The sequence below is a fragment of the Massilia sp. FBCC-B171 genome (genome assembly GCF_059134155.1).
Genome location: NZ_CP101443.1, coordinates 2,218,217 through 2,275,002 on the forward strand (window position 1 = coordinate 2,218,217; position 56,786 = coordinate 2,275,002).

Consider the following 56,786-nt stretch of genomic DNA (forward strand, 5'->3'; position numbering starts at 1 on the left):
CCGACAGGTCGCTCGGCTCGGCTTCGAAGACCAGGCGCGCGTCGCCAAGGGGCGTGCCGCGCTGCCACTCTTTGACGATGCGCGGGTAGCCAGACGCCGTCATCGAGCCGGGCCCGAAATCGGTGGCGACGAACAGGGTGTCCTCATCGATCCAGGACACGCTGCCTTTCGATTCCGGCAGGCTGAAGCCGCCCGCCACGAAATCGCGCTGCGCCAGGTCGAATTCGCGCACCACGTCGGCGTCGCCCCCGCCGCGCGAAAGCGAGACCAGGCAGCGCCTGCCCTGCGGCTCGAGGAAGGTGGCGCCGGCCCAGACCCAGTTCTCGCCGTCGGCGAGCGCCAGCGCATCGAGGTCGAGCACGGTTTCCCAGTGCGGCGCCTCCTTGCGGTATTCAAGCATGGTAGTGCGGCGCCAGAGGCCGCGCTCGTGCTGCGCGTCGCGCCAGAAGTTGTACAGGTAGCCGCCGTGCTGGCGGACATACGGGATGCGCTCCTTCGCATCCAGGATGCCCTGCAGGCGAGCGCGCAAGGCCTCGTGGGCGGGACCGCCGAGGGCCTGTTCCGCGACCGCATTGTGAGCGCGCACCCAGGCCAGCGGCGCGTCGCCGCCGACGTCTTCCAGCCATGCATGCGGGTCGTCCAGCGCCGCCGATTCCATAACTGCCTTGTGCATTCGTCTTCCTTACAGCTGGGCGCCCCGTTGGCGACCCGATAGCGTATATTATCAACAATCTTTCATCACCCAAGGCTCGCAAACATCGATGGCCCTGTCGATCACCCGCAGCATAGGCGCAGCCGCCGGAGCGCGCGGCACCACGCGCGTGGTGCTGTGGGGTGCCGGCCTCTGGCTGGCGCTGCTGGTGGGAGCGATGCTGCACATGGCCGCCTCGCGCGCGGTCGAAGAAGAAGCGCGGCGCCGTTTCGAGAACCGGGCCCGCGCCACCCAGGAGCGCCTGGCCGGCGCCATCAAGTCCTATCTCGACGCCACGCGCGCGCTGGTGTCGCTGTTCGCGGCCGGCGACAGGCCGGTCACGCGGCTGCAATTTCACCGTTACGTCGGCGCCCTCGATTTGCGCCGCAACTACCCGGCGATCGACGCCGTGTCGTACGCCCAGGTCGTGAGCGACGCCGAGCGCGATGCCTTCGAGGCGCAGGTACGGCTCGATACCAGCGTCGATCCGAAGGGCTATCCGCATTTCAGGATCTTCCCGGCGGGCCGGCGCCCCAGCTACACGGTGCTGAACTACATCGAGCCGCCTGCCATGGCGGCCGGCAAGCTCGGCATGGACATCAGCGTGAATGCAGTGCCGGCCGCCGCCATGGCGCTGGCGCGCGACCGCGGCGGCATCAGCGCCTCGGGCCAGCCGGTGCTGGTGCAGGTGCCGACGCCGCATCTCGCACTGAATGTGCGCGCGCCGGTCTACCGCGGCGCACAGGCGCCGTCCACGGTGGCAGCGCGGCGCGCGGCCTATATCGGCGGCGTCGGCGTCTCGTTCTCGGTGCCGGCCCTGGTCGAGGGCGCGCTCGGCACGCAGGCGAACGATCCTGTTTCGCTGGCGCTGTTTGCCGCCGGTCCCGGCAAGGGCGGCGCGCCGCTGGCCATTGGCTCGAACGACCGCCTGCTGTATGGCGACGGCGCCGTGCGCACGCGCATGCTTGACGGCGTCGCCAGCTTCACGGCGGTGCTGCCCGTCGACTTCAGCGGCAGCCTGTGGAAGGCGCACTTTTCCGCACCCAGGAGCGCCATGTTCCTGCCCAGCGAAAGCCGCTTGCCGCTGCTGGCAATGGCGGTCGGTTTTGGCGCCACGCTGCTGGTCTACAGCCTGTTCCTGTCGCTCTACTGGTCGCGCCGCGGCGCCATCGAGCAGCGCACCCTGCTCGATACGGTGCTCGACAACCTCGACGCCTTCGTTTTCATGAAGGACCGCGACCGGCGCTTTCGCTACGTGAACGCGAAGATGGCGCTGGCGCTGGGCCAGGGGGCCGAGCGCATCGTGGGCCGCGTCGACCGCGAGGTCATGCCGCCGAACCTGGCCGACGCCGCCTGGGAGCGCGAGCGCGCCGTGTTCGACGGCACGCGCCGCGCCAGCCAGGTCGAGCTGCGCCTGCCCGGCGCCGCGCCGCGCCAGATGTGGGAAGTGACGGTGCCGCTGCGCCTGGATGGCGACGCCGGCAGCGTGCTGTGCGTGGCCACCGACGTCACCGAACTGCACCAGCTCAAAGCAGCGGCCGACGCCGCCAACCAGGCCAAGAGCGATTTTTTGTCCAACATGAGCCACGAGATCCGCACGCCGATGAACAGCATCATCGGCATGACCCACCTGGCGCTGAAATCGGCGCATGACCCGAAACTGCGCGATTACCTGGAAAAGATCTTCCACTCGGGCCAGCACCTGCTCGGCATCATCAACCACATCCTCGATTTTTCGAAGATCGAAGCAGGGCGCCTGGAACTGGAGCTGCTCGACTTCCGGTTCGACACCCTGATGCAGAACCTCGAGACCCAGCTCGGGGAAGCCGCCGAGGCGCGCGGCCTGCGCCTGGTCTTCGACATCGCGCCCGAACTTGCGCGGCCGCTGCGCGGCGACCCGCTGCGCCTGGAACAGGTGCTGCTCAATTTCGTGGGCAATGCGATCAAGTTTTCCGAGCATGGCGAGGTGACCGTGCGGGCGCGCGCGCTGCATGCGGCCGGCACCGACGTCCTGGTGCGCTTCGAGGTCGAGGACCGCGGCATCGGCATCGAAGCAGAGGCGCTGGCGCAGCTGTTCACGCCCTTCCACCAGGCCGATCCGTCGACAACGCGGCGCTACGGCGGCACGGGTCTCGGTCTCGTGATCAGCAAGCAGCTGGCCGAGCTGATGGGCGGCGAGGCTGGCGTCGAGAGCGAGCGCGGACGCGGCAGCATGTTCTGGTTCACGGCGCGCCTGGGGCAGGGCGGTGCGCCGGATGCGGGCCTGGCGCGCAAGGCGGCGCCCGCGCCGTCGAGCGGCGGGCAGCGCCTCGAGGGCGCCCTCATCCTGCTGGTCGAAGACAATGCCTTCAGCCAGCAGGTCGGACGCGAGCTGCTGGAAAGCGCCGGTGCGCAGGTGCTGGTCGCCGCCAATGGCAGCGAGGCCCTGGACCTGATGCGCGGCCGGCGTTTCGATTGCGTGCTGATGGACGTGCAGATGCCGGTCATGGACGGCTTCGAAGCCACGCGCCGCATCCGCGCCGATCCGGCGCTGCGCGACGCGGTGGTGATCGCGATGACGGCCAACGCAGGCCTGGAAGACCAGGCGCGCTGCATGGCGGCCGGCATGAACGGCTTCCTGACCAAGCCGGTGGCGCCCGAGCAGCTGGCGGCGGCCATCGCGCGCGCGATCGGGCGCGCCGCAGCCGGGCAATCGGGCTGGCAGGCCGACGCGCAGGACGCTGCCGTGGCGGCCGATTCCCCGGCAGCAGAGCGCTGTGCACCCCTGTTCGATACCGCCGTGCTGGCCGCCACCTTCGGCGACGACCCGGCCAAGATGCGCAAATTCGCCTTCATGTTCCTCGACAGCGCGCGCGACGGCCTGGGCGAAATCGACATTGCACTGGCGTCGAACGACCTGGCGCGCGCCGGCGCCGTCGCGCACCGCCTGAAATCGTCGGCGCGGGCCGTGGGCGCGCTGGCATTCGCCGATTTTTGCGACGCGCTCGAGCGCCAGGACGAGGGCGCGGACCCGGCCAAAGCAAAAGCTCTGGGGGCAAGTCTGCGCAGCATCTTTGCGCAGCTCGAACGCCAGGTGGCAGCGGAGCTTGGCGCGCGCGCCACGGATGGGCTCTGAGACGCCCTGCGCCTTTCGCCGCGCCCGCAAAAAGAGTATCCTGTTGCGCCTGAGCTCCCGAATCCACCATCCCTGATGTCCGCCTCCACGATCACCCCCGGCCTGCTGATTTTGCACGGCAACCAGATGGAAATGCTGCGCGCTGCCGTCTTCGACTGGCTGCGCCGGCATCCGCTCGGGCCCCTGGAGCAGGAAACCGTCCTGGTGCAGTCGAACGGCTTTGCCGAATGGCTGAAAATCGCGCTGGCCGAGGAGCTCGGCGTATGCGCTGCCACGCGCGTGGCGCTGCCGGCGCGTTTTCTGTGGGAAGCCTATCGCGCCATGCTGGGGCGCGAACGGGTGCCGAGCCGCTCGCCCTTCGACCGCGACCCGCTGACCTGGCGCCTGATGCGGCTGCTGCCGACGCTGCTGAACGAGCCCGTATTCGCGCCGCTGCGCCATTTTCTTGGCGACGGCTGCCCGGAGCGGCGCCTGCAGCTGGCCGAACGCCTGGCCGATTTGTTCGACCAGTACCAGGTTTACCGCGCCGACTGGCTGACCGACTGGGAAATCGGGCGCGACCAGCTCCGCCGCGCCGGCGGCGAGCCGCTTCCCCTGGGCCCCGACCAGTGCTGGCAGGCGCGCCTGTGGCGCGCCGTGCACGAGAGCGTGCCGCCGATGCAGCGCGGCAGCGGGCGCGCGGCCATCCACGAAGTGTTCGTCGCAAAAGTGCTGTCGGGCGAGCCGCCCGTGGGCAAGCTGCCGCGCCGCGTGGTGCTGTTCGGGATGTCGGCCCTGCCTTACCAGACCCTGCAGGCCATTGCCGCGCTCTCGCGCCACACGCAGGTGCTGCTGGCGGTGCCGAACCCTTGCCAGTTCTATTGGGGCGACATCATCGAGGGCCGCGAACTGTTGAAAGCGGCCTACAAGCGCCAGCCGGCGCGCGGCGGCGTCGACCTGGCCACGCTGCCGATCGAGGAACTGCATGCGCACAGCCATCCGCTGCTGGCGAGCTGGGGCCGCCAGGGCCGCGATTTCGTGCGCATGCTCGACGAGTTCGACAACGAAGAAGGCCGCCCCGAACTTGAGGCCATCACCAAGCTGCGCATCGACCTGTTCTCCGACGGCGACGGCGAGACCCTGCTGCAGCAGGTGCAAGCCGCCGTGCGCGACCTGCGGCCCCTGAGCGAGCACCCGCAGGAGCCGCCACCGGCTTCGGACCGTTCGATCGAATTCCACATCACCCACAGCACCCAGCGCGAGGTCGAGGCCCTGCACGACCAGCTGCTGTCCTGGTTCGCCCGGGACCCGAGCCTGCGCCCGCGCGACATCGTCGTCATGGTGCCGGACATCGACACCTTCTCGGCCGCGATCCACGCCGTGTTCGACCAGCACAAGCGCAGCGACCCGCGCTATATCCCCTTCGAGATCGGCGACACGCGCGACCGCAGCGTCAATCCCTTGCTGGTCGCCCTCGAATGGCTGCTGCGCCTGCCGCAGCAGCGCTGCCGCCAGAGCGAAATCCGCGACCTGCTCGACGTGCTGGCCGTGGCCACGCGTTTCGGCCTGCGTGAAGACGACCTGCCTACGCTGGGCGCCTGGATCGACGGCGCCGGCGTGCGCTGGGGCCTCGACGGCGCGCACCGCGCGGGGCTTGGCCTGGGCGCAGCCGGCGAGCAGAATGCCTGGATCTTCGGGGTGCGGCGCATGCTGCTCGGTTACGCCAGCGGCGCCGGCGCGCGCTTCGGCGACATCGAACCCTATGGCGAAGTGGGCGGGCTCGATGCGGCCCTGGCCGGTTCGCTGGCCCAGTTCGTCGACTGCCTGCTGGCGTGGCGCGCACGCCTGGCCGAGTCGCGCACCCCAAGCGAATGGGGCGTGCAGGCGCGCGCCTTGCTCGCGGCATTCTTCGACGGACGCGAAGAAGACGACCGCATCACGCTCGCGCAGCTCAACGAAGCGCTCAATTGCTGGATCGAGATGACCGAAGGCGGCGAGTTCGACGAAGCGGTGCCGCTGGCCGTGCTGCGCGAAGCCTGGCTCGGCCAGATCGACCAGCCGACGCTGAACCACCAGTTCGTCTCGGGCGGCGTGACCTTCTGCACCCTGATGCCGATGCGCGCCGTGCCCTTCCGCGCCGTCTGCCTGCTCGGCATGAACGATGGCGACTTCCCGCGCCGCACGCCGCAAAACGATTTCGACCTGCTCTCGCTGCCCGGCATGAGCCGTCCGGGCGACCGCTCGCGGCGCGACGACGACCGCTACCTGATGCTCGAAGCCTTGCTGGCCGCGCGCGACAAGCTCTATGTCAGCTGGGTCGGACGCAACGTGCGCGACAACAGCGAGCAGCCGGCTTCGGTGCTGGTGGCCCAGCTGCGCGACTACCTGCAGGCCGGCTGGAAGCTCGACCTCGATACGCTCACCACCGAACACGCGCTGCAGCCTTTCAGCCGGCGTTATTTCGAAGAGGGCGGTTTGCTGACCTATGCGCGCGAATGGCGTACAGCCCACGGCAAGGCCGACGGCGCCGAGGACGAGGCGGCCGCCGACACCCTGCCGCGCTACGAACTCGAAGCCGATTTTCGCCTCAAGCTTTCGGAACTTGCCAGCTTCCTTCGCCAGCCTTCGCGCTACTTCTTCCGCCGCCGCCTGGGCGTGGTCTTCAATGCGGCCGAAGTGATCGGCGAGGACGAGGAACCGTTCTCGCTCGACGCGCTGGAGCGCTACTTCCTGGAAGACAGCCTGCTCGACGACCTGGGCAAGGTCGAGGCCCCGGATGAAGTGCGCCAGAAGCTCGATGCGCGCGCGGAACGGCTGGCGCGCGAAGGCGTGCTGCCGATCGGCCTGGTCGGGCGCCAGTGGCAGCAGCAGCTGGTCGACGGCCTGGTGCCGGTGCGTAGCAGCTGGCTGGCGCTGGGCGCACGTTTCCCCGAGGCCGCGCCCAAGCTGGCGATCAGGCTCGAGTTCGACGGCGTGCTGCTGGAAGACTGGATCGACCGCCTGCGCAGCGACGGCGTACGCACGGCCTGGCTGATGCAGACTTCGTCCAAGGTGCTCGACAAGAAGGGCGCACCGCGCGGCGACAAGCTCATTGCGCCCTGGCTGCGCCAACTGGCCGCGAGCGCAGCGGGGGCGAGCCTCACCGGCTGCCTGGTGGCGCGCGACGCCGTGCTGACGCTGGCGCCCATCGAGCGCGAGGAGGCGCTGGCCGTGCTGGGCAATATCGTCTGGCTGTGGCAGCGCAACCTCGACGCGCCGCTGCCGGTCGCCTGCAAGACCGCGCTGGCCGAGCTGGCGGGCGTCGATGCGCGCGTCGTCTACGACGGCAAGCACGAGATCCGCGGCGAGGTGAAGGACGAACCCTCCCTGGCGCGCCTGTGGCCCGAATTTGCGCTGCTGGTCGCCGCCGGCGGCTGGCCCGACCTGGCGCACGACCTCTACGGGCCGCTGGCGCGCTGGATGGGCACCATCACCATCGAACAGCATGCGGGAGCAACATCATGAGCCGCCTGCTCGACGCCTTGAGCTTCCCGCTGCACGGCTCGCGCCTGATCGAGGCCAGCGCCGGCACCGGTAAAACCTGGACCATCGCCGCGCTCTACCTGCGCCTGGTGCTTGGGCATGGCGGCGAGGACGCTTTCGCGCGTCCGCTGCTGCCGTCGCAGATCCTGGTGATGACCTTTACCCGCGCCGCCACGCGCGAGCTGGCCAACCGCGTGCGCGAACGCCTGGTCGGCGCCGCGGCCTATTTCCGCGGCGAGGCGAAAGAGTCCGACCCCTACCTGGAAACGCTGGCCGGCAGCTACGACAGCGACAGCGAACGCCAGGTCGCCGCCCACCGCCTGGTGCTGGCGGCCGAGACGATGGACGAAGCGGCCATCTTCACGATCGACGCCTGGTGCCAGCGCATGCTGCGCGAGCACGCCTTCGATTCCGGCAGCCTGTTCGACGAAGAACTGGTCAGCGACGAGCGCGCGCTGTTCGAGGACGCCGCCCACGATTACTGGCGCCAGCACGTCTACCCCATGAACAGCGCCAGCCTGGGCGCGGTGCTGGGATGCTGGCGCGACGTCGGCGCCATGAAGACGGCCGTACGCGACCTGGTCCAGCGCACGGCCACGCTCGGCATGCCTGACCACGAGCCGCTCGGCAGCCTGGTGGCACGCGTGCAGCGCAGCCAGCAGGCCGAACTCGCGCGCCTGAAAGAAGGCTGGTTCGAACGCGCCAACGAGATGGAGCGCTGGATCGCAGCCCAGCGTGAGCGCAATCCGAAAGCCTTCAACGGCAACAAGATGCGCGCCGACTCGGTGCCGAAATGGTTCGAAGCCCTGCGCGCCTGGGCGCAGGATCCGGCGCTGGTCGAACCCGACATGAACGAGACCGCCTGGAAGCGCCTGGCGCCGGCGGGCCTGGAAGACGCCTTTGGTTCCTGCTTTCATGCGGTGGTGCCGGACTGCTTCGGCTGCACCGATGGGCTGCGCGAAGCCCTGGCGGAGATCGAGCCGCTGGGCCACGCGCTGCTGCGGCACGCGGCCGGCCATATCGCGCGAGGCATGGCGGAACTCAAAACGCGCAACCGCCAGTTCGGTTTCGCCGACATGCTGGCGCGCCTGAAGGAGGCGCTGGAAGGCGCGAACGGCGAGGCCCTGCGCGAACGCATCGTGAACCAGTTCCCGGTTGCGCTGATCGATGAATTCCAGGATACCTCGCCCGACCAGTACCGCATCTTCAACCTGCTGTACCGGGTCGAGGACAACGACCCGGCCCAGGGCCTGTTCCTGATCGGGGACCCGAAGCAGTCGATCTACGGTTTCCGCGGCGCCGACATCCACAGCTACCTGGCCGCGCGCAGCGCCACCGAAGGGCGCCACTACCAGCTCGGCACCAACTACCGCTCCACGGCGGCGCTGGTGGCGGCGGTGAACCAGCTGTTCCGCCACGCCGAAGGCCATGGCGAGCATCCGGGCCACACTGCCGGCGCCTTCCGCTTCCGCCGTGGCCACCTCAATCCGCTGCCCTTCGAATCGGTGCGCGCCGCCGGCCGCGGCGCCCACCTGGTCGGCGTCGACGGGCCCTACCAGGCGCTGGCGCTGTGCACGACGGACCAGCAGGACATGAAGGCCGAGGAGTACCGCGCCTTCTTCGCCGGCCACTGCGCCGAGCACATCGTCAGCCTGCTCAACGATCCCCAGGTCGGTTTCGCCGAACCCGATCCCGAGAACCTGGGTGGACGCTTCCTGCGCCTGCAGCCGGCCGATATCGCCGTGCTGGTGCGCGACCGCAAGGAGGCGGCCGCCGTGCGCCATGCCCTGGCGCGGCGTAAGGTGGCCAGCGTCTACCTGTCAGACAAGGATTCGGTGGTCGAGAGCGAGGAGGCCGCCGACGTGCTGCGCTGGCTGTATGCGGTCGCCAGCCCGCTTGACGGCACGCTGGCGCGCGCCGCGCTGGCCACGCGCACGGCCTTCTTGCCGCTGGCCGAACTGGCCCGGCTCTCGGGCGACGAAACCGTGTGGGAAGAGCGCGTCGAGCAATTGAAAGGCTTGCACGCGACCTGGCAGCGCCAGGGCGTGCTGGCCATGCTGCGCCGCTTCATCCACGAACTCGGCCTGCCGGCGCGGCTGTTGAAGGAAGCGGGCGGCGAGCGCAGGCTCACCAACCTGCTGCACCTGGCCGAACTGCTGCAGGAAGCGAGCACCCAGCTCGACGGCGAGCAGGCTCTCATCAGGTGGTTCGCCGAACAGATCGAGGGACTCGGCGAAGGCGGCGACGAGCGCGTGCTGCGCCTGGAAAGCGATGCGCGCCTGGTGAAGGTGGTCACCGTGCACAAGTCGAAGGGCCTGGAATACCCGCTGGTCTACCTGCCGTTTGCCGCCAGTGCGAGGAAGACCGACCGGCGCCGGCGCAGCTTCTTCGAGTACGTCGACGAGGAGGGCGGCCGGCGCATCGACCTGGCGCTCTCGGACGAGGCGCTGGAAGCCGTCGACCGGGCGCGCCTGGAAGAGGACCTGCGCCTGCTGTATGTCGCCCTCACGCGCGCGCGCCACTTCCTGTGGCTGGGCGTGGCGGCGGCCGCCAGCAGGAAGAAGGACGAGAACAAGCTGCACGAGTCGGCGCTCGGCTACCTGATGAGCGGCGGTGCGCCCGTGCCCACCAGCCTGGTCGGCGAACACCTGGGACGCCTGCGCGGGGACTGCAGCGGCATCGAGCTGCACGCCCTCGACCCGCTGGACGGCTGCACCATGCTCAACCGGGTCGAGGAAAGGCCCGCGCTGATCGAGGCGCCGCCCTTCGAGGCCGAGTTCGAGCGCAACTGGTCGGTCGGCTCGTTTACCTCGATCACGCGCCACACGATGGCGCCGCCCATGCGCGCTGCCGAAGAAACCCTGCTCGAGGACGAGGAGCCGGCGCCGGCGCTGCGCCTGGAAGACGCGCCCTGGCACCGCTTCCCGCGCGGCTCGGTGCCCGGCAACTTCCTGCACGAGCAGCTCGAATGGATCGGGCAGGAGGGTTTCGACGCCATCGACGACCCGAATTTCGACGCGCGCCTGGCGCAGCGCATCGAGCGCGCCGGCTGGGGTCACCGCCTGGAAGACGCCGGCGCCTGGCTGCGCACCATCGTCGCGACCAGCCTGCCGCCGATCGGCGCCAGCCTGTCGCAGATCACCGAAACGGTGCCGGAGATGGAATTCTGGTTCCCGAGCGAAGGCCTGGACCTGGGTGAACTCGACCGCCTGTGCCGGCGCCGCCTGCTGGGAAAAACCGCGCGTCCGGGCCTGCCCGAACGCGCCCTGCACGGCATGCTCAAGGGCTTCGCCGACCTGGTGTTCGAACACGCGGGCAAGTACTGGGTGCTCGACTACAAGTCGAACGCGCTGGGTCCGAACGACGCCGGGTACACCAAACGGGCGATGGAAGAGGGGATGGCCGGGCACCGCTACGACATCCAGGGCGCGATCTACATGCTGGCCCTGCACCGCCTGTTGAAAAGCCGGCTCGGCGACGCGTACGAGCCGGCGCGCCAGCTGGGCGGCGCCGTGTTCCTGTTCCTGCGCGGGATCGCCAACACGGCGACCCATGGCTGCTGCCTGTTAGAACCGGACGTCGAACTGCTCGACGGGCTGGACCACCTCCTCGGGAACGACGCATGAAACACGACACCCTCGCCGCCGTTTCCAGCGCCGCACTCTGGGAGGAAGCGCTGCGCCTGACCGAAGAGGGCGAGCTGCGGCGCCTGTCCACGGCCTTTGCCCGCTTCGTCGATTCGCTCGGCGCCGTCGCGCCGCCCGTGCTGCTGGCTGCGCTGGTGCTGTCCGAACTCGAGGGCCGCGGCCACAGCTGCCTGCAGCTGGCCGACCTGGCCCACGATCCGGCCGCGCTGCTCGGCTGGACGAAGGAGCAATGGCAGGGCCTGGCCGGCACGGTCGCGCCGCTGCCGAAGAACGCCAGGGCCTGGGCTGCGCAGCTGGCCGCCTGCGAGCAGGTATGGCAGGTGGAGGAATTCGATTACGGCGCGCCGCTGGTATTCGATGGCGAACGCCTGTACCTGCGCCGCTACTGGCGCGACGAGACCCTGGTCGCGCGCAGCATCCGCGCGCGCGCCGCGGCCCTGCATCCGGTCGAAACCACCCAGGTGCGCACCTGGCTCGACCTGCTGTTTACGACCCAGCGCGCCCAGGCCAAACCCGACTGGCAAAAGCTGGCCTGCGCCGTCGCCTTGCGCGGGTCGGTTGCGATCATTACCGGCGGCCCCGGCACCGGCAAGACCTATACGGTGGCGCGCTTGCTGGCGCTGCTGTTCGCCGTCGCCCCGGATGCCGCCCAGCAGCGCATCGCGCTGGCCGCTCCGACCGGCAAAGCCGCCGCGCGCCTGAAGCAGTCGATCGACAAGGCGCTCACGGATCTTGCCGAGCGGGTCGGCGAAGCCCTGCCGCTGCGCGAACTCACCAGCCGCATGGGTGCTGCCCGCACCCTGCACAGCCTGCTGGGCGCGCGGCCGGACACGCGTTCGTTCGCCCACCACGCCGGCAATCCGCTGGACGTCGACGTGCTGATCGTCGACGAAGCCTCGATGGTGCACCTGGAAATGATGGCCTGCCTGCTCGACGCGCTGCCCGCCGGCGCCACCCTGATCCTGCTGGGAGATAAGGATCAGCTGGCCTCGGTGGAAGCGGGCGCCGTGCTCGGCGATTTGTGCCACGACGCCCAGGCCGGCGGCTACAGTCTCGAGACTGCGGCCTATGTGCGCGAGGCCAGCGGCGAGGAAATGCCACCTGAATTCCTCGGCAGCGCCGGGCCGCTGGCCCAGCAAACCGTGATGCTGCGCCACAGCCGCCGCTTCGGCGGCCCGATCGGGCAACTGGCGCTGGCCGTGAACGCGGGCGACGCGCCTGCAGCCGAAGCGGTGCTGCGCGGGGGCGGCGAAGCTGGGCTGCGCTGGATCGAGGGCGCGCACCAGCACCAGGTGGTGCGCCTGGCGCTGGCCGGCTACCAGCCTTACCTGGAACTGCTGAGTGCGGGGCCGGCGGGCATTCATGAAGACTGGGTGCGCGCGGTGCTGCAGCGCTTCGAGGCTTTCCGCATCCTGTGCGCGGTGCGCGAGGGGGAGTGGGGCGTATCGGGGCTGAACACGGCGATCGAAGCGAGCCTGAAGACGGCGGGCCTGCTGGGCCGCGCCGGCGAATGGTATGTCGGGCGTCCCGTGATGGTGACACGCAACGATTACGGCACGCGCGTCTTCAACGGCGACATCGGCCTGACGCTAAGCGACCCGGCGCGTCCCGGTTCGCTGCGTGTGTATTTCCTGGAAGGCGACGAAGTGCGCAGCGTGCTGGCCACGCGCCTGCGCAGCGTCGAGACGGCGTATGCGATGACGGTGCATAAATCGCAGGGTTCGGAGTTCCGCCACACCGTGCTGGTGCTGCCCGAAGACCGCCACGGCATCCTGACGCGCGAGCTGGTCTATACCGGCATCACGCGCGCCAGTGCGGAATTCACGCTGGTGACGCCGAACGGGGCGGTGCTGGCCGAAGCGGTGGCGAGAAGGACGCACCGCGCCAGTGGCTTGCGCAACTTGATCGAGCGGTGATCTGGCCTGCGGCTGAACAGTAACGTAGGGTGGGCACTCGTGCCCACGCGGTACACCGCTTGCATTTCGACTGCGTCACCGCCGTACCGCGTGGGCTCAAGAGCGGTTCGCCGCCCGTGTTTGGCCGTGACACATGGGTAACACTTGTCGGGAGACATAGGTGACACTATTTTGGCCATGTTACCCGAACTTGGTCGTGTCAATTTCATGCAATTCGGTGCCGCAGAAATAGACCTTGTAGACGCCATCGATATCGGTCGCCCGCAGCGCAATTTCATGTCCTATGAGCCCTTCGCCGATGAAGCACTCGTGCTTCTTGAGCATGACGTGGCCGTTTCCTCTCACTTTCAAAACTCGGTCTCCAGATAGGTATTCCACTGGCGGAAGTACGGCAGGGAACTCCCTGCCACTGCGACGGTAGCGGTCCATGGGCGTAGCGTGACCCAGGGCCTGATGTGGACGAAGGTGGTTGTAAATCGCGCGCCAATCGTCGAACGCCGCCTGGCAGTCGGCAATCGATGGGAAACCGTGGCGGGTAATGACTTCGAGTTTCAATGTCCGATGAAACCGTTCATCTTTGCCTTGCGTTTGCGGGTGATAGGGACGGCTATGGCCGACGCGGATACCCAACCGAATTAACCAAGCTTCAAGCGTTGATATTCCCATGCCACGCGGCAGCCCCCAGGGTGGACCGTTGTCGGCTGTAATCCGGTCTGGTAACCCATAGCGCTCAAACGTGGCGGTCAGCGCAGCCTTGACGGTGCTGGTCTGCTCGTTGCTGCAGGCTGCCAAACACAGGTTGAATCTGGAGTGATCGTCCAGCACAGTCAAAGGATGACACCGTCCTGCCCGACTGTCACTCAAGGCGAAGTGACCTTTGAAGTCCATCTGCCAAAGCATGTTTGGCTCGGCGTGCTCGAAGCGCTTTGTAGCGGCATCTGGGCCTTTTATGCTGCCATGTATTTGTCGGCCGTGACGCCGCAAAATGGCATCGATCGTGCTGGGATGGGGCAAGCTGGCTTCCTTTGGAAGCAGTGCATGCAGTTTTCGGCTACCCCAACAGTCATACTGATCATGCAATCGCAGGACGCTCGCCTCAAGCTCGTCACTGGAGCGAGCAGGCGAAGAATGCGGGCGGCGCGATCGATCTGCCAGTCCCGCTTCCCCTTCCGCAACAAAGCGCTTGAGCCACTTGTAGCCCGTCTTCCGGCTGACCTTGTAAGCCGCGCAGATGGCTTGAACGTTTGCGCCCGGAGCGCTCGCAAGCCGGACAAACTCCAGTCGCATTGACATGGTAGAGGACTCCTTCCAAGGCATCGCACGCTCCCAGTTCTTGAGGTGCAATAATCATAAAAGAAGTGTTACCCATGTCTCCCGACAAGTGTTACCTATGTCCCCCGGCCAAACAGCCCGGCCCACCCTACAAAGGCAAGTTAGCCAGCGAGACCCTTGCGCAGCACTTCATCGGCCAGCTGGTTCATGTCAACCCCACGTTCCTTGGCCAGCGCCTGCAGCTGCGCCACCAGCTCGCCATTGAGCTTGACGGCAAACGGCACCAGGCCCAGCGCGCGTTCGCGCTCGCGCTGTTCGCGGCGGTCGACGGGTGCGGCTTCGGCGGCGCCGAAGGAGGCGCTGCGCGAGCCCATCTGGCCCATGATCTTCTTGGCATCGCTTTTTGCAAGGGCGGTCTTTTTCATTGGAAGCTTTCTTAGTGAACGACCCGCATTCTACTCGCGATGGGACTGCCGCGCCGCCGGCGAGCCGCAAGAAAAAAGGGATTGCCGCCTGCGCGGGAATCCCTTTTCGTCTGGAACCGGGCCAAACCGGCCCGTTCGATCAGTTACGGCGCTTGCGCACCACGACCACTTTCTTCTTGGTCGCGACGACCTTGGCCTTGCTGCGCGTCCCGGCCTTGGTCTTGACCAGCACGACGCGCCCGCTGGCGGACTTGATGCGCGGGCTGGCGCTGCTGGCGGCGAAGCGCGGTGCGCGGCTGCCGGCCTTCATGATCCGGGACGAGCGCGCCGCCTTGGCGATGCGCGCGACCGGCGCTTCTTCGCCGGCCAGGTAGCGGCGCACGTTCAGTGCGTCGAGAATGCGGGCCGACGAGGCGCTGGCGTTGAGCAGCACCATGGTCGCCTTCTTGCCCGCGGTCGTGATGCTCATGATCAGGCAGCGGCCGGCTTCCTGGGTATAGCCGGTTTTCGACAGGCCGATGTCCCAGCCATTCGCGCCGACCAGGCGGTTGGTGTTGCGGTATTCGACGCCGCGGCCGTTGATGTTGATGATGTTCTTGGCGTCCGTGGTCAGCTCGCTGATCTCCGGATAGGCGGCGGCGGCGCGCGCCATCTTGACCAGGTCCGAACCGTTCGAGCGGTTGTTCGGCGACAGGCCGGTCGGCTCTTCGATCTGTGTGTTGTGCATGCCGAGCGAGGCGATCTTGCGGCGCACGGCTGCCTTGAAGGCAAGGAAGCCGCCCGGGTAGGTACGGCCCAGGGCAGCGGCGGCGCGGTTGTCCGAGGACATCAGCGCCAGCTGCAGCACGTCGCGGCGCGGGATGCTGGCGCCGACCGGCACGCGCGAAGTGCTGTGCTTGAGGGTGTCGACGTCGCTGCGGTCGATTTCGATCAGCTCGTCCATGTCCTGCTTCGCGTCCAGGATGACCATGGCGGTCATCAGCTTGGTCAGCGAAGCGATTGGCAGCACGGCGCTGGCATTCTTTTCCAGCAAAATCTTGCCGGTGTCATCTTCAACCACCAGCACAGATTGCGAACCGAAAGGCACCGCGATTGCGGCAGCAGACGAGATCGACAACAGGACGGCAGCGAACAGTTTTTTCATCATGGGTCGTGGAATAGGTATCGGGTTGAGGCCAGGCGCCGGGGGAGCGCCGCATTATCTTGCTTTAGAGCACACCCAAGTGGGGAAAGATAGCACCCACATTTCCTGGTGTCTATGGCGCACAAGCAAATACCGAACACAAGGGTACTATTTAGTGACAAAAAAAGGCCCTGCGTTGTAACAGGGCCTTTATAGAGCGGCAATTACATTGCCTGTTCGAAAAGAGAATGCTTATTTCGACTGATAGATCTTGTCGAACTCGCCACCATCGTCGAAGTGGACTTTTTGCGCGTTGCGCCAGCCGCCGAAGAGCTCGTCGACCGAGAACAGGCTGATCGGCTTGTAATTACCCGCGAACTTCTTCATGACGGCTTCGTTACGCACGCGCAGGAAGTGCTTGGCGCCGATTTCCTGGCCCAGTGGCGTGTACAGGAAGTTCAGGTAAGCCGTTGCCTGCTTGCGCACGCCGCGGCGGTCGACCACTTTGTCGACCACGGCGACCGGCGACTCGGCCAGGATCGACACGGTCGGGTAGACCACCTCGAAGTTGTCGCCGAACTCGGCGCGCACCATGCTCACTTCGTTTTCGAACGTCACCAGGGCGTCGCCGATCTGGCGCTGGGTGAAGGTGGTCGTGGCCGCACGTCCGCCGGCGTCGAGGATCGGCACGTTCTTGAAGATGCGGGTGACCAGGTCGCGCGCCTGCGCTTCGGTGCCGCCCTTTTTCTTCAGTACCGAGCCCCAGGCCGCCAGATAGGTGTAGCGGCCATTGCCGGCCGTCTTCGGGTTCGGGATGATGACTTGCACGCCGGGTTTCGCCAGGTCGTCCCAGTTCTTGATGGCTTTTGGATTGCCTTTACGGACCAGGAACACCATGGTCGAGTAGTAGGGCGCCGCATTGTTCGGAAATTTCTTGGCCCAATCCTTGGTCACCAGGCCGCGGTCGGACAGCATGTCGATGTCGTTGGCCTGGTTCATCGTCACCACCGACGCCTCCAGGCCGTCGGCCACGGCACGCGCCTGCTTGCTCGAGCCGCCGTGCGACTGCTTGATCGTCACGGTTTCGCCCGTGCTCTTCTTCCAGCTCTCGACGAAGGCCGGGTTGATGTCCTTGTACAATTCTCGCGCCACGTCATAGGACACGTTCAGCAGCTCGGGGTCGGCGGCGTTTGCCGTTACAGGCAGGGCGGCGGCGACGGCGAGCGCGAGGATCCAGCGGCGCAGGGGATTGAGGCGGGTGCTTGGCATATTTTTCTCGCTTTTTAAATACAATGGAAACATCGTGCATGTTCCGTTTATTGAAGGGAAAACGGAAGAATACTTTCGTCATATGCTTAGAAGCGGCGCAAGGTATGCATGGGCTCCGGCAAGCTCTGCGGCTTTCGGTGTATAGTCCGCACATCGCCGGCGCCGTCAAAAGCGTACTGCCGGGCAACAGAAACAGTCATTACGAATCACTGGGTAAGATGGTCATGGGTATCGACATTCGCAAAGCAGCACCGGCCGACGCCGTCTCCGCCTGCGCTCTGCTGCGCCGCTCGATCGAGCAAGTCTGCGAGCCGGATCACCGCGGCCGTCCCGACGTCCTCGATTCGTGGCTTGCCAACAAGACGCCGGACACCGTCGCGGCCTGGTTCGCATCCACGACCAACCACGCCCTCGTCGCCGAACGCGACGGCCAGTTGCTGGGCCTGGCCCTGCTGACCCAGGCCGGCAAGCTGGCCCTGTGCTATGTCGAGCCGGGCGCCTTGCGCATCGGCGTCGGCCGCGCCCTGCTGGCGGCGGTCGAAGGACAAGCCCGTGCCTGGAACATCCGCAAGCTGCAACTCCACAGCCCCGCCAGCTGCGCCACCTTCTACGAGCGCCATGGCTACGCCAATGCCGGCCTCGAAAAATCCTGCTTCGGGCTCGAGTGCAGCCTGATGTGGAAGCAGCTCGATGCCGAATCGCAAGGTCTTGATGCCAAGTCCAAGCGCTTCTGTAAGTGCAGCGATTAAGCAACAGAACACACCTGTTTCAGCCGAACTCATTAGGCTATAGTACGGCCTTCGCAAAGATGAGTACTTTATGGCTTCCCGCAGAGATTTTCTTCATCATGGCATGCGCCTGTCGGCGCTCGGCGCACTGGCCCCGACCCTGATCGGCAGCGCCCAGGCGGCGCCGCAGGCGGCCCCCGCCGACCTGACACCCCCTCCCGATTTGTTCGACGCCCAGCTGCTCGACCTCGATTTCTGGGTCAAGCCGCGCACGCTGACGGTGACGCGCCCGGCCAGTGGCGAACGCGCCAAGCTGCTCTACTGGAAAGACGGCGAAGTCATCGACTCCGCCTACCAGGAGCTGTGCCACCTGCTGCGCGACGTGAATGGCCGCGAAACCGCGCCGATCGACCCGAAACTGTTCGAAATGCTGTGGGGCACCCAGGCCTTCATCGCCCGCTATGGCCTCGAACAGCCCCTCGAGATCCTGTCGGGCTACCGCACGCCGGCCTCGAACGCGCGCCTGCTGGAGGCCGGCATCCCGGCTGCACGCAAGTCGCTGCACATGGTGGGCAAGGCGGCCGATATCCGCATTTCCAGCCTTAGCGAAGAAGTGCTTGGCGGCCTGATTCGTAGCTTCCGCCAGGGCGGCGTCGGTTATTACTACCGCTCCGGCCCGAGAGGCGGCTGGATCCATGCCGACACCGGGCTGAACCGGACCTGGAAAGGCTGACAAGGCTGCTAGGCTGCTGCGCGCCCCAAAGGCGACAGATTTTGCTATCTTGAGATATGCGGCGGCAATGTCTGCATTGCCGTTTCTGTCGACCGAGAATGCGAAGGAGCACATCATGGCAACAATGAACGCACCGACCATGGATCGCCGCACCGGCCCCGAACGCCGCACCAATGTGCGCGAAGGCGGGCGCCCGGCCATGTCGGCACTCGATTACGTGGCGATGGTCCTCTTGATTGTCGGCGGCCTGAACTGGGCACTGGTGGGACTATTCGAAGTCGACATGGTCGCCACCATCTTCGGCCCCGGCAGCCCGGCGGCGCGCCTGATTTATGTGCTGGTAGGCCTGGCCGCGCTGTTCTCGATCTATACGACGGCGAAGATGGCCGGGGCGAAGCGCCATCACTAAAAGCCCTCCCGGCAAAGCCGTGCGGGTCGGGCTGATTTCCGACACGCATGGGCTGTTGCGTCCCGAAGCCCTCGATTTTTTGACCGGCTGCGATGTTCTCGTCCATGGCGGCGACATCGGCAACGCCGCCATCCTCGCGCGCCTGGCGCAGATCGCTCCCTTGACGACCGTGCGCGGCAACAACGACCGCGACCCCTGGGCGCGCGGCCTTCCCGTCAGCGCGGCCCTGGAGGCGGGCGGGGTCACCCTGTATGCCATCCACGACCTGAAGGAACTCGACATCGATCCGGCCGCGCTCGGCGTGCGGGTGGTCGTCTCGGGCCACTCGCACAAGCCGTCCTGCACCGAGCGCGGCGGCGTCTTGTACATCAATCCGGGCAGTGCAGGGCGGCGCCGATTCAGTTTGCCGATTTCGGCGGCCGAACTGATCATCGAGGACGGCAGCATACGTCCGCGCATCGTCACCCTGGTCTAGTTTCGCTGCTCTGGCATGTGCGAAATGCCGTAAGATACGTCCCTTCGCCTTGATTTTTTCGCCTCCGATGACCGCTCCGCTCGATACGCCCCCTCGCTTCCGTCCCCGTCCCTGGATCCACCTCGAAACACCGCAGGACGTCGAGCTGTGGATCGCGGAACACGACCAGGCGATGCAGGAACTGATCAAGCCGCAGGAGACTGGCTACGGCATCTGCTTCACGCTGGCCGAGGGCGGCAACATCTACATGCAGACCCATGAAGACGCGATCGTGCTCGACGTCGACGACGACGCGGCCTGGATCGCGCCCCTGATCGTGGCCGCCACCGGCGCCGAAATGCCGCGCGGTTCCTATTGGCTGCTGCCGGCGGACAAGCTGATCCAGCTCGTCATCGGCCTGTCGAGCCTGGTCGCCAGCACGACCATGGTGGTGGGCCACCGCTTCGGCTCGCGCGGCCGCATGCATACCGGCTGACGCATTTCCCTCGCCTGGGAGCGCTCTTTTAGGTTATAAAAGCAACATCGGCTTTTTTAACGGAGAGCAACTCAGATGCCCAGGCTTCCATCGTTTTCGCGCCGCCGCGCCGCCAGGCTAGGCGCCATGCTGCTGGCCCTTGGCTACGCCTTGCCCGCCCTCGGCGCCGATCTGCTCGACACCGCCAAAGCGCGCGGAACCCTGCGCATCGCGATGGAAGGTACCTATCCTCCGTTTAATTTCAAGGAATCGAAGACGGGCCAGCTGGCCGGCTACGACGTCGACGTCGCCAAAGCCATCGCCGCCAGGCTCGGCCTCAAACCCGAGTTCGTGACCACCGAGTGGTCGGCGATCCTGGCGGGCCTCGCAACCGGCAAGTACGATGTCATCGTCAGCCAGGTCGGCATCACGGCCAAACGCGAACAGGCCTTCGATTTTTCCCGGCCCTATACCTGGTCTTCCCCCCAGCTCGTCGTGCGCCGCAACGAGAGCGTGCCCTATGCGAGCCTGGCCGATTTGAAAGGCAAGGCGCTGGGCGTGGGGCAGGGCAGCGTGTACGAGCAGCAGGCCAAGACCGTGCCCGGCATCGTGGTGAAGAGCTATCCGGCCGCGCCCGAAAACCTGCAGGACCTGGCCTTCGGGCGCATCGACGCGGCGCTCAACGACAGCCTGATGGTGGCCTACCTCCTGAAGAATTCCCAGCTGCCGATCAAGGCCGGCGCCCGGGTCGGCACGCCGCAGCGCATGGGCATCCCTTTCCGCAAGGGCAATCCGAAATTCAAGGCGGCGCTCGACCAGGCGCTGGCCGGCCTGCAGCAGGACGGCAGCCTGAAGGCATTGTCGATGAAATGGTTCGGCAGCGACGCCTCGCGCCCGCTCCCTTGAGCCGATGGAGCTGATTGCGCTGCTGCGTGAAGCGGCGCCCACCATGGTAACGGGCGCCGGCTACACGCTGCTGTTCGCGCTGGCGGCAATGCTGGGCGGGCTGGCGATCGGGGTGCCCACGGCGCTGATGCGCATCGCGCCCCTGGCCTGGCTGCGCTGGCCGGCGGGCCTGTATGTGAGCCTGATGCGCGGCACGCCGCTGCTGGTGCAGATCTTCGTCATCTATTACGGCTTGCCCAGCATCGGCATCGAGTTCACGCCGGTCACGGCCGGGGTGCTGGCGCTGTCCCTGAACAGCGGCGCCTATCTGTCGGAAAGCCTGCGCGGCGCGATCGTCAGCATCCGCCAGGACCAGTGGCGCGCCAGCTTCAGCCTGGGCCTGGGGCATGGCCAGACCCTGCTTCACGTGGTGCTGCCGCAGGCGCTGCGGGTGGCGGTGCCGTCGATGGGCAACACCTTGACCAGCCTGATCAAGGACACCTCGCTGGTCTCCGTCATCACCATGACCGAACTGATGCTGGCGACAAAAGAAGTCATCGCCACCACCTTCCAGCCGCTGCCGCTCTACCTGGCGGCGGCTGCCATCTACTGGATGCTCAGCCTCGCGTTTGACCAGCTGCAGCGCCTGGCCGAGCGGCGCTTCAGGCGCCCAGGCTGATCAGAAGTGGTGCAGCAGGCCGAGCGAGACCGTGCGGGTCTCGATGCCGGTCTGCGGCGTGTATGAGCCGGGTACCAGGGGCAGTGCCACGCTGTTGAGGATGATGGTCGAGGCGCCGAAATTGCGCAGCGCGCCGGCGCGCGCATACAAGGCGGTGCGCGGCGACAGGTCGTAATCGGCGCCCAGCATCAGGCCCAGGGCCGAGGACTCGGCCAGGACGCCCGCCGCATTGCGCGCGCCGTCGGTATCGCGGTGGACCAGCGACACGCGCCAGGACAGGCGCTCCTGCAGCAAAATAAAGCCCAGGGTTTTGAGTTGCGCTTCGCCGCTGCAGGCCAGCTGCGGCGCGATGCGCGCATACGAGGCCGAGAGCACGAGCTTGCCGTTGTCGTAGAGCGCCCCCACGGCCGGGATATCCGTGCGTACCGATTGCGCCGGTGTGCCCGCGGTGACGACCACCGGGGCGCTCCAGGCCTGGGTCATGCTCGCCGCCAGGTAGAGGCGGCCATTCGTGAACGAGACCACGCCGCCGCGCGTGCCGGTGTTCGGTTCGACCGTGCCATACGGGTTGCCCGCGTAGATCGCCTGCGCGCCGAAGCCGTTCAGGCGTGGCGTGGCATAGGTGATTGATTTCGGCACGCGCACGGGAATCGTGCCGGCGCCCGGGCCGAGGTCGGTATTCGCGCCAACGCCGCGCGGGCCTTGCATCACGCCGCCGCCGATCCAGGTGTAGACCGAATTGGTCTGCACCAGCGCGAACGGATCGATGAACAGCGGCAGCATCGCATTGATCTGGTTACCGAAGCGGAGCAGGCCCCAGGTGGTAGAGCGCAGGCCGACCCAGGATTCGCGGTTGAACAGGGCGCTGGCCTGCTGCGTGCCGCTGTCGGCGTTGAAGCCCGCTTCCAGCTTGGCTTCGGCCTTCAGGCCGCCTCCCAGGTCGTCGGAGGCATAGAACCCGAGCTTGGAGGAATACGCGCCGCCGCTTTGCTGCTGCCAGCGGCCCTCGGCCTTGTCGGTCTTGGCGTACATCATGCCAAGGTCGAGCGTGCCGTAGATGCGCACGCTGTCGCCGCCGGCGCTGTATTCGGGCAGCTGGGAGATGCGGGTCATCAGGTAGGAAGGCGACTGGGCCGAGGCGGCGGAGACAGTGGCGAGCAAGGTGCAGAGCAGCAGGGGGCGAAGCGGGGTGGGGCGTGGCATGCGGTGAGCTTTGGGGAGTTTTCGGTGCGGGATTATTGCACACGGTAAATCTCGGGCGGAATGGCTGGCGCTGAGTGGACAAACAAAAGTTGGCTGCAAACAACAAATGTTTGTTTCGATGGGTGAGCGACATCATCGGTATACGTAGGGTGGAGTCCCGACTCCACGGGTTTGCAGGCCGATGAATACCCCGAACGCACCAAAAAAAACGGGCGCCAGAAGCGCCCGTCTCAATTACATATTTGGATAATTCGGCCCGCCGCCACCTTCCGGCGTCACCCACACGATGTTCTGCGTCGGATCCTTGATGTCGCAGGTCTTGCAGTGCACGCAGTTCTGCGCATTGATCTGCAGGCGGTCCTCGCCGGCGTCGGTCTTCACGAACTCGTACACGCCCGCCGGGCAGTAGCGCTGCTCGGGACCGGCGTACTTGGCCAGGTTCACATCCACCGGAATGCTGGCGTTTTTCAGGGTCAGGTGCACCGGCTGGTCTTCGGCATGGTTGGTGTTCGAAATGAACACCGACGACAGGCGGTCGAAGGTCAGTTTGCCGTCCGGCTTCGGATACACGATCGGCTTGAAGTTGGCGGCCGGCTGCAGCATCTCGTGGTCCGCATGCTTGTGGCGCAGGGTCCATGGCGCCTTGCCGCGGAAGAGCATCTGGTCGATGCCGGTCATGACGGTGCCGAAGTACAGCCCCTTGCTCATCCACGGCTTGAAATTGCGCGCGGTGTGCAGTTCAGTGTAGAGCCACGACTTTTCGAAGGCGGCCGGGTAGGCCGTCAGTTCATCGTGCTGGCGGCTGGCGCCCAGCGCCTCGAAAGCCGCTTCGGCGGCGAGCATGCCGGTCTTGATCGCGCTGTGGCTGCCCTTGATGCGGCTGGTGTTGAGGAAGCCGGCATCGCAGCCGATCAGGGCGCCGCCCGGGAACACGGTTTTCGGCAGGGATTGCAGGCCGCCCGCGGTGATGGCGCGCGCGCCGTAGGAGATGCGCTTGCCGCCTTCGAAGAACTTGCGAATTTCCGGATGCGTTTTGTAGCGCTGGAATTCCTCGTAGGGCGACAGATAGGGGTTGGCATAGGCCAGGCCCACCACGAAGCCGACCGCGACCTGGTTGTTCTCCAGGTGGTAGAGGAAGGAGCCGCCATAGGTGCTGTTGTCCAGCGGCCAGCCGGCCGTGTGGATCACCAGGCCCGGCTTGTGCAGGGCCGGGTCGATCTCCCACAGCTCCTTGATGCCGATGCCGTAGGTCTGCGGGTCCTTGCCGCGGTTCAAATCATACTTCGTCATCAGCTGCTTGCCGAGGTGGCCGCGCGAGCCTTCGGCGAAGAAGGTGTATTTCGCGTGCAGCTCCATGCCGAGCTGGAAGGCGTCGGTCGGATTGCCTTCGCGGTCCACGCCCATGTTGCCGGTCGCGACACCCTTGACCGAGCCGTCGTCGTTGTACAGGATTTCGGCCGCAGGGAAGCCCGGGAAGACTTCCACGCCCAGCGCTTCGGCCTGCTGGCCGAGCCAGCGCACCACATTGGCCAGCGAGATGATGTAGTTGCCGTGGTTGGTCAGCATCTTCGGGATCATGAACGAGGGCGTGGCGCGCGCTTTCGTCTCGGTCAGGAACAGGACGCGGTCCTCGGTCACTTCGGTATGCAGCGGCGCGCCCAGCTCTTTCCAGTTCGGGAACAGCTCGTTCAGGGCGATCGGATCCATGACTGCGCCCGACAGGATATGGGCGCCGACTTCGCCGCCTTTTTCGAGCACGCAGACCGACACTTCGCGGCCTTGTTCGGTGGCGAGCTGCTTGAGGCGGATCGCTGCCGACAGGCCCGCCGGGCCGCCGCCGACGATCACGACGTCGTACTCCATTGCTTCGCGCGGTCCGTATTGTTCGAGGATGTTGATAGGCTCGGTCATGGTCTTGGTATGATTAAAAAAATTTAAGCACGAGTGTGCGGGTTTTTCCGCTCGAATGCAACTTGGCGGGCCATTTTAGAGCGTTTATTAGATGAGGCGATCTAATCCCTGCAATCTGTGACATGATTATGCCTTCGACATCATCGTGCACGACAGGAGCAAACGTGGGCATCGAAGTGAACTTTGAAGGAAAAATTGCGATGGTCACCGGCGCCTCGAGCGGGCTCGGTGCGCGATTTGCCAAGGCGCTGGCCGGCGCCGGCGCCCAGGTGGTCCTGGCCTCGCGCCGCACCGAACGCCTGAAGGAGCTGCGCGCCGAGATCGAGGCCGACGGCGGCGCGGCCCACGTGGTCAATCTCGACGTCACGGACCTGGCCAGCATCAAGTCGGCGATTGCCCACGCCGAGACCGAGGCCGGCCCGCTCGACATCCTGATCAACAACTCGGGCGTGCAGAGCACCCAGCGCCTGCTCGACGTCACCGAGGACGATTACAACTACATCATGGACACCAATCTGCGCGGTTCGTTCTTCGTCGCGCAGCAGGTGGCCAAGCGCATGATCCAGCGCGCCAAGGGCGACCCGCGCAAGCAGCACCGCATCGTCAATATCGCCTCGGTGGCCGGCCTGCGCGTACTGCCGCAAATCGGCGTTTATTGCATGAGCAAGGCCGGCGTGGTCCAGATGACCAAGGCCATGGCGGTCGAATGGGGCAAGTACGGCATCAATGTGAACGCCATCTGCCCCGGCTACATCGCGACCGAAATGAACGAGGATTATTTCGGCACCGAGCAGGGCAAGAAACTGATCGACCTGCTGCCGCGCAAGCGCCCGGGCAAGCCGGAAGACCTCGACGGCCTGCTGCTGCTGCTCGCGGCCGAGGAAGCGCATTTCATCAATGGCGCGATCATCACCGCCGACGACGGCATGACGGCCCAATAAGACGCGTTGTAGAATACCGAGGGTGGCGCCGTTAGCGGCGCCATTTTTTTTGTTAACCCGGGAATGAAATAGAAGCATGAGTAATAAAAAGCTGGTACACACAATGCGCATGCCGGTGCGCTGGGGCGACATGGACGCAATGGGCCATGTGAATAACACCATCTATTTCCAATATATCGAAACGGCGCGCATCGCCTGGTTCGAACAAATTGGCGCATTACCCGATCCAAGCGCCACCGGCCCGGTGCTGATCAATGCCCAGTGTTCGTTCCTGAAGCAGTTGAAATATCCGGCCGATATCGAAGTGAGCACTTATGTCGGGCCGCCGGGGCGTTCGAGTTTCGAGATGTCGCACGAAATTCGCCTCGTCGATGCGGCCGGGTGGGCAGGGGGCTTGCACGCCGAAGGCGCGGCAAAAGTCGTCTGGGTCGATTTTCACGCCGAAAAATCGGTTGCTCTGCCGGATACGATCCGCGCGCTCTTGCAACAGGGCTGAGCGGCGCAGTGGCATTGACGGCGACTAATTAATCACGGAGTGCGCAATCGTACACGTTGTTATCGTCGCACTTAAACGCGGTATATCGATTAAGGAAGTGCTGGCCGCAATACGATAAGCGAACAAGCCGTTAGAACCTCGTGACTCTCGCCTTGAGTTAGAAAACCTATAGCTCCATCAGCAGCTGACCGAAACTTGTGGTTTTGCAACAATAATAATATAATTTACTAAATAAAATTTTGCCTTGAAAGCCCAGCTCGATGAAATCCAATAAATTTTTCCGGTCTGCTTTGATTGCGGTGTGCGGTGCAGTGCTTTCGAGTTGTGCTAGCACGCCGGCCTACGTATCGGATCCCATCCCGGCGCGCGAGCTGACGCACGGCGTGCGTTCACAACCTCGAGTTGGAAGTGCGAGCGCGGCAGGGACAGGGGAGGCGATGTATGCCGAGTCTCAGACGACTTTCGCGCAAGATATTACGGCAACGCTAACCCAGGCTGCTACAGTGAAGATGGAACTAGGTCATCGGCTCAACGTCGAGGCAGGGCGGACCGGCCAGCTCGTGACCACCATGGGCCGCAAGGGGCTATGCTGGGATTTCGTGACAACGCCAGGCGTTGGTGGTCCCGCACATGCGTGTCTCGTCGATTATAGCGATGCCAGCCGATTCGACTATGCTATGTTCAAGAACAGGGACCGTGTATTTCCGTTGACTTCGCCTGTGACATATACTGTAGTCAAGGGCATACCAATGGAGACCGCACAGGAAAGTAAGTTCCGGCGCGAGCTGCTTTATCAGGGCCTGTCGAAAGGGACAATCAAGCTGTCGTATCGTGAATTCTCAAATGACATGGCAAGGCCGGCATTTACACAAGAAGTCCTTTACGACCTGGAGGGTAATGGCAAGACGACTGTCGTGTGTAAAGGCCTTCGCGTCAGCGTTTTAGAGGCGACGAGCGCTCACATCAAGTACGTCGTCGAACAACCATTTGCCAAATAAAGAGCTTTCGCAACGCTTCCTGATGATGCGTTGCGAACGTCTTCAATAGGTCTGTTGAGTTGAGAAACTCTGGTGGAGTTAGCTATCTACGTTTCTGCCGTTATTTAATACGGCCTGAACATGGGGGGTTTATCATGAATCACCAGATAGAAGCCGCTCCTGACGGTAAATCGGACAGGCGCCCAGTAACGACCTGCTGAGAGCGGTGGGCAACTACATTGATCTGAGCAAATGGCGGTTGTGCGTAGGCTAGCCCGATAAGAGATCCGCCTACCGTCGGATGACGGTAGGCGACGGCCAACTTGTTTACTTAGTTATTAAAGAGTCCAGTTTTCTGCGTAACGTTGGCCTCGCTCATCGAGAATCGTTTCACGATATCCGCTGCGTCATACATCACGACGAGCTCTTTTTTCTTGCCACTTGCGCTCGCCCCAAACATGCTCACGATAGGAACGTAGCTGATTGCATCCGCCGATACGTTCGAGAAATCGTAATTCCAGATCTCGAATCCACCGTCCGTAAATGTGGTCCTGGTCGGCGAGCCAAACATCGACCGGATCTCGGATTTGGTCGTCTTCCCTTGCACGATCTTTTGCGAAACCGAACCCTCGGTTTCCTTGCGCAGCGATTCGTTTCCAACGCTCGCGCATCCGGTAAGTGCGAACGCGACGGCCAGTACGCCACAGAGAGAGATATGTTTTTTCATGTCCAGCCCTAATTGAATTTTTTATTTAAATGTAGATCCAAAAAATTTTGAATCGTTGCCACTTTATCATAAAATATCCGCAAGGCAATAAGCAATTTTTATCCTGGAGCCTGTATTTATGGCGCAATAGTCACGTTTTATCATCTCGCGCCAACTCTTCTACATTGATTGCAGCAATGGCACAACGGTGATGAGAAGCGAAGCGCGTGCTGCTGCCGCGTGAGAAAGGTGCACGCAGGTATTTGTGACCATTGAATTGGTTCGTCTGTTAGGCCAAGAAGAGGCGCCGAAACAATGCCCAGGCACGACGAGGCTTGCAGGTAGCGCCCCAGTCGGGCTGAGGTAGGCGATGTCTTCAATGTTTCGAGGGCTAGCGCGCCACGCCGACCAGCTTGTGCACCAGCTCCGACGAAGTCGACGCCGAGAACTTCTTCATCAATTTCGCACGGTGCATCTCCACCGTGCGCGGACTCAGGTCGGTTTCGCGCGCAATCACCTTGCTCGTCTTGCCTTCCACCAGCAGCGCCGCGATCTCGCGCTCGCGCGGCGTCAGCTCGGCCGTGACCGGGCGCTTTTCGCTCACATCCTCGAAGGTCCAGACGCCGGCACCGAGCGGCTCGGCGGCCTTGAGCGCGCGGCCCGTCACGTGGCACCAGAACAGTTCGCCATCGCCGCGGCGCATGATGCGTTCGTCCGAATAGCGCCCCTTGGCATTCATGATCGGCACGATGCGGTCGCCCGTGCGCAGGAACTCGTCCATCGTCGGATACAGCACGGCGAACGACTGGCCGTCGAGAATGCCCTGGTCATAGCCGAACATCGCGGCCAGGGCGATGTTGGACGACTGGATCACCCGGTTGCTGGAGATGCACATGCCGACCGGGGCATGCTGGAAAATCATCTCGTAATCGATCGCGTATGATGGATTCACTTGACTGGGATCTTGTTGCGGGTGGTGAAGCGGGGCCATGGCCGGTAGTTCTACGGTATTGTGCTTTGAATCCGCCTATTTTATGCTGGGATTCTACTCTGCGGTACATAAAGGAATCCTCGAGCGGCACCACGGGCGATTCCAACTTCAAGCTGTTAAGCTTATTTGATAAAAGGGACGGGTATGAACAAAGTGTATCCTGACGCGGCATCGGCGCTGGCCGGTGTCGTGAAAGACGGCCAGACCATCGCCGTCGGCGGCTTCGGCCTGTGCGGCATTCCGGAAGCGCTGATCGCGGCGCTGCGCGACTCGGGCGTCAAGCAACTGACCGCCATCTCCAACAACGCGGGCGTCGACGGCTTCGGCCTGGGCCAGCTGCTGGAAACGCGCCAGATCAAGAAAATGATCGCCTCCTACGTCGGCGAAAACAAGGAATTCGCACGCCAGTTCCTGGCCGGCGAACTCGAACTCGAATTCACGCCCCAGGGCACGCTGGCTGAAAAGCTGCGCGCGGGCGGCGCCGGCATCCCGGCCTTCTTCACGAAAACCGGCTACGGCACCATCGTTGCCGATGGCAAGGAAACGCGCGAATTCGGCGGCGAACACTATGTCATGGAAATGGCACTGCTGCCCGACGTGTCCCTCGTGAAAGCCTGGAAGGCTGACAAGGCCGGCAACCTGGTGTTCCGCAAGACCGCGCGCAACTTCAACCCGAACGTCGCCACCGCAGGCAAGGTCTGCATCGTCGAAGTCGAAGAGCTGGTCGAGATCGGCGAGATCGATCCGGACCAGGTGCACACCGCGAGCATCTTCGTGCACCGCATCGTCCACAATCCATCGCCGGAAAAGCGCATCGAACAGCGCACCGTGCGTGCGGGTTAAGACGACCTCAAGAACACTTTCGGAGACAGAACATGGCATGGACTCGTGATGAAATGGCCGCACGCGCGGCGAAGGAACTGCAGGACGGTTTCTATGTGAACCTGGGCATCGGCTTGCCGACCCTGGTGGCCAACTATGTGCCGCAGGACATCGAAGTCTTCCTGCAATCGGAAAACGGCTTGCTCGGCATCGGCCCCTTCCCAACCGATGAGGCGGTCGACGCCGACCTGATCAACGCCGGCAAGCAGACCGTGACCGCGCTGCCGGGCGCCGCCTACTTCAGCTCGGCCGATTCCTTCGGCATGATCCGCGGCGGCAAGATCAACCTCGCCATCCTGGGCGCGATGCAGGTCTCCGAGCACGGCGACCTGGCCAACTGGATGATTCCAGGCAAAATGGTGAAGGGCATGGGCGGCGCGATGGACCTGGTCGCCGGCGTCAAGCGCGTGGTCGTGGTGATGGAACACGTCGCCACCGCCAAGGACGGCTCGACCAGCCACAAGATCCTGAAGAAATGCGACCTGCCGCTGACCGGCGTCGCGGTGGTGGACCGCATCATCACCGACCTGGGCGTGATCGACATCACCGACAAGGGCCTGACGCTGGTCGAACTGGCGCCGGGCGTGACTAAGGAACAGATCGTTGAAGCAACGGCTGCCGAGCTGGACGTATCGGCGGTCTGAGTTCTTGGCGGGAGCACGATCGAAACGGGGAGCGCCACTGGCCGCTCCCCGTTTTTTTATAGCACGTAGAAATAAATCGTCACGTAGTGCGCGGCGCTGCCCGCCAGCACGAACAGGTGCCAGATGCCGTGTGCATGGCGCATGCGCGCATCGAGCACATAGCACACGATGCCCGCCGTATAGGCGATTCCTCCGCCCAGCAGCCAAGCGAAGCCTGCAGTGCCGAGCCCCTCATGCAGCGGGCCGAGCATGCTGGTCGCCGACCAGCCCATCGCCAGGTAAACCAGCATCGACAGCACCCGCGCACCCTTGCGTGGCCGCGTTTCCTGCAGGATGCCAACGATGGCCAGCCCCCACACCACGCCGAGCAGGATCCAGCCTGCGCTGCCGGTCAACATGAGCATGCAGAAGGGCGTGTAGCTGCCCGCGATCAAGAGATAGATGCTGAGGTGATCGAAGCGCTGGAGCAAGGCCTTCAGCGTGCCGCTGCTGCCGTGGTAGGCGGTGGAACAGGCGTACATCAGCACCAGCGAGATGGCATACACGGCCGTGCTGATCAGGCCGAGATGCCCGTTCGCATCGAAGGCACGTGCCAGCAGCGGGATGCTGGCGCCGAATGCGGCCAGGGCGCCGCCCAGATGGGTAATCGTATTGAGTCGTTCGCCGTGTTGCATTGCGCCCCCCCGGTCAAGGACCATGCGACGCTGGACACGTCGCAGGGCCATTCTACGCCCGGGGGTACGTTTGCAGTGTCGGGGCGCCGCAACGCCCGGGTGGCGCCGCCTTAGCCCAGCGACCAGACGTACTGGACCGGCACCCAGGCGCGCACCGGCTTGCCGCCCGCGATGCCCGGGGTGAAACTGCATTTGGCAATCGCGACGCGCGCCGCTTCGTCGAGCAGCGGGTCGCCGCTCGACTTGGCAACCTGCGCCTCAGCGACGGTGCCGTCGGTATCGACCAGGAAGCGCAGGCTCGTCGTGCCCTCGGCGCGGCGTGCCAGCGACTCCTGCGGGTAGTGCGGTTTGGCGCAGGTATCGAATCTGGCGAGCGGCCGGGTGCTGAGGGCGTCTTGCTCGAGCGCACCGCTGGCGCCTGTGGTTCCGGCGCAGCCGGCAAGGCAGGCTGCCGCGATGGCGAGGACCGGAATCGCGGCCTTCCAGGTCGATGTTTGGGTGTCGGGCCGAACCAGTCGTTTGATACGTGTCATGAGATCTCCTCCGTTGGCCGCCTGGGCCAGGTGCTGGGTTGAGAACTGGAGACGCTCCAGTTCCGAAAGCGCAAGGGCCAGGCGCCGCGGTTCGCCCAGTTGCCTTGCCGCGATATCGTCCGCGATCAGTTCGCGCTCGGCACGGATGCGGTGCGAGAGCCACCAGACCACGGGGTGGTAGAACAACATCGATTCGATCACGCTCTGCGCCAGGTTGACGAGGTAGTCGTGGCGGCGCACATGGGCCAGCTCATGCGCCAGCAGGGCTTCGAGCAGGTGTGGCGGCATCCCCGCAATCAGGGAAGCGGGCACCAGCACCACCGGACGCCACCAGCCGGCGGTGACCGGGCTGGCCAGCGCCTCGACCACGCGCAGGCGCACGGCGCGCGTGATGCCGAACTGCGCCGCCATGCCGGTCAGGCGCGCGTCCCAGTGGGCGTCGGTGCGCTGCGTGCGTGCCGCGCGTCCGATCCACACCAGGCCCAGCGCCATGCGCAGGCCCAGCGCGCCGGCGCAGGCAGCCCAGCCTCCCACCACCCAGGCCAGGTGGGCCTGCAGGAAGCCCTGCCAGCCGGCGCCGCCGTCGCCCGTGGCGCCCGGCAGCATCTGCAGCAGGACCGGGGTGCCGCTGGCGGCGGCTGCGCCGCCGGCCAGGCGCGCGCTCAACTCGACCACCGGCCAGAGCAGGCAGAGCAGCAGATGGACGCAGGCCACCGCGTAGCGCGTCTGGGGCCGCGCCTTGCGCAATCCGATCATCGCCGTGGCCGCTTCCAGTCCGATCAGGGCGCACTGCCAGATCGAGTCGAGCAGGGTGGCGCCGACATGGCCGATCAGTTCCTGGCCCGTCATTGCTTGTCTTCCTTGAGCAGCTTCTCGATTTCGGCGCGTTCTTTTTTGGAGATGCCGGTTTTCAGGGCCGCCAGCACCAGCGCCTTGGCCGAGCCGGCGAAGGCCTTCTGCATCAGGTCCTTCAGCAAATTGGTCTGCAGCGAATCCTGCGGCTGGGCCGGCGCATACACGTGCGAGCGTTCGCTCTCGTCACGGGTGAGCAGGCCCTTGGTGTGCATGATCTGCATCAGGCGCAGCACGGTGGCGTAGGTGACGTCGGGACGCGTTGCCTGCATCGCCTCATGCACCTGGCGCGCGGTGGCCGCGCCAAGTGGCCACAGCACCTGCAGCAGGTCGAGTTCGGCAGCGGTGGGCTTCGGGAGATCGGATGAGGTGGTCATGGCGGTGCCTTCGAATGCAGGGTGGATGTATCTAGATTATCTTGTCTAGAACAAGATGTCTATAACGATTTTGACTCGTGCGGCTTGACGCTGAAATAAATAGACAAAGTTGTCTATATGCGTCTATGCTCGCAGATCCAGAACACCGACCGGAGACTTCATGCTCAAACCGCTTGCCCTCGTGACCGCCCTCGCGGCCAGCCTGGCGCTGCCCGCCGCCCCCCAGGCCTCGCCCTTGCCAACCTATTCGTTCGTGCACGTGAGCGCCGACGCCTCGCGCTACACCACGCCGAACATCGGCGCCGTCGATTTCCTGATCGTCGCGGCCGACGCCGACCCGGCGCTGGCGCGCACGCTGGTCGAGACGCGCATCGCCGAGGTACGCGCCTTGCTGCAGGAGCAGGGCATCCCGCTCGAGGATCTGGAAACGCGCGACGTGCGGCGCGAGCCCGGCAAGAACGGGGCGGCCGAAGCGACGGCGCAGGAATTGCGCGTGAGCGTGCACCTGATCGTGCGCGACCTCTCGAAATGGCGCGCCGTGGTCGCGCCCTTGCTGGACAAGCCGAACCTGTCCGACTTCGCCACCTCCTTCGATATCGTCGAGCGCGACCAGTTCGAGGCCGAGCTGATGCTTGATGCCTTGCGCGACGCGCGCCGCCGCGCCGAGATCATCGCCAAAGGGACGAAGCGCAAACTCGGCGCCGTCACCGCCGTGACGCCGGGCGGCGTGAAGAACGTCGGCGCCGCGATCGGCCTGGTGCGGGCAGACTTCAGCTATACGCGCGTGAAGGCGTCGAACGTCGAGGCGCGCGACTTCCTGTCGGTCGATGCGCTGAAGCTGGTGCAGCCGGTGGATGTGGTGTTCCGGCTGGAGTGAGCCGGCGCAGGCCTTACTTCTTCTCGATCTTGCCGTGCACCTCATTGACCATCATCAGCGCCGCCGAGCCGTAGAACTTGTGGTACTCCGCTTCCATCTCGCCGTTGATGATGACCGGGTCAGTCGCGACCCAGGTTTTGGCGGTGTCGATGTCGGGCGTATTGAAGACGAAGATGCCGCGCCGGCCTTCCTTGCCGTCGAGCGGGCCGGCCAGGACCAGCTTCTTCTCGCCGGCGAGTTTGCCCATGTTCGCGAAGTGGCCCTTGAACATGGCGTTGCGCTCTTCGCCAGCGGCCATCTTCTTCGGGCCGGTCTTCAGGATCACCAGCACGTAGGCACGCATGCCGCGCTCGTCGGCGCCGAGGGATTTGGCCAGTTCGGCGTCGTAGACCGGGCTTGCGGCGGGTTCGGCCGCGGTGGCGCCGAAGGGCAGGGCCAGCAGGGTGGCGAGGGCAAGGGCGGGCAGGCGCATCGTGGGTCTCCGGTGTGATCGTGGCGGCAGCGTAGCACGGGCTTATTCAGGCGGCAATGGATAAGCCTGGACGTCCGCGCATAAAAAAACCGCGCCGAAGCGCGGTCTTTCATGATGAAGCCTTACCCAATCAGGCGGCGTCGCGCACCGGCTGCAGCGCCTTCGGATCGACGTCGACGTGGGTGCCGGCCAGCACCGCATCCATGCGGTCCTTGTCCAGTTCCTTTTCCCACTTCGACACCACCACCGTCGCCACACCGTTGCCGATGAAGTTGGTCAGCGCGCGGCATTCGCTCATGAAGCGGTCGATGCCCAGGATCAGGGCCATGCCTGCCACCGGAATCGTCGGCACCACGGCCAGGGTGGCGGCCAGGGTGATGAAGCCGGCGCCGGTGATGCCGGAAGCGCCTTTTGACGTCAGCATGGCCACGGCCAGGATGGTCAGTTCCTGCATCAGGGTCAGTTCGGTGTTCGTTGCCTGGGCCACGAACAGGGCGGCCATCGTCATGTAGATGTTGGTGCCGTCCAGGTTGAACGAGTAGCCGGTCGGGACCACGAGGCCGACGACGGACTTCGAGCAGCCGAGCTTCTCCAACTTGCGCATCAGGGCCGGCAGCGCGCTTTCCGAGGAGCTGGTGCCGAGCACGATCAGCAGTTCTTCCTTGATATAGCCGATGAACTTGAAGATCGAGAAACCGGTCATCTTGGCGATCGTGCCGAGGACGACGAAGACGAACAGGGCGCAGGTCAGGTAGAAGGAACCCATCAGCTTTGCCAGCGGGACCAGCGAGGCCAGGCCGTATTTGCCGATCGTGAAGGCCATTGCACCGAAGGCGCCGATCGGGGCGAGCTTCATGACGATGTTCACGACGCCGAAGATCACGTGCGAGAAGTCTTCGATGATGCGCGTCGTTGCGCGGCCACGTTCGCCCAGCATCGACAGCGCCACGCCGAACAGGATCGCGATCAGGAGCACCTGCAGGATGTCGCCCTTGGCGAAGGCATCGATGAAGGTGTTCGGGATGATGTTCATCAGGAAGTCGACGGTCGACTGCGACTTCGCCTTGTCGGTGTACTGGGCGATGGCGCTCGAGTCGAGGTGGGCGACGTCGACGTTAAAGCCCGCGCCCGGTTTCGCGACGTTGGCCACGACCAGGCCGATGACGAGGGCGAAGGTCGACACGACTTCGAAGTAGAGCAGTGCCTTGCCGCCGACGCGGCCGACTTTCTTCATGTCCTGCATGCCTGCGATACCGGCGACCACGGTGCAGAAGATGACGGGCGCGATGATCATCTTGATCAGCTTGATGAAGCCGTCGCCCAGGGGTTTCATCTTGGTGCCCAGCTCGGGATACAACACACCGAGCAGCACGCCCAGCACGATGGCGAACAGCACCTGGACGTACAGGATTTTGTAGAAAGGCTTTTTCATGGCAACTCTTCACGAGAGGTTGATGGTGTCGCCATGATCACTAATTCTCACATCAGCCGCTATTGTGGATATCCCCAAGGTGGTGAATGTCCGTCATTACGGTGCTTGATGTGAGATTTCGTCGCGGTGAATGACCATCATTCCCGTTGCTGATGAGCAGGCCGTGGGCCTATTGAGTCAAGACCGTTGAACAGGGCGTAGGGTGGGCGGCTCCACCCTAACGTGTACGACCACGCGGCTGTTGACGCCGCCCACGCGTTCAACGCACGGTTGATCCGTCGCGGCAGATCATGTGATCGTTAAACGCGTGGGCGGCATTGAAAGCCGCATCAATGCGCACGTCCGGGTGGAGCCGCCCACCCTACGCCCCTGATCAACGGTATCGAAGCGGCGGAAGATTACTGCCGGCGATATATCTTCCCGCCCTTCATCACGAAAACCACCTTGCGCAATGCCGCAATGTCCGCCGTCGGATCGCCTTCCACCGCCACCACGTCGGCCAGCGCGCCCGGCGCCAGCTGCCCGAGCTCCTTGCCCTTGCCGAGGATATCGGCCGCCACCACGGTCGCCGCGCGCAGTGCTTCGGTGGGGGTCATCCCGAGCTTCACCATCCATTCCAGCTCGCGCGCATTCGTCCCGTGCGTGAAGACGCCGACGTCGCTGCCGTTGCCGATCACGACGCCCACCTTGCGCGCGAGCTGGAAGGCGCGCGCCGCGTCCTGCATGGCCGGCGTCGGGGCGCCGCCGCGCACGTGCTTCAGGAAGTATTCGCCGATCGCTTCGGGCGCCGTCAAGGTCGGCACGTAGGCGGTGCCGCGCTCCTTCATCAGGCGCAGCGTCGATTCCGACGCGCCATAGCCATGCTCGATCGTGTCGGCGCCGGCCAGCACGGCGATGCGGATCGCGGCGTCGGTGCTCGCGTGCACCGCGACCTTGCGCCCGGTGAGGTGCGTGGCCGCGACCATCGCCTTCATTTCCTCCAAGGTGAAGGTGGGGCGGCTGGTACCGTCGACGCCGGTCCGGTAGTCGGCGTAGATCTTGATCCAGTCGGCGCCGCGCGCGCTCTGTTCGCGCACCGCCTTCGTCACTTCGTCGATGCCGGATGCCGCTTGCGCGCCGTAGGGAATTTCCATGTCGGGCCGGTAGCTGCGCTCGGCCGGGCCGTAGCTGAAGGAGGCGACGATCGCACGGGTTGCAATCAGCAGGCGCGGGCCGGCGACCACGCCCTGTTCGATGGCGCGCTTGATGCCGGCGTCGGCATAGTTGGCGCCTTCGGTGCCGAGGTCGCGCAGGGTGGTGAAGCCTGCCTGCAGCGTATCGGCCGCATGCTTGCCGGCCAGGAGGGTGCGGTATTCGACTTGCTCCTTGATCACCTGGTCGTCCCAGCTGGTCTCGTTGTAGGGATGGAGCAGCACGTGCGAGTGCAGGTCGATCAGGCCGGGGATCAGGGTTTTACCGGGCAGGTCGATGCGCTCGGCGTCGTGCGGCGCCTCGATCGACTGCGCCGGCCCGACCGCCTTGACGCGCCCGTCGGCCACCAGCACCGCCCAGCCGGCGTGCGGCTTGCCTTCGCCGGTCCAGACGCGGTCGGCGCTCAAGAGCAGGCTTCGCGGATCGGCGGCCTGCGCGCAGGCGCTTGCGGCCAGGGTCAAGAGGGTGAGCGCGAGTGTGCCGGTCCAGTTCCGCATGGCGTGTTCCGATGGGTTGTGAAGCTGCCATCATAGCGGAGCCTGGCGGGCCTGCGGTATGCTGGCGGCCATCTTATCGAACGGGGTCACCATGGGGCAGGCAGAGGAGTCGATTGCGGCACTGTTGAAGGAGGCGGTGGCGCTGCACCAGGCGGGCAAGCTCGGTGAGGCGCAGGCACGCTATCGCCAGGTGCTGGCGCTCGCGCCGCGCCGCTTCGACGCGCTGCACCTGCTCGGCGTGGTGCTGCGCCAGCAGGGCGATGCGCAAGGCGCGGTGGCCTTGATCGGACAGGCGATCGCCATCGATCCGGGTCAGGCGACGGCGCACTGCAACCTCGGCGCTGCGCTGCAGGACCTGGGGCGGAGCAGGGATGCGCTGGCCAGTTTCGAGGCGGCGCTGCAGCGCAATCCCGGCTACCCGCTTGCCTGGAGCAACCGCGGCAACGCCCTGCGCAAGCTGGGCCGCCTGCCTGAAGCGGTGGACAGCTACGAACGCGCGCTGGCGCTGCGCCCGAACTATCCTGAAGCCTGGTGCAACCGCGCCATCGCGCTGCTCGACCTGGGCCAGGCGCAGGAGGCGTTTGAGAGCTGCGAGCAGGCGCTGGCGCACAAGCGCCCGTATCCAGAGGCGTCCTGCGTGCGCGCGAACGCCTTGTTCCAGCTGCGCGCATTCGAGCAAGCCTTGCGCGGCTACGACGAAGCGCTGGCCGGCGCCGCAACGCCGGAAGCACAGGCCGGCCGTGGCCTGACCCTGCTCAAGCTCGCACGGCCGCGGGAAGCGCTGGCCAGTTTCGATGCCGCGCTGGCACTGCGCCCACGCCATCCGCACAGCCACCAGCAGCGTGGCGACGCGCTGCTGGCCCTCGGCCGGCGCGAGGAGGCCATCGCCGCCTATGAACGCGCACGCGACCTGGCGCAGGACGCCGGCGCCGATACCAGCCAGATTGCCTTCGTGCTGGCCGCGCTGGGCGTGGGCAAGGCGCCCGAACAGGCGCCGGGCGCTTACGTGAAGGCCTTGTTCGACCAGTACGCCGGCCACTTCGACCAGCATCTCACAAACGTGCTGGGCTACCGCACGCCGGCGCTGGTCAAAGCCGCCATCGAGCGCCACGTCATGCGCACCGACCTGGCGACGGTGGACCTGGGCTGCGGCACTGGGCTGTGCGCGCCCTTCCTGCGGCCGCGCTCGCGCAGCCTGGTTGGCGTCGACCTGTCGGAAAAGATGCTGGCGCTGGCGGCCGGCCGGTACGACCTGCTCGCCTGCGCCGACATCGGCAGCTGGCTGGAGGGACACAAGGCCGCCTTCGACCTGGCCGTGGCCGCCGACGTGCTGGTCTACTTCGGCGACCTCGACCCTCTGTTTGCCCGCGTGCGGGCCGCGCTGCGTCCTTGCGGCTGGTTCTGTTTTTCGACCGAAGCGAGCGCGCAGCCAGGCTATACGCTGCTGCCTTCGAACCGGTATGCACACGCCTCGGCCTATCTGCACGGCCTGGCGCGCGCACATGGTTTTGAACTGGTCGAGGCCGAATCGGTGGTGGTGCGCAGCGAGAACGGTGTCGACGTCAAAGGCTACCTGCTACTGCTGCGCGCGGCCTGATTCGACCTGCCACGCCTGCGAACCCTCGAAACGCTTTGCGGTCCAATCCTGACCGCCAGGCGAGCTTCCACGAAGCCCGGCTGGTTCTTGATGCGCCTGCAGAAATGGGAGGATCATCATGTCCAAAACATGCGCTGAAAAACTCGCAGTCAAGCCGCGCTCGGCCCTGGCGTTTTCCGTCTTGCTGGGACTGGCCACACCCTTTGCCGCCGCCGATACGATTCCGGTCGAAATCCTGGACCCGAATTTGCAGGTGACCACCTATATCGGCGCCGGGCTGGTCCAGCCGATCGGGATCGCCTTCATCGGCACGGACGACGCCCTGATCCTGGAAAAAGCGACGGGCCTGGTGAAACGGGCGACCGGCGGCGTTCTCCAACCGGCGCCGGTGCTCGACCTCGCCGTCAATTCCGCTTCAGAGCGCGGCCTGCTCGGCATTGCGCTGCATCCGAACTTTCCGGCCGTGCCTTTCGTGTACATTCGCTGGACCGAAAGCTCGACCGGGGCCGACAGCGAGGTCCTGAGCGAGGTGCCGCTGCTGGGCAACCGCGTCGACCGCTTCATCTGGGACGGCGCTGTCCTGCGCCTCGACCCCAACTTCAATACAGTGCGCCTGCGCGCCCGGCAGACCGACAACCTTGCCGTTCGCAACCACGAAGACCTGGTCAACCCGGCCGAACGGGGCAACCACAACGGCGGGCCGATCCGCTTCGGCCCCGATGGCAAGCTGTATGTCTTCACGGGCGACCTTGGCCGCCGCGGACACACGCAGAACCTGGTCATCGGCCCCTTCGAATCGCCATCCTTCCGCGACGACATCTACGGCGGGCCGGCACCCGACAGCGCGCACCTGTCCGGCGTGGTCCAGCGCTTGAACGACGACGGCAGCACGCCGCGCGACAACCCCTTTTATGCCATCGGCAGCATCATCGGCGGGGAGACCGGCAGGGCGTGGCGCACCGTCTATTCGTACGGCCACCGCAATGGTTTCGGCATGGCCTTCGACCCCTACAGCCGCTACCTGTGGCTGACCGAGAACTCGGACGACGCCTTCAGCGAATTGAACCGCGTGGTGCGCGGCATGAATGGCGGCTGGATCCAGAACATGGGACCACTGAGCCGCATCGCCGAGTTCAAGCAGATCGAAACCACGATGTTCGGCGCTAACCTGCAACAAGTGCGCTATCCGCCCACGCGCATCGCGGACACGGCCGGCGCGGCTCGCGAACGGATGGTCATGCTGCCCGGTGCCGAGTATGTCGATCCGCAGTTCAGCTGGCGCTACGAGTCCGGGCCTGCGGGCGCAGCCTTCGTGCGCGGCGACGCGCTCGGCGCGGACTACCTCGGCAGCTTGTGGATCGGTTCGTCCCGTGCCTTCGCGCAGGTGGGCGGGACCGGCGGCAGCCTGTACCGGCTGCGCCTGGCGCCCGACCGGCTTGCGGTCGACCTCAGCGCCGATGCGCGCCTGGCCGACAAGGTAGCCGACAACCTGGAAAAGTTCGGCGCGACCGAAAGCGAGAGCCTGCTCATCGGCCGCGGCTTCGGCATCACGCCTGCCATCGAACAGGGACCGGACGGCAACCTGTATGTGGTGTCGCTGTCCGACGGGATCGTCTACCGCATCAGCCGCGCGACCGCGCCTGCAAGCGCGCAATAACGCGGGAATCGGTCCGGGGCGCAGGCGCGTACCCCGGACTTTTTTGTCCGATCAGGCCGGGCGTGGCGCCGGCCGCGTCTTGACGGCCAGGCACAGCGCCCCGGTGATCAGGGCCAGCGCCACATGCATGCCGTACAGCGGCATGAAGTCGGCGCGCGTCAGGCTGGCATGCCCGACCAGCAGCACCGTGATCGCCACCCCCAGCACCGCGCCGAGCTGGCGCGTGGCCTGGTTGACCGCGCTGCCGACCGCATACTGGGCCGGCGGCAGCCCCGCCACCGCCGCGCCGGACAGGGACGGCAGCACCATGCCTACGCCGATCCCGGACAGGAACAGGCCCGGCAGCCACTGGGTCAGGTAGGCAGGTTCCGTGCCCGGCACCAGCAGCAGCCACAGGCCGCTGGCCGCATACACGAGCGAACCGATGACGAGCACCGGCCGGTGCCCGCTGCGCGCGGCGATGCGCCCGGCGATGATCGCAGTGGGCACCACCATCAGGGGACCGGGTGTGACCGCGAGACCCGCCAGCGGCAGGCTGAAATGCCAGATGCGCGTCATGTAGGCGAAGAAGGCGAAAAACATCATCGCAAACGCCGTGCCGAAAGCGAGCGTGGCCAGGTTGACCGCGCTGTAGCTGCGGTTGGCGAACAGTGCCAGGTCGACCAGGGGCGCGTCGCTGTTGCGGGCCCAGGCGATGAAGGCGCCGAAGGCCAGCACGCTCGTTGCCGCCAGGGCGCCCAGTTCGAGCCGGCTCCAGTGGGGTGAGTCGAGCTGGGTGATCGCCATCGCGACCGCGCCGACCGCAACTATCAGGAGCAGCATGCCGACCAGGTCGATGCGCGCCCGCTTGCCCGGCACGATCGCTTCGCGCAGGCGCGCCGCGCCGAACCAGAGCGAGATCGCGCCCAGCGGCAGGTTGATGTAGAAGGCCCAGGGCCAGCCCAGGTGCTCGACGATGGCCGTGCCCAGGCTCGGCCCGATGGCCGCGGCCAGCCCGCCGACCGCGCCCCACAGGCTCACTGCCACCGCGCGCTTTTCTTTCGGGAAGGCGTCGAGGATGATCGACAGCGAGGCGGGGGTGAGCAGCGCGGCGCCGAGGGCCTGCAGCACGCGCGCGGCGATCAGCCAGGCCACGCTGTCGGCCATGCCGCAGGCCGCCGACGCCGCCAGGAACAGCGCGACCCCGAACAGGAAGACGCGCTTTCTGCCATGGGCGTCGGCCAGGCCGCCGGCGGGAATGAGCATGGTCGCGTAGACGACGGTGTAGGCGTTGAGCACCCAGGACAGGTCGGCCGGCGTGGCGGCGGGGAAGGCTGCCTGCAGGGCGCCGAAGGCGGCGAACAGCACCGTGCTGTCGATCGACACCAGGAAGACGGCGATGCAGGCGATCCAGAAGGTCGGCCAGGGCGAGCTTGCCGCCTGCGGAACGGCAGGGGCGGCGATGGTGGCGGGCGTGGTCATGATGGGGTCCGATCAGCGTGCGAAATCGATGTAGATGCCGGGCTCGTTCGACAGGCCGCGCTTGATTTGCTGGGTCAGGTCGTCGATCGCCACTTCGCTGTCGCCGTTATCAAGGGCCGCGAAAGCGCGCGCAACCACGACTTCGGGTGCCAGCTTGGGTACGTCCATGCCGCGCGTGAGGTCGGTGTCGATGAAGCCGACGTGCATGCCGAGCACCTGGGTGCCTTGCGCGCGCAAGTCGTTGCGCAGACCGTTGGTGGCGCTCCAGGCGGCCGCTTTCGAAACCGCATACGCGGCCAGCATCGGGCCACTGAGCCAGCTCGCGATCGATAGCACGTTGAGCAGGGCGCCGCCGCCATTGGCCGCCAGCACCGGCGCGAAGGCCTGGCTTACGCGCAGCAGGCCGTAGACATTCGTCTCCATCATGCGTTGGGTGGCGGCGATGCTATCTGCGCCAAGGAGGTTGCCGAAGCTGGCGATGCCGGCATTGTTGACGACCAGGGTGACGTCGCCGCAATCGCGCGCGGCCGCCGCGACCTGCGCGGGATCCGTCACATCGAGCGCCACCGGCACCACGCCAGGCAAGCGAATGGAGGAGGCATCGCGCGCGGCGCCGTAGACCTTGCGCGCACCGTGTTCGAGTGCGTGGCGCGCAAAAGCGAGGCCGAGGCCGCGGTTGGCGCCGGTGATGAAGACGGTGGCGTCCTGGAGTTTCATGGCCGTTCCTTTCAGGTTGAGCTGGAATTCAAGAATATGATGTTCGTCATATTCGTCAGTAAAAAAAGCTGCGGGGCGAGCGCAGCAGGGAGTCAGGCCGGCTTGTCGTACTGGGCGATCAGCGCGGCGCGGGTGGCCGGCAGCAGCGCGCCTGCCGCGTCGCCGAGGGCGCGCGCCAGTTGCAGGGCGCCGACCAGGCTGGCGGCCAGCAGAAAAGCGTGTTCGGGCGCTGCGCTCGGCGGCAAGCTCGCGCGCACCCGCTCGACCAGGCCGCTGACCCGCTTGCGCGAGACCAGCAGCAGCGCGTCGCTTTGGCGCGCCATTTCCGAGCCGAGCGCGGCGACCGGGCAGCCGCGCTCGCAACTGGCCACGTGCTCGTCGCCGAGATAGGCCTCCACCAGCGCGCGCACGGGGCTGGCGCCGGCTTCTTCCAGGGCCTTGATCCGGCGCGACAGGATCTTCACGCTGTCGCGCGCCGCATGTTCGACCGCCGCTTCGAGCAGGGCGTCGCGCGAAGGGAAGTGGGCGTAGAAGCCGCCATGGGTCAGGCCCGCTTCCTTCATCACCTCGGCCACGCCGACGCCGGCATAGCCCTGGCGCCGCAGGGCGCGCGCGGCGGCGTCGAGGATGCGCTGGTGCGATTGCTCGCGACGGGAGGGCTTGTTTTCTGTGTTCATGGTGCGGCTCACAAATATGATGGCTTTCATATTATGACCATCATATTTGGTAGTCAAGCGCTTTTTCTATTGCGGATTAAGGCGCTTGCCAGGGTTTTTAGACGTTCTGGGCCGCCGAAACCGCGTCCTGTCGGTTTGCCGGTTGTCGCGCTTTCTTGTTTTTCCTACATTGTCCAGTCAACAAAACTTCGAGGGAAATACCGGGATGAAACCACTGCGCGCCGTCGCCCGCCTGCTGCCTTTGCTGGCGCTTGCACTTCCACATGCCGCCCAGGCCCAAATTGACCTGACGGCGCTCGACCGCGACATGGCCGGGCCGCGTGCGCAGGTGCTGGTACTGGGCACGATTCACCTGAGCACGCTGCCGGACAGCTTCAATCCGGCCTCGCTCGACACCCTGCTCGACCGGCTGGCCGCCTTCAAGCCGGAGATCGTCACGATCGAGGACGAGAACGGTGAAGAGTGCGATCTGGCCGCGCGCCTGCCGACCCGGTACGGGGCAGACTATTGCCCCTCCACGAGCGCAGCCCAGGCGGCGACCGGGCTGGACGCGCCGTCCGCGATCATGGAAGTGGACAAGCTACTCAAGACCTGGCCGGCGCAGCCGACGCCCGGCCAGCGGCGCCGCCTGGCCGCCTTGTTCATGGCCTCGTATGACCGCGCCTCGGCCTATGTGCAATGGCTGCAGCTGCCCCCAAGCGAGCGTCGTGCCGGGGATGGCCTCGATGCCGCGCTGGTCGCGCAGCTCGTCAAGCTCGGGCAGCGCAAGGACGAGAGCTACCAGATCGCCGCGCGCCTGGCTGCGCGCCTGGGCCTGGCGCGCGTGCACGCGGTCGACAACCATACCGGCGACCGCATCGACGTCCCCGACATCAAGGCCTTCGTGCGTTCGATCGAGGCGGCCTGGGCCTCGGGCGGGAGCGAAATGCGCGCGCACGAGAAACAGGACGATGTCATGGCGCGCGCGCCCGACCTGCTGCCGCTGTACCGCACGATCAACCAGCCAGATCGCCTGCGCGCACGGGCGGTGGGCAATGTCACGCCGTCGATGCAGGCGGTGTCGAAGGAAGGCTATCCGCAGATCTGGGTCGCGGGATGGGAAATCCGCAACCTGCGCATGGTCGCCAACGTGCGCGAGACCTTCCGCGAAAAGCCGGGCGCGCGCGTGCTTGCCGTCGTCGGCGCCACGCACAAGCCGTGGTTCGACAGCTGGCTGGGGCAGCTGCAGGGAGTGGACATCGTCGACGTCGGCCAAGTATTGAAGTAAGGCCGCTCGTACTGGTACTGACCACGCTCTCGGCGCGGCTTCCTGGCCGAAGCGGCTTTACGCTTGCCGGGCCATGATGTCCGCCAGTTCGGCTGCAATCTGCTGCGCCAGCTTGTGTATATGGAAGCCGTCCACAAACCCATGATGCGCCTGCACCGAGAACGGCAGCAGCAGGCGGCCATTCGGCGCATCCCTGAACCTGCCCCAGGCCAGCGAGGGAATGTCGGGAGCGCCGAGGCTGGCCGTCGGGTGTTGAATGGACGTGAAGTCGAGCCAGGGGATGCAGGTAATGAAAACCTGGTCCTTGCACTGGCGCGGCGAAAGGTCTGCGTAGGCGTTGTTCAAGCCGGTCATCGCGCAGGCCTGTTCGCGCGCCGCCACGCCGCGCCGGACGAATTCGCGCAGGTCGTCGGACCAGTCGAAGAGGGCGAAATTGAGGTCGTCGTTGTGGTTCACGACCGTGAACGAGGGCATCAGGCGCTCGATCTGAATCACTTCACCCTCGAAAACGCGGTAGCGGAAGTTCTCGATCTTCAGGATCGAGCGCAGCACGGCGCACAGCAGCACGTGGAAGGGCGGCAGGCCCTGCGCCTTGCACCAGGGGCGGTAGTCGGGCAGCTCGAGCGGGAAGCAGAGGTTGACCGCAGGGCTGTCCATGCGGTCGAAGAGGTCGAAGCGGTCGCGCCGCTTGTCGAAATTGTGCATGCGAAGTCGATGGCGTAACGGGCGCGGCACCGGGATTGCCGGTGCCGCGCCGATGTGGCGTGTCCCGCTCAGCCGGGACACGGAAGGTGGGAGGTGATTACTGCGCGGCCCAGCCGCCGTCCATGTTCCAGGCCACGCCGCGCACCTGGTTGCCGGCCGGGCTGCAGAAGAACACGGCCAGCGCGCCCAGTTCCTCCGGGGTCACGAATTCGCCCGATGGCTGCTTCTCGGCCAGCAGGGCGCGGCGTGCTTCGTCGTTCGACAGGTTCTCGCGGGCGGCGCGGTCATCGACCTGCTTTTGCACCAGCGGGGTCAGGACCCAGCCCGGGCAGATCGCGTTGCAGGTCACGCCCGTCTGCGCCGTCTCCAGCGCGGTGACCTTGGTGAAGCCGACCAGGCCGTGCTTGGCCGCGACATAGGCCGACTTCTGGGCCGAGCCCACCAGGCCGTGGACCGAGGCCAGGTTGATGATGCGGCCCCAGTTTTTCTGCTTCATGCCGGGCAGGGCCAGGCGCGCCGTGTGGAAGGCCGAGGTCAGGTTGATCGCGATGATCGCATCCCATTTCTCGACCGGGAAATCCTCGACGCTGGCCACGTGCTGGATGCCGGCGTTGTTGACCAGGATGTCGACGCCGCCGAATTTCTCCTGCGCGAAGGCCATCATCGCCTCGATCTGCTCGGGCTTGGACATGTCTGCGTTGTGGTAGGCGGTCCGCACGCCGAATTCGGAACCGATGTCGGTATGGAGCTTCTCGATCTGCTGGGCGTCGCCGAAGCCGTTGAAGACCAGATTGGCGCCCTGTTCGGCCAGCGCACGGGCAATGCCGAGGCCGATGCCGGAGGTCGAACCGGTGACGAGAGCCGTTTTGCCGCTTAACATGGTCGATTTCATTGTTTCCTCTATTGGATAGGTGATCGGGTGTTTGTACGGAATTGGTAGAATTCTAATCGCTTGGCCGGGTAAAATGTGGCCTGGCGTTTATCGACGTAACAATATTGTCATCTGGAGCAGGGATATGAGCGAAGCGAGATTGAAAAGCGTGCAGTGCAGCTCGCCCGCCGGCCTGCACCGGATTGCATACAAGGAATGGGGCGACCCGGACAATGCGCGCGTGCTGGTCTGCGTGCACGGCGTTACGCGCGTGGCCGACGACTTCGATGCGCTGGCGCGCGACCTGTGCGACGAGTACCGCGTGGTCTGTCCCGACGTGGCCGGACGCGGGCGTTCGGACCGGCTGGCCAACCCCCAGCTCTACGCGCTGCCGCAGTACATCGCCGACATGGTGACCCTGGTCGCGCGCGTCACCGCCAATGGCGAGGACAAGGTGCACTGGTTCGGCACTTCGATGGGCGGCCTGATCGGCATGGTGCTGGCCTCCCTGCCTGGCTCGCCGATCACGCGGCTGCTCCTGAACGACATCGGCCCCACGCTCGACGGCACGGCCCTGCAGCGCATTGCCGACTACATCGGCCAGGACCTGCGCTTTCCCGATTACGCGACCGGTGCGCGTTTCGTGCGCGAGGTGTCCGCCTCGTTCGGGCCGCACACGGACGAACAATGGGACAAGCTGGCGGGCGACGTGCTGCGCCAGGAAGCGGACGGCCAGTGGGTGCGCCACTACGACCTGGCGCTGGCCCAGCCCTTCAAGACGATGAACGTCGAGCGCGCGGAGCAGGACCAGGAAGCGCTCTGGCGCGCCTGGGATGCGATTACCTGCCCGACGCTGCTGGTGCGCGGCGAGCATTCCGACCTGCTGTCGCACGAAACGGCGCAGCTGATGACGACGCGCGGACCGAAACCGCAGCTGGTCGAGATTCCCGGCGTGGGCCATGCGCCGACTTTTGTCCAGCCCGACCAGATTGCAATCGCACGAAAATTTTTATTAAGCGCTACGCACTGAATACGAAAGAGAACATGCAAATCACACGACTCCACGTTGGCAAACGCCTGTCCGAAATCGCCGTCTACAACGGCACCGTCTACCTGGCCGGCCAGATCGCCGAAGACACGACCCAGGACATCGAAGGCCAGACGCGCGAAGTGCTGGGCCACGTCGACCGCCTGCTGCAGGAAGCCGGCAGCGACAAGACCTGCATCCTGATGTGCCAGATCTACATCGCCGACATGGCGCATTTCGCCGGCATGAACGCCGTCTATGACGAATGGGTTGCATCCGGCCACACGCCGCCGCGCGCAACCGTCGAAGCGAAGCTTGCCAATCCGGCCTGCCTGGTGGAGATCGTCGTCACCGCCGCCCTGCGTTAATACATGGTTTCCACCGCCGCGCTCGGCGACGCGACTACGCAGCTGGTATCGGGCCTCAGCCCCGAGGAATGCGTGCGCGTCCAGCACGCGCTCGATTACGCCTCCGCCGCCTATGGCGAACGGGCCTGTTCCTCCGGCCAGAACGCCTTCGAATTTTCGTTAGGGGTGGCCGGCACGCTGGCCTACCTGCGCAGCGATGTCGAGACGCGCATCGCGGGCCTCTTGTTCGAGCTGGCGATCGTCGAGCCGGCGCTGGTGGAAACGCTCGAGCAGCTGTTCGGCGCCGAGGTGGCCAGCCTGGTGCGCGGCGTGCAGCAGCTGATCCGCCTGCGCGACCTGACCGTGGGCCATCAAGCCATCGGGCGCGGCAAGAACGCGGCCCAGCAGGCCGTGGCGCAGGTGGAAACGCTGCGCAAGATGCTGCTTGCGATGGCGACCGACATGCGCGTGGTGCTGATCCGCCTGGCCTCTTGCGTGACGACGCTGCGTTATTTTGCCGAGGCCAAGCGCTTCGACGAACTGACGCGCGACTACGGGCGCGAGACCATGGACCTGTACGCGCCGCTGGCAAACCGCCTCGGCATCTGGCAGCTGAAGTGGGAGCTGGAAGACCTGGCCTTCCGCTTCCTCGAGCCGGAAACCTACAAGCGCATCGCCAAGATGCTGGAAGAGAAGCGGATGTCGCGCGAAGGCTTCGTCGCGTCGTCGATCGAGCGGTTGCAGCGGGAGCTGCACGCGGCCGGCATCAAGGCCGAGGTGAGCGGACGCCCGAAACACATCTACAGCATCTACAACAAGATGCGCGGCAAGGAGCTCGATTTCTCCTCGCTCTACGACGTGCGCGCCTTCCGTGTGATCGTTGCCGACGCCAAGACCTGCTACACGGTCCTGAGCCTGGTGCACAACATCTGGACCCCGATCCCGTCCGAATTCGACGACTACATCGCGCGCCCGAAGCCGAACGGCTACCAGTCGCTGCACACGGTCGTCACCGCCGAGGACGGGCGGCCGCTGGAAGTGCAGGTGCGCACCCAGGAGATGCACAACTTCGCCGAGTACGGCGTGGCCGCGCACTGGCGCTACAAGGAAGAAGGCGGCTCGAATTTCAAGAGCCAGAAGTACGACGAAAAGATCGCCTGGCTGCGCCAGCTGCTGGCCTGGAAGACCGACGTCACCGACGTCGTGGCCGCCGAAGAAGACCAGAAGGAATGGGTCGAAAAGCTGAAAGCCACGACGCTGGACGACCGCATCTTCGTGCTGACCCCGCAGGCGCGGGTGCTCGAACTGCCCGTGGGCGCGACGCCGATCGACTTCGCCTACCATCTGCACAGCGAAGTCGGCCACCGCTGCCGCGGCGCCAAGATCGACGGCGTGATGGTGCCCCTGAATACGCCGCTGTCGAACGGCCAGACCTGCGAGATCATCACCGCGAAAGGCCCAGCCGGCAGCCAGGGACCGTCGCGCGACTGGCTCAGCCCCGGGTACACGGTCAGCAGCCGCACGCGCTCGAAGATCCGCGCCTGGTTCCATGCGCTGGAACTGGCCGAGACGCTCAATCAAGGCCGTACCCTGGTCGAAAAATCCCTCCAGCGCGAAGGCAAGACCGCGGTCAACCTGGAAGCGCTGGCGCATAAGCTGGGTTTCGCCAAGGTCGACGACCTGTTCATCGCGGTCGGCAAGGAAAAATTCAGCCTGCGCCACGTGGAAGCGGCGCTGCACGAAACGGTGGAAGCGCCGCCGCCGGACGATACGGCCGTCGTCAACAAGAGCCGGGCCTCGAGCGTGGAGCAGGGCGCCAAGTCGGGCGTACTGGTGGTCGGCACCGAAGGCCTGATGACGATGCTGGCCAAGTGCTGCAAACCGGCGCCGCCGGACCCGATCGTGGGCTTCGTCACGCGCGGCAAGGGCGTGTCGATCCACCGGCTCTCGTGCAAGAATTTTGGGGAGATGCGCAGCAAGGCGCCCGAGCGGGTGATCCAGACCGACTGGGGCAAGGGCGTGATCGAGACCGTTTATCCGGTCGACATCTTCATTCTTGCGGTGGACCGCCAGGGCCTGCTGCGCGACGTGTCGGACGCGTTTTTGCGCGAGAAGATCAACGTCACCGGCGTGAATACGCAGACCACCAAGGGACAGGCGCGCATGGTGTTTACGGCGGAGATCGGGTCGACGGCGCAGTTGCAGAAGGCCTTGTCGGGCATCGCTGAAGTGCCGGGAGTGCAGGAGGCGCGCAGAGCATAATGGTCATGATACGAAAACACATGCATCCTTGTTAAAACCGTATCATATGCCCATGCGCCGCTCCCTCCACCTCGCCACCCGCCCCAGCCTCTGGGGCCTCGCGTTTGTCCACTACCTGCGCAGCTGGTGGTACATGTTCCACCTCGGCGCCATCGCCATGGTGACGGCGTTCTCGCCTTCGACCTACAACCGCGCCAACCGCCTCGCCACCGCGCGCTACATCCACGCCAGCACCTGGCAGGTGCTGCCCTGGTTCACGGTCCTCTCGGCCCTGATCAGCCTCGTCATCATCCGCATCGTGCTGGTGACGGCCATGAGCTACGGCCTGTCGCGCTATGCGCTGGAGATGGTGGTGCGGGTGCTGGTGCTGGAACTCATTCCCCTCTCGGCCGCGCTGTTTGCCGCCCTGCGTTCCGGCATGGCCTTCGATGCGACTGCTCTCGGCCTGGCGCGCGCCGGGCTGCCGACCGTCGAGGTGAATGCGGAAGCCCTGCGCCGCCTGCGGCGCGACCTGGTGCCGCAGCTGTTTGCCAACGCCTTTTCAGTCCTCAGCCTGGCCATGGTCAGCTCGACCATCGTGCTGCTGCTGGCCTACCTGAACGTGTACGGCGTGTCGCCCTGGGGCGTTTCCGACTATACGCGCACGGTCGGGCGCGTGTTCGACCCCATCGTCACGATCGGCTTTGTCCTGAAGACCGTGTTGTTCGGCCTGGCGGTGGCCGTGATTCCGACCGCCGCCATCCTCGAACTGCAGCGCTATCCGCGGCGCCTGAACTCGAGCGTGCAGCCGGGCGCGCTGCGCCTCCTGTTCGTGCTGCTGCTGATCGAAGGCGCTTCGCTTGCCTTGAAGTACATCTGATCCTCAACTATCTGAACCCATGATCGATACGACACCTGACGAGCCGGCCCATGTTGAAACCAAGGCAATGATCCTGCTGGGGCTGGTCGCCACCCTGATCATCGCCTTTGTCCTGTATGTGATGTATGCGCGCGGGGTGTTCGAACCCACACAGAAGCTGATCCTGACCACCGAGAACTCGGAAGGCGTCATCCCCGGCATGGACATGACCTTCGCGGGCTTTCCCATCGGGCGCGTGCGCCTGGTCGACCTGGCCAAAGACGGCAAGGTGCAGGTGCTGGTCGACGTCTCGAAGTCGGACGCCCGCTGGCTCACGGTGTCGAGCGTCTTCACGCTGGAGCGCAGCGTCGTCGGCGAGACGCGCCTGCGCGCCTTCACCGGCGTGCTCGACGACGCGCCGCTGCCCGACGGCGCGGTGCGTCCCATCCTGCGCGGCGACGTCACCGCCGAGATCCCCGGCCTGGTGGCCACGGCGCGCTCGCTCCTGAACAACCTGGACAGCATGACCGCGGAAGGATCGAGCATGGCCGGCAGCCTCGACAACCTGCAGGCTCTGACCGGAAGCCTGTCGGGCCGCATCTCCGGCCGATACGGCCTGCTGAGCGGCGCGCTGGGCGACGAGGAAGCAAAAAAATTCATCGGCACGCTGCAGCGCCTGGACGGCTTGCTGGCCAAGACCGACCAGCGCCTGTATGGCAAGAAGGGCGTGGTCGACGACGCCCAGGCCGCGGTGGTCGAACTGCAGGGCGTGCTGCAGGATGCGCGCGCCACCTTGAAGCGCGTGGACGCCGTGCTGGTCGAAGCCCAGGCCGTGGGCGCGAATGCGCGCGTGGCGACCGAAGACCTGGGCGCCTTGCGCGGCGAAGTCGACGCCAGCCTGCGCAAGGTGAACCGCCTGGTCGACCAGGTCAACCGCAAGTGGCCGTTCGCCGGCAAGCCCGAGGAGATCAAGCTGCCATGAAACTACCCGCCCTGATGATTGCACTGCTGCTGGCCGGCTGCAGCACCCGGCCCGCGCCGCCAAGCTGGCAGCCGGACGCCAAGGACGCGCTCGACGCCTTCACCGAAGACTACCTGCGCGGCAGCACGGGCGCGGCCAACGCGAACTTCGCGCGCGCGCGCCGCGAAACCACCAGCACCGGCCGCGCCGACCTCGTGGCCCAGGTCGAGCTGGTGCGCTGCGCGGTGCTGGCGGCGAGCCTGGAGTTTGACGCCTGTCCCGGCTTTGCGGCGCTGGCGAGCGACGCGACGGCGCAGCAACGCGCGTACGCGGCCTATATCGCCGGGCGCTGGGAAGGACTGGACGTGGCGGCCTTGCCGGAGCAGCACCGGACGGTGGCCGGCAGCGGCTCGATCGCGGCGGTGACCGATCCGCTGGCCAAGCTGGTGGCGGCAGGGGCGCTGTTCAAGTCGGGGCGGATCGCGCCTGCCGATATCGGGGCGGCGACCGAGACGGCGTCGAGCCAGGGCTGGCGCAGGCCGCTGTTGATGTGGCTGGGGGTGGCGCAGAAGCGGGCGGAGGCGCTTGGCGATGCGGTGGGCGTGGAGCAGATCAAGCGGCGGATTGCGTTGGCGTCGGGCGAGAAATAAGCGTGGAATGGTGGGCTGCCGTGCGTTGAACGCGTGGGCGGGGAACCCGCCCACCCTACGGGTCCTTGGCATAGGACGTAGGGTGGACGGCTCTGCCGCCCACGCGTTCAACCAGCCTCAGAATCGTCGCGACGCTCGACTTTCGCCCGCAAGGCCCAGGGCAAGGCATTGTGAATCGCCGTCGCCGCAATCGCCGCCTGTCCCGCCGCCACCGCAATCTGGTTCAGCCCACGCACCACGTCCCCGATCGCATACAGCCCCGGCACGCTGGTGCGCTGGTGGTCGTCGACCACGATCTTGTCGCATTCGGCCGTCTCGACCCCTAGTGCGGAGGCCAGCGCCGAGCGCGCCGTCTCGCCCAGGATCGGATAGAACACGTCGAACTCGCGGCTCTCGCCGTCGGCCGTGTTCAGGATCGGCTTCATGTCCGGGCTCATCGACACGCCCAGCAGCGGCGACTCGACATAGACCACGCCGGCCGCTTCCACTTGCTTGCGGTCTTCATCGCTGAGCATCGATTCCTCGCCGCGGTCGAACAGCGTGACGTCCGCACTGAAAGAGCGCATGAAGAGGGCGTGCCCGACCGGGTTGGTTTCGTTGGTGACCACCGCAATGCGCCGGTCCATGACGTCGTAGCCGTCGCACACCGGGCACAGGCGCACGGCGCCGCAGGCCACGGCTTCGCGCCAGTTCTCGACCGGCAGGCCCGCGTCGGCCACGCCCGTGGCGATCAGCACGGTCAGCGCGCGGAGGGAGTGGGTGTCGCCGGCGTCGTCGAGGTAGTCGCCGACGAAGTGGCCGTCCTCCAGGCGCAGGTCCATGACTTCGCCGTGCAGGACATCGCCGCCGTAGTTGCGCAGCTGGTCGGTCAGGTTCTTCAGCAGTTCGCTGCCCGGCACGCCTTCGGGGAAGCCGGGGTAATTGTGCGAGACGGGGATCAGGCACAGGCGGCTGTTGCCCTTGTCGACGACGGCGATGTTGCGCGTGAAGCGGCGCAGGTAGATGGCGGCGGTCAGGCCGCCGGGGCCGCCGCCGATGACCAGGGTATCGAAAACACGTTCGGTAAGTTCGCTCATGGAGCGATTATCGGGACTTTCGCCGCAGGCACCTATCGGCGCGCGTGCTCAGGCTGGGTAAGCGCAGGCTTACAGTGGCTCGGGTCGAGCGGCAGGCCGCCCTCCGCTTCAGGCTGCAGCGTCACGTGATCGATCCCGTGGCGTTCGAGCAGCATCTCCTTCACGCGGCGCAGGACCGCCGGCCAGTCGGCCAGGTCGTGGATTTCGAGGTGGCCGATCAGGGCAGGGTGGCCGGGCGACATGTCCCAGACGTGCAGGTCGTGCACCGAGAGCACGCCGTCGACCTCGGCCAGGTCGGCGCCGACCTGCAGGTAGTCGATCCCGTGCGGCACGCCCTCCATCAGGAAGTGGTAAGACTCGCGCAGGATGCCGAAGGTCGATTTCAGGATCAGGAGCGAGACGAAGATCGACAGGATCGGGTCGATCCGGACCCAGTTCGTAAAGTAGATGATGGCGCCGGCGGCGATCGCGGCCACCGAGCCGAGCAAATCGCCCATCACATTCACCAGGGCCGCGCGGGTATTGATGCTCTGCGTGTCGCGCGAGAGCACCCAGGCCACCACGATGTTGATGGCGGCGCCGATCGCGGCCACGACCAGCACCACGCCGCCCTGCACCGGCTCGGGGTGGGTCAGGCGCTGCACGGCCTCATACACGATCCAGGCCACCAGGGCCAGCATGGCCAGGCAGTTGACAAAGGCGGCCAGCGCTTCGGCGCGCACCAGGCCGAAGGAATGGCGGTGCGAAGGCGGGCGCTTGGCGATCAGCTGGGCGAGCAGGGCCAGGCCCAGGGCGGCGGCGTCGGTCACCATGTGGCCGGCGTCCGAGATCAGGGCCAGGGAATTGGACATGAAGCCGGTCACGACTTCGATGACGGCGAACAGCAGCGTCATCGTCAGTGCAATGCCGAGCGCCTTCTGGCTGCGCGCCTCGATGAAATGGCCATGGCTGGCGTCGCCGTCGAGGTGGGCGTGCAGGTGGCTTGATGTCGGTGCTGAGTTCATTGCTGATTCGATAGATGGAACAGCCGGCAAGTGTAATGGATATCGGTGATTCCGGAACGGTGATGCTACGGGTAACTTTTCCGTCTCAGCACTTAATTCTGGACAAGCCTTGCGCGACGCGGACGCACCCCCTATAATGCACGTCATTGGGCGGTTAGTTCAGCTGGTTAGAATACTTGGTCGACATCCAAGGGGTCGCAGATTCGAATTCTGCACCGCCCACCAGAACACCAAGGTGCCATAAAGAGCCGTAGCGAGCGGCGGCAGTTCCGGTAGAGAAGCGCAGTCGTACGAATGTACGGCGAGCATCGCAGACCGGAAATGCAACGCGCAGTAGGCTATTTATGGCGCCGACTTGAGTAAGAGCGAGAAAGGCACTACGGTTATGACACCGCGAACTACAACCTGGTTGTGGGGGAATCGCTAGACGCGGTATGGTGTTCTTTTGCTCAATACACTGAAATCAACGCGCCTAGAGCGCGTTTTTTTTCGTCCAGAATTTTATAGTTTCGAATTTTTTAATACTTTCGGCGCGGCGCGCCACATGGAGATCACTATGCTTAACGTGCGACTTCCCGATGGCTCCAGCCGTCAGTTCGACGGCCCCGTAACGGTCGCCCAGGTGGCGACCAGCATTGCCCCCAGCCTGGGCAAGGCCGCGCTGGCCGGCAAGGTCGACGGCAAAGTGGTCGATACCTCTTTCCTGATCGAACAGGACGCCGATTTCGCCGTCATCACCGACCGCGACCCGGAAGGCCTGGACGTGATTCGTCACTCGACCGCCCACCTGCTGGCGCATGCCGTGAAAGAACTATTCCCGGATGCCCAGGTCACGATCGGCCCGGTCATCGAAAACGGTTTCTACTACGACTTCTCGTACAAGCGCCCGTTCACGCCGGAAGACCTGGCCAAGATCGAAAAGAAGATGGCCGAGCTGGCCAAGAAGGACGAGCCCGTCACGCGCAAGGTGCTGCCGCGCGACGAAGCCGTTGCCTATTTCAAGTCGATCGGCGAAGAATACAAGGCCGAGATCATCGCCTCGATTCCGGCGGGCGAAGACGTCTCGCTGTACTCGGAAGGCAGCTTCACGGACCTGTGCCGCGGCCCGCACGTGCCATCGTCGGGCAAGCTGAAAGTGTTCAAGCTGATGAAGCTGGCCGGCGCCTACTGGCGCGGCGACTCGAAGAACGAGATGCTGCAGCGCGTGTACGGCACGGCCTGGGCCAAGAAGGAAGACCAGGAGCTCTACCTGCACAACCTGGAAGAAGCGGAAAAGCGCGACCACCGCAAACTGGGCAAGGCGCTGGACCTGTTCCACTTCCAGGAAGAAGCGCCGGGCCTGATCTTCTGGCACCCGAAAGGCTGGACCATCTGGCAGCAGGTCGAGCAGTACATGCGCCATAAATACCAGGTCAACGGCTACGACGAAGTCAAGGCGCCGCAGATCCTGGACGTGACGCTGTGGCAGAAGACCGGCCACTGGGACAACTATCGCGAGAACATGTTCACGACCGAGTCGGAGAACCGTTCGTATGCCTTGAAGCCAATGAACTGCCCGGGCCACGTGCAGATCTATAACTCGGGCATGAAGAGCTACCGCGACCTGCCGCTGCGCTACGGCGAGTTCGGCCAGTGCCACCGCAACGAATCCTCGGGCGCGCTGCACGGCATCATGCGCGTGCGCGGCTTCACGCAGGACGACGGCCACGTGTTCTGTACCGAAGAGCAGATCGAGGCGGAAGTGACGGCCTTCCACGCCCAGGCGATGGAAGTGTATGACGACTTCGGCTTCACGAATATCGACGTCAAGCTGGCGCTGCGTCCGGAAAGCCGCATCGGCAGCGACGAAGTCTGGGACGAAGCGGAAGAAGCGCTGCGTTCGGCCCTGCGCGCCTGTGGCGTGGAGTGGACGGAATTGCCGGGCGAGGGCGCCTTCTACGGTCCGAAGATTGAGTACCACCTGAAGGACAGCCTCGGCCGCCCATGGCAGGTCGGCACGATGCAGGTCGACTTCTCGATGCCGGGCCGCCTGGGCGCCGAGTATGTGGCCGAAGACAACACGCGCAAGGTGCCGGTCATGCTGCACCGCGCGATCGTCGGCTCGATGGAGCGCTTCATCGGCATCCTGATCGAGAACTACGCCGGCGCGCTGCCGCTCTGGCTGGCGCCGGTGCAAGTGGCGGTGCTCAACATCTCCGATGCGCAGGCCGATTACGTAAAAGAGGTACAGGATCGCCTGAAGAAGGCCGGCCTGCGCGTTCACGCTGATTTGCGGAACGAGAAAATTACCTATAAAATACGTGAACATTCCGTCCAAAAGTTGCCATATATTCTAGTTGTTGGCGACAAGGAACGTGAAGCAAACACCGTGGCCGTGCGCGCACGGGGCAATGTCGACCTGGGCGTGATGTCCATCGATGCCCTGATCGAGCGCCTGCTTGGCGAAGTGAATGCTAAAGCCAAGTAAGCCGGCCGGTTATTCAGACATTAAAAGGAAACAACATAGCTACTGACAAGTCGTCGCATCGCATCAATGGCGAAATCAGCCACCCGGAAATGCGTTTGTCCGGGGTAGACAACGAGCCGCTGGGCATTGTGAGCCTGGCTGACGCGTTCCGTCTGGCCGAAGAAAAGAACGTTGACCTGGTCGAGATCGCGCCGAACGCGGTCCCGCCGGTCTGCCGCCTCATG

Annotated in this window: 50 protein-coding genes and 1 tRNA gene (2 of these 51 running past the window's edge); 29 read left to right on the top strand and 22 right to left on the bottom strand. The window is 65.3% G+C overall.

Going from position 1 to position 56,786, the window contains the following annotated elements; translation table 11 throughout:
• A protein-coding gene (locus NMB41_RS10145; RefSeq protein WP_494382326.1) for a prolyl oligopeptidase family serine peptidase crosses the window boundary here: on the bottom strand, positions 1-673 show its 5' portion. It extends 1,367 nt beyond the left edge of the window; only the first 673 of its 2,040 coding nucleotides appear in the window; it begins with the start codon at positions 671-673; its stop codon lies beyond the left edge, outside the window.
• Between the two features lie 88 nt (positions 674-761).
• Here NMB41_RS10145 and NMB41_RS10150 point away from each other — a divergent pair, with 88 nt between their 5' ends.
• The 4 genes from NMB41_RS10150 to recD all read left to right on the top strand — a co-directional run bounded on the left by NMB41_RS10150 (position 762) and on the right by recD (position 12,870).
• Positions 762-3,806, top strand: a complete 3,045-nt coding sequence (locus tag NMB41_RS10150) for a CHASE domain-containing protein (protein ID WP_494382327.1) — start codon at positions 762-764, stop codon at positions 3,804-3,806.
• A 75-nt stretch (positions 3,807-3,881) separates the two neighbouring features.
• Complete coding sequence (gene recC, locus NMB41_RS10155) at positions 3,882-7,289, top strand: exodeoxyribonuclease V subunit gamma (protein WP_494382328.1); 3,408 nt, start codon at positions 3,882-3,884, stop codon at positions 7,287-7,289.
• Entirely contained in the window at positions 7,286-10,933 is a 3,648-nt protein-coding gene (gene recB, locus NMB41_RS10160; RefSeq protein ID WP_494382329.1) for an exodeoxyribonuclease V subunit beta, read from the top strand. Before recC ends, recB begins: the two co-directional genes overlap by 4 nt.
• On the top strand, positions 10,930-12,870 hold the full coding sequence (gene recD, locus NMB41_RS10165; protein WP_494382330.1) for an exodeoxyribonuclease V subunit alpha: 1,941 nt from the start codon (positions 10,930-10,932) through the stop codon (positions 12,868-12,870). The genes recB and recD overlap by 4 nt, the downstream gene beginning before the upstream one ends.
• A 180-nt stretch (positions 12,871-13,050) precedes the next feature.
• Here the strand turns inward: recD and NMB41_RS10170 are convergent, their stop codons facing one another.
• From NMB41_RS10170 to NMB41_RS10185, 4 genes are all read right to left on the bottom strand, one after another.
• Entirely contained in the window at positions 13,051-14,187 is a 1,137-nt protein-coding gene (locus tag NMB41_RS10170; protein ID WP_494378336.1) for an IS481 family transposase, read from the bottom strand.
• Between the two features lie 116 nt (positions 14,188-14,303).
• The gene (locus NMB41_RS10175; RefSeq protein WP_494382331.1) at positions 14,304-14,567 is read right to left on the bottom strand and encodes a hypothetical protein; all 264 of its coding nucleotides are present in this window, start codon (positions 14,565-14,567) and stop codon (positions 14,304-14,306) included.
• A gap of 139 nt (positions 14,568-14,706) precedes the next feature.
• Positions 14,707-15,711, bottom strand: coding sequence for a serine hydrolase (locus NMB41_RS10180; RefSeq protein WP_494382332.1), 1,005 nt, complete (start codon positions 15,709-15,711; stop codon positions 14,707-14,709).
• Between the two features lie 231 nt (positions 15,712-15,942).
• A complete protein-coding gene (locus NMB41_RS10185) occupies positions 15,943-16,959 on the bottom strand; it encodes a sulfate ABC transporter substrate-binding protein (RefSeq protein ID WP_494382333.1) in 1,017 nt (338 codons plus the stop codon).
• Positions 16,960-17,183: 224 nt separating this feature from the next.
• On the opposite strand from NMB41_RS10185, the gene NMB41_RS10190 reads away from it, so the two are divergent.
• The 7 genes from NMB41_RS10190 (at position 17,184) to NMB41_RS10220 (ending at position 21,322) form a co-directional block, all read left to right on the top strand.
• Positions 17,184-17,708, top strand: a complete 525-nt coding sequence (locus NMB41_RS10190) for a GNAT family N-acetyltransferase (RefSeq protein ID WP_494382334.1) — start codon at positions 17,184-17,186, stop codon at positions 17,706-17,708.
• A 70-nt stretch (positions 17,709-17,778) separates the two neighbouring features.
• Complete coding sequence (locus NMB41_RS10195) at positions 17,779-18,420, top strand: YcbK family protein (RefSeq protein WP_494382335.1); 642 nt, start codon at positions 17,779-17,781, stop codon at positions 18,418-18,420.
• A 115-nt stretch (positions 18,421-18,535) separates the two neighbouring features.
• On the top strand, positions 18,536-18,829 hold the full coding sequence (locus NMB41_RS10200) for a DUF378 domain-containing protein (RefSeq protein ID WP_494382336.1): 294 nt from the start codon (positions 18,536-18,538) through the stop codon (positions 18,827-18,829).
• 55 nt (positions 18,830-18,884) lie between these two features.
• On the top strand, positions 18,885-19,304 hold the full coding sequence (locus tag NMB41_RS10205) for a metallophosphoesterase family protein (protein ID WP_494382337.1): 420 nt from the start codon (positions 18,885-18,887) through the stop codon (positions 19,302-19,304).
• 49 nt (positions 19,305-19,353) lie between these two features.
• Positions 19,354-19,779, top strand: a complete 426-nt coding sequence (locus tag NMB41_RS10210) for a hypothetical protein (protein ID WP_494382338.1) — start codon at positions 19,354-19,356, stop codon at positions 19,777-19,779.
• Between the two features lie 75 nt (positions 19,780-19,854).
• Complete coding sequence (locus NMB41_RS10215; RefSeq protein WP_494382339.1) at positions 19,855-20,664, top strand: transporter substrate-binding domain-containing protein; 810 nt, start codon at positions 19,855-19,857, stop codon at positions 20,662-20,664.
• Positions 20,665-20,668: 4 nt separating this feature from the next.
• Positions 20,669-21,322, top strand: coding sequence for an amino acid ABC transporter permease (locus NMB41_RS10220; RefSeq protein ID WP_494382340.1), 654 nt, complete (start codon positions 20,669-20,671; stop codon positions 21,320-21,322).
• Here NMB41_RS10220 and NMB41_RS10225 read toward each other — a convergent pair whose 3' ends face one another.
• Both NMB41_RS10225 and NMB41_RS10230 read right to left on the bottom strand, forming a co-directional pair.
• Complete coding sequence (locus tag NMB41_RS10225) at positions 21,323-22,525, bottom strand: porin (protein WP_494382341.1); 1,203 nt, start codon at positions 22,523-22,525, stop codon at positions 21,323-21,325. It lies immediately after the preceding gene.
• Positions 22,526-22,759: 234 nt separating this feature from the next.
• On the bottom strand, positions 22,760-24,436 hold the full coding sequence (locus tag NMB41_RS10230; protein WP_494382342.1) for an electron transfer flavoprotein-ubiquinone oxidoreductase: 1,677 nt from the start codon (positions 24,434-24,436) through the stop codon (positions 22,760-22,762).
• A gap of 164 nt (positions 24,437-24,600) precedes the next feature.
• Between NMB41_RS10230 and NMB41_RS10235 the strand changes: the two genes are divergently transcribed.
• The 3 genes from NMB41_RS10235 (at position 24,601) to NMB41_RS10245 (ending at position 26,871) form a co-directional block, all read left to right on the top strand.
• Positions 24,601-25,377 carry an SDR family oxidoreductase gene (locus tag NMB41_RS10235; protein WP_494382343.1) on the top strand — a complete coding sequence of 259 codons (777 nt, stop codon included), beginning with the start codon at positions 24,601-24,603 and terminating at the stop codon, positions 25,375-25,377.
• Positions 25,378-25,453: 76 nt separating this feature from the next.
• Positions 25,454-25,873 carry an acyl-CoA thioesterase gene (locus NMB41_RS10240; RefSeq protein WP_494382344.1) on the top strand — a complete coding sequence of 140 codons (420 nt, stop codon included), beginning with the start codon at positions 25,454-25,456 and terminating at the stop codon, positions 25,871-25,873.
• A 260-nt stretch (positions 25,874-26,133) separates the two neighbouring features.
• Positions 26,134-26,871, top strand: coding sequence for a hypothetical protein (locus tag NMB41_RS10245; RefSeq protein ID WP_494382345.1), 738 nt, complete (start codon positions 26,134-26,136; stop codon positions 26,869-26,871).
• Between the two features lie 310 nt (positions 26,872-27,181).
• On the opposite strand, the gene NMB41_RS10250 is transcribed toward NMB41_RS10245, so the two are convergent.
• Positions 27,182-27,577: a hypothetical protein gene (locus tag NMB41_RS10250; protein ID WP_494382346.1), complete on the bottom strand. Its 396-nt coding sequence runs from the start codon at positions 27,575-27,577 to the stop codon at positions 27,182-27,184.
• Positions 27,578-27,947: 370 nt separating this feature from the next.
• Complete coding sequence (locus NMB41_RS10255) at positions 27,948-28,508, bottom strand: LuxR C-terminal-related transcriptional regulator (RefSeq protein ID WP_494382347.1); 561 nt, start codon at positions 28,506-28,508, stop codon at positions 27,948-27,950.
• A gap of 183 nt (positions 28,509-28,691) precedes the next feature.
• Between NMB41_RS10255 and NMB41_RS10260 the strand changes: the two genes are divergently transcribed.
• Together NMB41_RS10260 and NMB41_RS10265 are read left to right on the top strand one after the other, a co-directional pair.
• Positions 28,692-29,390, top strand: a complete 699-nt coding sequence (locus NMB41_RS10260; RefSeq protein WP_494382348.1) for a CoA transferase subunit A — start codon at positions 28,692-28,694, stop codon at positions 29,388-29,390.
• A 32-nt stretch (positions 29,391-29,422) separates the two neighbouring features.
• Entirely contained in the window at positions 29,423-30,073 is a 651-nt protein-coding gene (locus NMB41_RS10265; protein ID WP_494382349.1) for a 3-oxoacid CoA-transferase subunit B, read from the top strand.
• A gap of 56 nt (positions 30,074-30,129) precedes the next feature.
• Here NMB41_RS10265 and trhA read toward each other — a convergent pair whose 3' ends face one another.
• The 3 genes from trhA to NMB41_RS10280 all read right to left on the bottom strand — a co-directional run bounded on the left by trhA (position 30,130) and on the right by NMB41_RS10280 (position 32,509).
• Entirely contained in the window at positions 30,130-30,747 is a 618-nt protein-coding gene (gene trhA, locus NMB41_RS10270) for a PAQR family membrane homeostasis protein TrhA (protein WP_494382350.1), read from the bottom strand.
• Between the two features lie 110 nt (positions 30,748-30,857).
• Positions 30,858-32,129: a M56 family metallopeptidase gene (locus NMB41_RS10275; RefSeq protein WP_494382351.1), complete on the bottom strand. Its 1,272-nt coding sequence runs from the start codon at positions 32,127-32,129 to the stop codon at positions 30,858-30,860.
• Entirely contained in the window at positions 32,126-32,509 is a 384-nt protein-coding gene (locus NMB41_RS10280) for a BlaI/MecI/CopY family transcriptional regulator (protein WP_494382352.1), read from the bottom strand. Before NMB41_RS10280 ends, NMB41_RS10275 begins: the two co-directional genes overlap by 4 nt.
• 160 nt (positions 32,510-32,669) lie before the next feature.
• On the opposite strand from NMB41_RS10280, the gene NMB41_RS10285 reads away from it, so the two are divergent.
• Entirely contained in the window at positions 32,670-33,386 is a 717-nt protein-coding gene (locus tag NMB41_RS10285; RefSeq protein ID WP_494382353.1) for an SIMPL domain-containing protein, read from the top strand.
• 13 nt (positions 33,387-33,399) lie between these two features.
• Here the strand turns inward: NMB41_RS10285 and NMB41_RS10290 are convergent, their stop codons facing one another.
• From NMB41_RS10290 to NMB41_RS10300, 3 genes are all read right to left on the bottom strand, one after another.
• Positions 33,400-33,858: a YciI family protein gene (locus tag NMB41_RS10290; protein WP_494382354.1), complete on the bottom strand. Its 459-nt coding sequence runs from the start codon at positions 33,856-33,858 to the stop codon at positions 33,400-33,402.
• A gap of 130 nt (positions 33,859-33,988) precedes the next feature.
• Entirely contained in the window at positions 33,989-35,290 is a 1,302-nt protein-coding gene (locus tag NMB41_RS10295) for a dicarboxylate/amino acid:cation symporter (protein ID WP_494382355.1), read from the bottom strand.
• Between the two features lie 398 nt (positions 35,291-35,688).
• On the bottom strand, positions 35,689-36,978 hold the full coding sequence (locus NMB41_RS10300) for a metal-dependent hydrolase family protein (RefSeq protein ID WP_494382356.1): 1,290 nt from the start codon (positions 36,976-36,978) through the stop codon (positions 35,689-35,691).
• Between the two features lie 58 nt (positions 36,979-37,036).
• On the opposite strand from NMB41_RS10300, the gene NMB41_RS10305 reads away from it, so the two are divergent.
• Both NMB41_RS10305 and NMB41_RS10310 read left to right on the top strand, forming a co-directional pair.
• Positions 37,037-38,575 carry a tetratricopeptide repeat protein gene (locus NMB41_RS10305; RefSeq protein ID WP_494382357.1) on the top strand — a complete coding sequence of 513 codons (1,539 nt, stop codon included), beginning with the start codon at positions 37,037-37,039 and terminating at the stop codon, positions 38,573-38,575.
• 118 nt (positions 38,576-38,693) lie between these two features.
• Positions 38,694-40,232 carry a PQQ-dependent sugar dehydrogenase gene (locus tag NMB41_RS10310; protein WP_494382358.1) on the top strand — a complete coding sequence of 513 codons (1,539 nt, stop codon included), beginning with the start codon at positions 38,694-38,696 and terminating at the stop codon, positions 40,230-40,232.
• Between the two features lie 51 nt (positions 40,233-40,283).
• Here NMB41_RS10310 and NMB41_RS10315 read toward each other — a convergent pair whose 3' ends face one another.
• The 3 genes from NMB41_RS10315 to NMB41_RS10325 all read right to left on the bottom strand — a co-directional run bounded on the left by NMB41_RS10315 (position 40,284) and on the right by NMB41_RS10325 (position 43,087).
• Positions 40,284-41,693, bottom strand: a complete 1,410-nt coding sequence (locus tag NMB41_RS10315) for an MFS transporter (RefSeq protein ID WP_494382359.1) — start codon at positions 41,691-41,693, stop codon at positions 40,284-40,286.
• 12 nt (positions 41,694-41,705) lie between these two features.
• The gene (locus NMB41_RS10320) at positions 41,706-42,410 is read right to left on the bottom strand and encodes an SDR family oxidoreductase (protein WP_494382360.1); all 705 of its coding nucleotides are present in this window, start codon (positions 42,408-42,410) and stop codon (positions 41,706-41,708) included.
• 92 nt (positions 42,411-42,502) lie between these two features.
• Positions 42,503-43,087 carry a TetR/AcrR family transcriptional regulator gene (locus NMB41_RS10325; protein WP_494382361.1) on the bottom strand — a complete coding sequence of 195 codons (585 nt, stop codon included), beginning with the start codon at positions 43,085-43,087 and terminating at the stop codon, positions 42,503-42,505.
• A gap of 205 nt (positions 43,088-43,292) precedes the next feature.
• On the opposite strand from NMB41_RS10325, the gene NMB41_RS10330 reads away from it, so the two are divergent.
• Positions 43,293-44,354: a DUF5694 domain-containing protein gene (locus NMB41_RS10330; protein ID WP_494382362.1), complete on the top strand. Its 1,062-nt coding sequence runs from the start codon at positions 43,293-43,295 to the stop codon at positions 44,352-44,354.
• 57 nt (positions 44,355-44,411) lie between these two features.
• Here the strand turns inward: NMB41_RS10330 and NMB41_RS10335 are convergent, their stop codons facing one another.
• Together NMB41_RS10335 and NMB41_RS10340 are read right to left on the bottom strand one after the other, a co-directional pair.
• Positions 44,412-45,059 (bottom strand): CatA-like O-acetyltransferase, encoded by a 648-nt coding sequence (locus tag NMB41_RS10335; protein WP_494382363.1) that lies wholly within the window; start codon positions 45,057-45,059, stop codon positions 44,412-44,414.
• 97 nt (positions 45,060-45,156) lie between these two features.
• On the bottom strand, positions 45,157-45,951 hold the full coding sequence (locus NMB41_RS10340; protein ID WP_494382364.1) for a 3-hydroxybutyrate dehydrogenase: 795 nt from the start codon (positions 45,949-45,951) through the stop codon (positions 45,157-45,159).
• Between the two features lie 124 nt (positions 45,952-46,075).
• On the opposite strand from NMB41_RS10340, the gene NMB41_RS10345 reads away from it, so the two are divergent.
• From NMB41_RS10345 to NMB41_RS10370, 6 genes are read left to right on the top strand one after another with little or no spacing between them, the layout of a single operon-like run.
• Positions 46,076-46,960, top strand: coding sequence for an alpha/beta fold hydrolase (locus NMB41_RS10345; protein ID WP_494382365.1), 885 nt, complete (start codon positions 46,076-46,078; stop codon positions 46,958-46,960).
• A gap of 14 nt (positions 46,961-46,974) precedes the next feature.
• The gene (locus NMB41_RS10350) at positions 46,975-47,325 is read left to right on the top strand and encodes a RidA family protein (RefSeq protein WP_494382366.1); all 351 of its coding nucleotides are present in this window, start codon (positions 46,975-46,977) and stop codon (positions 47,323-47,325) included.
• A gap of 3 nt (positions 47,326-47,328) precedes the next feature.
• Positions 47,329-49,566, top strand: a complete 2,238-nt coding sequence (locus NMB41_RS10355; protein ID WP_494382367.1) for a RelA/SpoT family protein — start codon at positions 47,329-47,331, stop codon at positions 49,564-49,566.
• Between the two features lie 52 nt (positions 49,567-49,618).
• Complete coding sequence (locus NMB41_RS10360; protein WP_494382368.1) at positions 49,619-50,425, top strand: MlaE family ABC transporter permease; 807 nt, start codon at positions 49,619-49,621, stop codon at positions 50,423-50,425.
• A gap of 19 nt (positions 50,426-50,444) precedes the next feature.
• Complete coding sequence (locus NMB41_RS10365; protein ID WP_494382369.1) at positions 50,445-51,386, top strand: MlaD family protein; 942 nt, start codon at positions 50,445-50,447, stop codon at positions 51,384-51,386.
• Positions 51,383-52,015 (top strand): hypothetical protein, encoded by a 633-nt coding sequence (locus tag NMB41_RS10370; protein WP_494382370.1) that lies wholly within the window; start codon positions 51,383-51,385, stop codon positions 52,013-52,015. Before NMB41_RS10365 ends, NMB41_RS10370 begins: the two co-directional genes overlap by 4 nt.
• 107 nt (positions 52,016-52,122) lie before the next feature.
• On the opposite strand, the gene NMB41_RS10375 is transcribed toward NMB41_RS10370, so the two are convergent.
• Entirely contained in the window at positions 52,123-53,091 is a 969-nt protein-coding gene (locus NMB41_RS10375) for an NAD(P)/FAD-dependent oxidoreductase (RefSeq protein ID WP_494382371.1), read from the bottom strand.
• Between the two features lie 32 nt (positions 53,092-53,123).
• Positions 53,124-54,095: a cation diffusion facilitator family transporter gene (locus NMB41_RS10380; RefSeq protein ID WP_494382372.1), complete on the bottom strand. Its 972-nt coding sequence runs from the start codon at positions 54,093-54,095 to the stop codon at positions 53,124-53,126.
• A 148-nt stretch (positions 54,096-54,243) separates the two neighbouring features.
• Here NMB41_RS10380 and NMB41_RS10385 point away from each other — a divergent pair.
• From NMB41_RS10385 to infC, 3 genes are all read left to right on the top strand, one after another.
• Positions 54,244-54,320, top strand: a tRNA-Val gene (locus NMB41_RS10385).
• Positions 54,321-54,651: 331 nt separating this feature from the next.
• Positions 54,652-56,562, top strand: coding sequence for a threonine--tRNA ligase (gene thrS / locus NMB41_RS10390; RefSeq protein ID WP_494382373.1), 1,911 nt, complete (start codon positions 54,652-54,654; stop codon positions 56,560-56,562).
• Between the two features lie 89 nt (positions 56,563-56,651).
• On the top strand, positions 56,652-56,786 hold the 5' portion of the coding sequence (gene infC, locus NMB41_RS10395; RefSeq protein ID WP_494382374.1) for a translation initiation factor IF-3. The gene runs 336 nt beyond the window's last position; 135 of the gene's 471 nt are visible here — the first part of the coding sequence; the start codon lies at positions 56,652-56,654; the stop codon falls past the right edge of the window.

Coding starts and splice junctions, on each gene's coding strand:
- NMB41_RS10150 (WP_494382327.1), top strand. CDS start 762: ATGGCCCTGTCGATCACCCGCAGCATAGGCGCAGCCGCCGGAGCGCGC.
- recC (WP_494382328.1), top strand. CDS start 3,882: ATGTCCGCCTCCACGATCACCCCCGGCCTGCTGATTTTGCACGGCAAC.
- recB (WP_494382329.1), top strand. CDS start 7,286: ATGAGCCGCCTGCTCGACGCCTTGAGCTTCCCGCTGCACGGCTCGCGC.
- recD (WP_494382330.1), top strand. CDS start 10,930: ATGAAACACGACACCCTCGCCGCCGTTTCCAGCGCCGCACTCTGGGAG.
- NMB41_RS10170 (WP_494378336.1), bottom strand. CDS start 14,187: ATGCCTTGGAAGGAGTCCTCTACCATGTCAATGCGACTGGAGTTTGTC.
- NMB41_RS10175 (WP_494382331.1), bottom strand. CDS start 14,567: ATGAAAAAGACCGCCCTTGCAAAAAGCGATGCCAAGAAGATCATGGGC.
- NMB41_RS10180 (WP_494382332.1), bottom strand. CDS start 15,711: ATGAAAAAACTGTTCGCTGCCGTCCTGTTGTCGATCTCGTCTGCTGCC.
- NMB41_RS10185 (WP_494382333.1), bottom strand. CDS start 16,959: ATGCCAAGCACCCGCCTCAATCCCCTGCGCCGCTGGATCCTCGCGCTC.
- NMB41_RS10190 (WP_494382334.1), top strand. CDS start 17,184: ATGGGTATCGACATTCGCAAAGCAGCACCGGCCGACGCCGTCTCCGCC.
- NMB41_RS10195 (WP_494382335.1), top strand. CDS start 17,779: ATGGCTTCCCGCAGAGATTTTCTTCATCATGGCATGCGCCTGTCGGCG.
- NMB41_RS10200 (WP_494382336.1), top strand. CDS start 18,536: ATGGCAACAATGAACGCACCGACCATGGATCGCCGCACCGGCCCCGAA.
- NMB41_RS10215 (WP_494382339.1), top strand. CDS start 19,855: ATGCCCAGGCTTCCATCGTTTTCGCGCCGCCGCGCCGCCAGGCTAGGC.
- NMB41_RS10220 (WP_494382340.1), top strand. CDS start 20,669: ATGGAGCTGATTGCGCTGCTGCGTGAAGCGGCGCCCACCATGGTAACG.
- NMB41_RS10225 (WP_494382341.1), bottom strand. CDS start 22,525: ATGCCACGCCCCACCCCGCTTCGCCCCCTGCTGCTCTGCACCTTGCTC.
- NMB41_RS10230 (WP_494382342.1), bottom strand. CDS start 24,436: ATGACCGAGCCTATCAACATCCTCGAACAATACGGACCGCGCGAAGCA.
- NMB41_RS10240 (WP_494382344.1), top strand. CDS start 25,454: ATGAGTAATAAAAAGCTGGTACACACAATGCGCATGCCGGTGCGCTGG.
- NMB41_RS10245 (WP_494382345.1), top strand. CDS start 26,134: ATGAAATCCAATAAATTTTTCCGGTCTGCTTTGATTGCGGTGTGCGGT.
- NMB41_RS10250 (WP_494382346.1), bottom strand. CDS start 27,577: ATGAAAAAACATATCTCTCTCTGTGGCGTACTGGCCGTCGCGTTCGCA.
- NMB41_RS10260 (WP_494382348.1), top strand. CDS start 28,692: ATGAACAAAGTGTATCCTGACGCGGCATCGGCGCTGGCCGGTGTCGTG.
- NMB41_RS10265 (WP_494382349.1), top strand. CDS start 29,423: ATGGCATGGACTCGTGATGAAATGGCCGCACGCGCGGCGAAGGAACTG.
- trhA (WP_494382350.1), bottom strand. CDS start 30,747: ATGCAACACGGCGAACGACTCAATACGATTACCCATCTGGGCGGCGCC.
- NMB41_RS10275 (WP_494382351.1), bottom strand. CDS start 32,129: ATGACGGGCCAGGAACTGATCGGCCATGTCGGCGCCACCCTGCTCGAC.
- NMB41_RS10280 (WP_494382352.1), bottom strand. CDS start 32,509: ATGACCACCTCATCCGATCTCCCGAAGCCCACCGCTGCCGAACTCGAC.
- NMB41_RS10285 (WP_494382353.1), top strand. CDS start 32,670: ATGCTCAAACCGCTTGCCCTCGTGACCGCCCTCGCGGCCAGCCTGGCG.
- NMB41_RS10290 (WP_494382354.1), bottom strand. CDS start 33,858: ATGCGCCTGCCCGCCCTTGCCCTCGCCACCCTGCTGGCCCTGCCCTTC.
- NMB41_RS10295 (WP_494382355.1), bottom strand. CDS start 35,290: ATGAAAAAGCCTTTCTACAAAATCCTGTACGTCCAGGTGCTGTTCGCC.
- NMB41_RS10300 (WP_494382356.1), bottom strand. CDS start 36,978: ATGCGGAACTGGACCGGCACACTCGCGCTCACCCTCTTGACCCTGGCC.
- NMB41_RS10305 (WP_494382357.1), top strand. CDS start 37,037: ATGCTGGCGGCCATCTTATCGAACGGGGTCACCATGGGGCAGGCAGAG.
- NMB41_RS10310 (WP_494382358.1), top strand. CDS start 38,694: ATGTCCAAAACATGCGCTGAAAAACTCGCAGTCAAGCCGCGCTCGGCC.
- NMB41_RS10315 (WP_494382359.1), bottom strand. CDS start 41,693: ATGACCACGCCCGCCACCATCGCCGCCCCTGCCGTTCCGCAGGCGGCA.
- NMB41_RS10320 (WP_494382360.1), bottom strand. CDS start 42,410: ATGAAACTCCAGGACGCCACCGTCTTCATCACCGGCGCCAACCGCGGC.
- NMB41_RS10325 (WP_494382361.1), bottom strand. CDS start 43,087: ATGAACACAGAAAACAAGCCCTCCCGTCGCGAGCAATCGCACCAGCGC.
- NMB41_RS10330 (WP_494382362.1), top strand. CDS start 43,293: ATGAAACCACTGCGCGCCGTCGCCCGCCTGCTGCCTTTGCTGGCGCTT.
- NMB41_RS10335 (WP_494382363.1), bottom strand. CDS start 45,059: ATGCACAATTTCGACAAGCGGCGCGACCGCTTCGACCTCTTCGACCGC.
- NMB41_RS10340 (WP_494382364.1), bottom strand. CDS start 45,951: ATGAAATCGACCATGTTAAGCGGCAAAACGGCTCTCGTCACCGGTTCG.
- NMB41_RS10345 (WP_494382365.1), top strand. CDS start 46,076: ATGAGCGAAGCGAGATTGAAAAGCGTGCAGTGCAGCTCGCCCGCCGGC.
- NMB41_RS10350 (WP_494382366.1), top strand. CDS start 46,975: ATGCAAATCACACGACTCCACGTTGGCAAACGCCTGTCCGAAATCGCC.
- NMB41_RS10355 (WP_494382367.1), top strand. CDS start 47,329: ATGGTTTCCACCGCCGCGCTCGGCGACGCGACTACGCAGCTGGTATCG.
- NMB41_RS10360 (WP_494382368.1), top strand. CDS start 49,619: ATGCGCCGCTCCCTCCACCTCGCCACCCGCCCCAGCCTCTGGGGCCTC.
- NMB41_RS10365 (WP_494382369.1), top strand. CDS start 50,445: ATGATCGATACGACACCTGACGAGCCGGCCCATGTTGAAACCAAGGCA.
- NMB41_RS10370 (WP_494382370.1), top strand. CDS start 51,383: ATGAAACTACCCGCCCTGATGATTGCACTGCTGCTGGCCGGCTGCAGC.
- NMB41_RS10375 (WP_494382371.1), bottom strand. CDS start 53,091: ATGAGCGAACTTACCGAACGTGTTTTCGATACCCTGGTCATCGGCGGC.
- NMB41_RS10380 (WP_494382372.1), bottom strand. CDS start 54,095: ATGAACTCAGCACCGACATCAAGCCACCTGCACGCCCACCTCGACGGC.
- thrS (WP_494382373.1), top strand. CDS start 54,652: ATGCTTAACGTGCGACTTCCCGATGGCTCCAGCCGTCAGTTCGACGGC.